The organism is Salsipaludibacter albus (genome assembly GCF_019798055.1).
GTDB lineage: Bacteria > Actinomycetota > Nitriliruptoria > Nitriliruptorales > Nitriliruptoraceae > Salsipaludibacter > Salsipaludibacter albus.
On record NZ_JAHOPH010000018.1, the window covers coordinates 1 to 57116 of the forward strand.

Here is a 57116-nt window from a genome sequence, read left to right on the forward strand (position 1 = left end):
GACCAGCAGCTGGTGGCCGTCGCGGCGTCGTGCCGCACCGACCGCCGCGCGCGCCCCGGCCGCGAGCCGACGCGGATCGGTCGCGTCGAAGCCCAGGTGGCGCGCCAGGGCGTCGGCATGCGCGAACCGGGCCCGGTCGACCTCCAACAGGTCGTAGGGCTCGTCCCGGAGTCGTTCGGCGCCACCCGCGCCGAACACGGCATGGGCGCCCCGCACGACCGCCATCGGCACCCGGGCGGGCTCCAGCAGCGACACCAGTTCCGCCAGGCTGCGCCCCTGAACGTAGGCACGGTGCAGGTCGTCGGCGACGTCCTCGGCCACGTTGGCCTCGTCGACCAGCCGCGACGGCTCCCGGTCGATCACGACGCCGGCCCGCTTGCCGAACACGGTCAGGACGCGGTCGACGACGCTCGCCGGGATCTCCGCGAACCGCTCCGAGGTCAGGAACGCGCGCAGGCCGGCCTCGGTGTCGGGCGCGATCTGTTCGTAGAAGACCGCCTCGAAGGTCGGCCCGTGCGTGGGATGGTCCTTCCATCGCCCGACCAGCCGGACGTGCTGGCCGTCCACCAGGTCGGCGAGGGGGCCGCTGGCCGCCAGCGAGTCGCCGTCGCGCGGCATCACCTCGACCACGCCGAACCCCGACGTCTCGTCGCGGTAGCGGACCCCGACGACCTCGCCCCGGATCTCCTCGTCACCCAGCAGGCTGGGGGCGCCCGGCCCGGTCACCGGGGGTCCGGGCCGGTGACCGACCAGCGCAGCACGCCGGCGCCGGCCAGGGCGTCGAGCAGGCGCCGGGCGTCGCCGGCGGCCAGGGTCGGTGCCGGCATGCCCGCCTCCCAGGGCGCGTCGAGGGTCGCGGCGGCGGTCGTCGCCACGGCCGACCCGGCCGCGACGGGACCTCGCCCCCACGCCCAGGCCCGGACCAGCTCACGCTCGTCCCTGGTCACCTCCACGACGCAGGCCCACTGGACCTGGTCGTCCTCCAGGCGATCGCCCCGCGCGACCCATCCCCGGAGGCGACGCCCGCCCCATCCCGTGGCCGCGAACGGTCCGGCCGCCTGCAGCACCTCGGCCTGCCACGACCGGGCCGCGAGGTGGGTGCGCACGACCCGGATCCCCGGGCACCGGGCGGCCGTCCAGCCGACCGCCTCGCCCGCCACGTTGACGGCGTGGTGTGGCCCGAACGGTCGGGGGAACCACGCCAGCCACCGTCGCTCCGCCAGGCGCTCACGCACCGGGGACCCGTCGACCACGGCGGGTGCCCCGTCGGCGAGCGTGTCCACCAGGCGACGTCTCGCGGCGGCGTCCCACCCGCCCCGGGCCCCCTCCCGGAACGTGGTGAACCGGGCATGGGTCACCCGGTCGAGCCGCTCCTGGGCGCGGGTCAGCAGGAGCACGCCCACGGCGTCGCCGACGTCGACGACCCCCGTGGGGCCCCCTGCCTCCACCTCGCGGTCCACGTCCGTCCCGTCCTCGCCGTGGCCACGGTGGTCCCCGTGGCCGACCCCGAGGATAGGAAGACCGGATGGTCGAGCGGCGCACCGGACCACCGTGCTGGGGGGCGGGGCCACCGGACCCGCGCCGGGTCCGTGACTTGCGCCGGCCGGCGTGCGACCATCGCGTCTCCCCGAGGACCGGACTGGCGACGATGGTGATGGACGAGGCGCTGGCACCACCCGCCGGCTCCGCCCTGGTGCGCGTCCGCTGCGACGACGCCGGCTGGATCCATCGCCTCCCCCCGGTCCCCGACGACCAGGTCGTCACCGTCGCGGTCGGGCGGACCGAGCACACGCGGGTCAGCGACGACGACCTCGCGTCGAGCGGGTACCGCATCGTCGGACCGCAACCGTCGACCTCGCTGCCCAGCGCCGTCGAGCTGCTGGTGCCCGGTGCCCTGATGGCCGCGCACCCCGACTGGTGGAGCCGGGTGCTGGGCGTCGCCGACCAGGCGTTCGACCTGCGGCTCGGCCCGGTCCAGCTCGTCATGGGCAACCACCTCCCGGTGCACCTCGGCACCTGAGTCCCGCGCGCCCCGGCCAGACGGTCGATGGCCACACGGCCCCCGCCGAACGGACGACGATTGCAAGCACTCTGCTTGCAATAGTTAGCACTCCCCGTTACCATTCCCGGTGATGCAGCCCCGCCAGCGATTCGGCGGGGAGACGGAACACCCAACGATCGCCAACGCGGTCCGCCGGCTCCCAGTCCGTCTCTCCACCCGATCGCTGGAACCGATCACCCACCCTCCACCCACACGCGAGGTCCACACCATGGCCACCACGACCACCAAGACCACCAAGAAGGCCACCAGCACCAAGGCCACGTCCAAGAAGGGCGCCAGCACCAAGGCTGCGCCCAAGACCGCCCAGAAGGCGGCCGCGAAGAAGACCAACGCCAAGCGCGCCACCTCCCCCGCCGACCCGGTCCTCGAGGCCACCGGCCCCGACGCCCCGGTCCGTGGCCGTGAGCCGCGCGTCCTGGCCCAGCAGGTCGGCTACGCCTGGGCCGGTGCCGTGAGCGAGGTCGTCTCGTTCACCAGCAAGGTCCCGTCGCAGCTGCCCCGCAACCGCGAGGCCGCCGCGACCCAGGCCCGCGCCGGCATGGACCAGGCCGCCGCGAACTTCCGCGCCAACTTCGACGCACGCGTCGCCGACGGCCGCAAGGCCACGGCCGACCTGCTGGACACCCCGCAGGTCAAGCGCGTGACCACCACCTTCGAGCCGGTCGTCGCCCAGGCGGGCAACACCCGCCGCCAGGTGCGCGCCGCCGCCACCTCGGTGCGCAAGACCGCACTCGAGGCCAACAAGGCCGCCCTCGACCAGGCCGGGACCGCCCGCAGCCAGGTCAAGGCCGCTGCCACCTCCAGCCGCAAGACCGTCGGCGCGATCCTGGACGGGACCCGCAAGGGCTTCGACACCGCGGTGGCGTCCAGCCGTGACCAGGCCGGCAACACCGGCAGCCAGGTCAAGGCCGCCGTCACCTCCGTGACCAACATCGCCGACGCCGCCCTGGGCGCCGGTCGTGACCAGGCCGGCAACGCCCGGTCGCAGGTCAAGGCGGCCGTCACCTCGACCCGCAAGACCGTCGACACGGTCGTCGCCGCCGGCCGCTCGCTGGCCAGCTAGTCCGTCTCCCCGTACCACCGCAACGCCCCCTCCCCGTGGAGGGGGCGTTGTCGTGTCCACCCCACGTCGGTTGGGGAGTTCGTGCCCGCTGGCGGGCATGGATCCGACACTCGACGGAGGGAGGGGCGGTCCGAGGTGGGTGGCGACTACCGTGAGCGGTCGACCCGACCCTCCCGCGACCGTACGCACCGAGGAATCCCGTGAGCCTGCAGACCCAGATCACCGACGACCTCAAGACGGCCATGAAGGCCCGCGACCGTGAGCGGATGGCGGCCCTGCGCCTCCTCGTCGCCAGCATGAAGAACGCCGCGGTCGAGGCCGGCCGGGGCCCCCAGGGCGAGCTGTCGGACGACGAGATCGTCCGCATGGTGCAGACCGAGGTGAAGAAGCGCCGCGAGGCCGCCCAGGCGTTCCGCGAGGGCGGCCGCGACGAGTCGGCCGACACCGAGGAGTACGAGGCCGAGGTGTACGCCGACTACCTGCCCACCCAGCTCGAGGACGACGAGCTCGGCGCGATCGTCGACCGGGCCATCGCCGAGACCGGCGCCACCGACCGCTCCGGCATGGGCCAGGTCATGAAGACCGTGATGGCCGAGGTGGGTGGCCGTGCCGACGGCAAGCGCGTGTCGGGCATGGTCGCCCAGCGCCTGTCGTGACCACGCGTCCCGCGACCACCGCAACCGCGCCACGGATCGGCCGGGCCGCCGTTCGTGACGACGACTTCGCGGCCAACGATGCCCACCACCGGGCGCTGGCCGCCGAGCTCGCGGAGCGCCGCCGCACGACCGGACGGGGCGGGTCCGAGCGCAGCCGCCGACGGCACGTCGATCGCGGCAAGATGCTCCCACGTGACCGGGTCGAGTCGTTGCTGGACGACGCCACGCCCTTCCTCGAACTGTCGCCGCTGGCGGCGCACGACATGTACGACGGCGACGCGCCGGGGGCCGGGATCATCACCGGGATCGGCTCGGTGAACGGCACCCGCTGCGTGGTCGTGGCCAACGACGCGACGGTCAAGGGCGGCACCTACTACCCGATGACGGTCAAGAAGCACCTGCGCGCCCAGGAGGTCGCCCTGGAGAACGACCTGCCGTGCGTCTACCTGGTGGACTCCGGGGGCGCGTTCCTGCCCCGCCAGGACGAGGTCTTCCCCGACCGGGACCACTTCGGGCGGATCTTCTACAACCAGGCACGGATGTCGGCCGCCGGCATCCCCCAGGTCGCCGTCGTGATGGGCTCGTGCACCGCCGGAGGGGCCTACGTCCCGGCGATGAGCGACGAGACCGTGATCGTGGCCGACCAGGGCACGATCTTCCTCGGTGGACCCCCGCTGGTGAAGGCCGCGACCGGAGAGGTCGTCACGGCCGAGGACCTGGGGGGCGGGCTGCTGCACGCCACCGAGTCCGGCGTCGTCGACCACCTCGCCGGCGACGACGGCCATGCCCTGGCGATCGCCCGCGACATCGTCGCCAACCTCAACCGCACCCCACGACCACCCGACGACCTCGCCGACCCGGTGCCACCGGCGCAGGATCCCGAGGAGCTGTACGGGCTGGTGCCGACCGACTCGCGCACCCCGTTCGACGTCCGCGAGGTCATCGCCCGGCTGGTCGACGACTCGCGCTTCCACGAGTTCAAGCCCCGGTACGGGACCACCCTGGTGTGTGGCTTCGCCCGGCTGTTCGGTCGCCGGGTCGGGATCATCGCCAACAACGGGATCCTGTTCTCGGAGTCGGCGCTCAAGGGCGCCCACTTCGTCCAGCTGTGCAACCAGCGTGACGTCCCCCTGGTCTTCCTCCAGAACATCACCGGGTTCATGGTCGGGCGCGAGTACGAGGCCGCCGGGATCGCCAAGGACGGCGCCAAGATGGTCATGGCCGTCGCCAACGCCCACGTGCCGACCTACACGGTCGTGATCGGCGGGTCCCACGGCGCCGGCAACTACGCCATGAACGGACGGGCCTACCAGCCACGCCTGATGTTCACCTGGCCCAACGCGCGCATCTCGGTGATGGGTGGCGACCAGGCGGCCAACGTGCTGGCCACGGTCCGCCGCGACGGCATGGAGGCACGGGGGGAGCAGGTCGACCCGGACACCGAGGCCGCGTTCATGGACGACATCCGCGACCAGTACGAACACCAGGGCAACCCCTACTATGCGACCGCCCGCCTGTGGGACGACGGCATCATCGACCCCATCGACACCCGTCCCACCCTCGCCCTCGCCCTCGCCGCCACCGACGCCCCCGCGTCACCAAGCTCCACCTACGGCATCTTCCGCATGTGACCAGGCCAGTCGGCTGTCGGATCCACCCCACCAGCGGGCACGCACTCCCCAACCGACCGGACGTGGGCTGCCGACCCCCGTCGGTTGTCGTCTCTGCCCCCACCAGCGGGCACCAACTCCCCAACCGACCGGACGTGGGCTGCTGACTACGACAGGCGGTCGATGACGGCCTGGGCGACCTGCTTCATGGTCTCGCGCCGCTCCATCGCTTGCTTCTGGATGAACCGGAAGCTCTCGGACTCGCTCATGTCCTGCTTGTCCATCAGCAGGCCCTTGGCCTTGTCGACCAGCTTGCGGACCTCGAGGCGGTCCTGGAGGCTGTCGACCTCGTCCTCCAGCCCGCTCATCTCGCGGAACCGGCCGGCGGCGATCTCGACGGCGGGCAGCAGGTCGTGCTTCTGGAACGGCTTGACGAGGTAGGCCATGGCACCGGCGCGACGGGCCTTCTCGACCAGGTCGCGCTGGCTGAACGCGGTGAGGATGAGGATCGCCGACAACCGTTCCTTGGCGATCTCCTCGGCGGCCGCGATGCCGTCCATCACCGGCATCTTGACGTCGAGGATGACCAGGTCGGGGCGCAGCTCGCGGGTCAGGCGGACGGCGGACGCGCCGTCGGCGACCTCGGCGACGACGTCGAAGCCCTCCTCGAGCAGCATCTCCTTGAGGTCGAGGCGGATCAGCGCCTCGTCCTCGGCGATCAGGACGCGGGTCGCGCGGTCGTCGGTCGAGTCGGTCACGATGGCTCCTCGGCTGGCACGCGCCAGCACCGTGGTGTCCGGGCAGGCTGCACGTCACGTGCGGGCCTGCGCGGCACCGTCGGCAAGGGGTTCAGAGTTGGTCGAGCAGGTCGTCACGCGTGCGGCGCAGGTCCGCGAGCGTGGCGCGGTGCTCGTCCAACAGTCGTCGGTGATTGTCATTGGCGGCCGTGGCACGGTCGGCCTCACGGCTGGTCGGTCCGCCGGGGCGGACGGCCGCGGTGACGGCCGCGTCGTCGGCGTCGGCCGCCAACTGTCCAGCCTGGGCGCGCAGGACCTCGAGCTCGGCCTCGACCCGCTCGATGCGGTCCGTCACCCGCATGATCGAGCGTTCCAGCCGTCGTCGTCGCCACTGCATCCTGCACCCACCGTTCACCCGACCGTGTCGTACCCCGGGTGGGATTCGAACCCACACGGCCTTGCGGCCACGGAATTTTGAGTCCCGCGTGTCTCGCCAGTTCCACCACCGGGGCCGGGCGTTCCGGTTGCACGCCTCGCGGCGCGCCGGGACGGTGATGGTAGCCGCGTGTTCGTCGATGCCCGTTGCGCTCCGGACGAGGCACCCTCCGAACACATTGGAGTTGCTCGCCAGGGGCTCGCAACATCCAGCGCAGGTGCCGGACACTGCGTCGCCCCGCAGACCAGGACACGGAAGGCGACGGGCGGGTCCGGACGGACACGGGGGGCCATGCTGGTGACGGTGAGCGGGGGTATCGTCCGCGGCGCGTGTCGTCCGGTCCGGCGTCACGCCGTCCACCGGGGTCCTCCACCTCGTCCACGGAGCACATCGTGAAGCAGTTCGTCGTGCCCGCGCTCGTCGCCGGGCTCCTCCTCGCCGCCTGCTCGGGAGACGAGGCACCGCCGACCACCCCGGCCGAGACGACGCCCGCCTCGGCCGCACCCGACGCGTCCCCCACGTCCACACCCGTCCCGACTCCCTCGGCGTCGCCGACGGCGGCAGCGGGTCCGGGGACGGTCGACGGCCTCGCCCCCGTCGAGGACCTGTCCGACGACGAGCTCGCCGACATGGCGGTCAACGAGATCGGCCGGGTCATGGTCAGCGAGTGGCACACGATCGGGGCCGATGCCGACGGTGACTACGCCAACACGACCGAGACGTTCCAGGCCCAGCTCCAGGAGCTGTACGACCGCGGGTACCGCCCGGTCACGACCCGGGAGTACCGCGACGCGACGTTCCCGATCCCGGCCGGGACCCGCCCGGTGGTGCTGACCTTCGACGACTCGACCCCGAACCACTTCCAGTGGGCCGACGACGGCGAGACCCCCGATCCCGACTCGGTCGTCGGCATCCTCGAGGACTTCGCCGCCGAGCACGAGGGGTGGCGGGCCACGGCCGTGTTCGCCTACAACTGGAACACGCCGTTCGGCAGCAGCGAGGACGACGAGATCGCGGCCAAGTTGCAGTGGCTGGTCGACCACGGCTACGAGTTGTCCAACCACACGGTGAGCCACACCAGCCTGGGCGACCTGTCCGACCAGGAGGTCCAGGACGAGCTGGGCGACAACGTCGACAACGTCACCGAGCTGGTCCCCGAGGCCACGGTCGACACGCTGACACTGCCCTTCGGCGTCCACCCCGCCAATGACGACCTCGCCCTCGCGGGCACCTCCAGCGACGGCACCTCCTACGACCACGAACTGGTCTTCGAGGTGGGTTGGATGCCCGACTCGTCACCCAACCACGTCGACTACGAGCCGGAATCGGTGATGCGCGTGCCGGCCCACGGCCCGTGGGGCGCCGAGGACATCGACTGGTGGGGCTGGCTCGACTGGCTCGACGAGGACGGCCGGGCGTTCGTGTCCGACGGCGACCCGGACACGGTCACCTACCCCGAGGGTTTCACCGACGTCGCCGCGCCCCCTGACGGGGTGGCCACGCGGACCTACGAGGCCACGGTCGACGACGCGTCCGAGACGACCTCCGACGAGGGCTGACGAGGGCCGACGCCCACCCCCCTCGACACACGTCGACGGCGGGCGACCGGAGTTCCCGGTCGCCCGCCGTCGTGGTGCTCGTCGAGCGCGTCACGCCCGCCGACATCGTGGCTGGTTCAGGCGAACCACTCGTTGACGACGTCGGAGTTGTCGGAGATCCACTGCTGGACGGCCTCGGGCGTGCCGCCTTCACCAGCGTCCTCGATGACCAGCTCCAGGTCGGAGATCTGCTCACCGGTCATGGTGAAGTTCGACAGCCAGCCGGCCATCGACGGGAACTCGTCCTCGAAGCCCTCGGCGGCGATGGTGTGGATCTCGTCGGGCTCACCGAGCGCGCCCTCCGGGTCCTCGAGGTTGGTGAGGTCCCACTTGGCGTAGGCCGAGTGGGGCTCCCACAGGGTCACGACGATCGGCTCGGAGTCGTCGATGGCGTCGCCGAGTGCCGACAGCATCGCGGAGGTGGACGACTCGACGAGCGTGAAGTTCTCCTCGAGGCCGTAGGTCGGCATGACCTCCTCCTTGGAGATGCGGGTCAGGCCGGCGCCGGACTCGATGCCGGTCACCTCACCGCCGAACAGGTCGGCGTTGTCGGCCAGGTCGGCGATCGTCGAGATGCCGTTGTCCTCGGCCACGTAGGTCGGGACGGCCCAGGTCAGCGGCGCCTCCTCGTACCAGACGTTGAGGTCGGTGATCTGGTCACCGAACTGCTCCCAGTAGTCGGCGTGGGTCGCGGGGAGCCAGGCATCCATGAACAGGTGGAAGTCGCCATCGGCGACACCCGTGTAGATGCTGCCGACCTCGGCGGTCGTGCTCTCCCACTCGTAGCCGCAGGCGGCCGCGAGCTCGGTCCACAGGGCATTGACGGCGACGTCCTCGGTCCAGCCGATGGACGCGACGCTGATCGTCCCGCCGTCACCAGCCTCGCCGGGGCACTCCATCTCGCCCGAGCCGGCGGCTTCGGTGGCGGCACCTTCGGTGGCGGTCGACTCGGTGTCGCCGCCCTCGCTGCCGTCGTCGCTGTCGCCGCAGCCGGCGAGGACCAGGGCTCCGGCGAACAGGGTGGCCAACAGTTTCATCGTGCGCGATCGTGCGTGATGCACGGGGTTCCTTTCTCGTTGGTTCGTGGTGTGTGTGGTGGTTGGTGGTGGTGTGGACGGATCAGGCGGCGGCTGCCGCGCCGTCGTCGCCGCCGAGCGCCGACGTCACCCGGTCGAGGAAGACGGCGAGCACGACGACGCACAGGCCGGCGACGATGCCCAGCCCGAAGTCCAGTCGGGTGACGCCCTCGACGACGTTGCCGGCGATCCCGCCCCCACCGGCCAGGCCGCCGATGACGACCATGGACAGCGACAGCATGATGACCTGGTTGACGCCCGCCATGATCGTGGGCAGCGCCAGTGGCAACTGGACCTGGCGCAGGACCTCGCCGGGCGTGGCCCCGAAGGCCTCGGCGGCCTCGACGACCTCCTTGTCGACCTGGCGGATCCCGAGCTCGGTCAGGCGCACGGCCGGCGGCATCGCGAAGATCACCGAGGCCAGGACGCCACCGGCGGCGCCCACCCCGACCAGCGCGACGGCCAGCATGAGGTAGACGAACGACGGCATGGTCTGCATGAAGTCCAGGACGGGTCGCAGGATCTTGGACGCCGGTCCGGATCGACTCGCGAGGATCCCCAGTGGGACCCCGATCACGAGCGCGATCAGCGCGGCGACCAGCACGATCGCCAGCGACTCCATCGTGGGCTCGAAGTAGCCGATCGACTGCATGGCCCAGAAGGCGACGAAGGTCCCCAGCCCCAGCTTCCAGCCCTTGGAGAACCACGCGACCAACGCCAGTGCGATGATCACCACGATCGGCGGGGGGGTCGTCAGGATCCACTCGACGGACGACACGAGCGTGTCGTCGAGGAAGGTCGAGAGCGCGTCGAACACGACCTCGCTGGCGTCGACGAAGGCGTCCCACGCATTGCCGACGTTCTCGGTGATGTTCCAGTCCGGGAACAGGGCGTCCTGTGCGAGCAGCCTCATGCCGGCACCTCCCGACTCGTCGTGGCGTCCTCGGACGGTGCCTCGACCTGGTCCCGGGCGGGGCCGTCGGAGCCACGCGTGGCGTCCATCCGGCGGTCCCCGGCCAGGGCCCGCAGCAGCGCGGGGCGTGGCACGGTGCCCAACAGGTGTCCCTCGTCGTCGATGACGGCGATCGAGACCGTGTGTCGGGCGGCGATGGCGGACAGGTCGTCCAGCAGGGTGTCCGGAGACGCGGTGGCATAGGCGTCCACCAGGTGGTCGCGGATGGTCGGGGCGTTCGCCTGCATGGCCGCCGCCATCTCCTGGTCGCGTGCCACCCCCAGGACGCGGTTGTCGTCGTCGACGACGTACACACCATTGCGTTCCGAGGTGTCGAGGTGGTCCAGGACCTCGCGTGGCGTCGCGTCGGGCCCGAAGGTGGCGCTGGGCTCATGCATCGCCAGGGAGGCGGTCAGGACCCGGGACCGGTCGACGTCGGCGACGAAGTCGGCGACGTAGGTGGTCGCGGGGTCGTGGATGATCTCCTCCCCCGTGCCCACCTGGACGACCGCGCCGTCCTTCATCACCACGATCCGGTCCCCGATGCGCATGGCCTCGTTGAGGTCGTGGGTGATGAACACGACGGTGCGGGACAGCTCGGCCTGCAGTTCCATCAGCAGGTCCTGCATGTCCCGTCGGATCAACGGGTCCAGGGCCGAGAACGGCTCGTCCATCAGCAGGATGTCGGCATCGGTGGCCAGCCCGCGGGCGATCCCGACGCGCTGCTTCATGCCACCCGACATCTCCGACGGGTAGCGGTCGAACCACCCGGACAGGCCCACGCGCGCCAGCGCCCCCTCGGCGCGCTCGCGGCGCTCGGCCTCGTCGACGCCCTGGATCTTGAGTCCGTAGGCGGCGTTGTCCCCGACGGTCCGGTGCGGGAAGAGCGCGAAGTGCTGGAACACCATCGACATCTTCTGGGCGCGGACCTCGCGCAGCCGGGACATCGACATGTCGCTGATGCGCTCGCCGTCGAGATCGACCGTCCCGGACGTCGGCTCGATCAGGCGGTTGAGCATGCGGATCACGGTCGACTTCCCGGAACCCGAGAGGCCCATGACCACGAACATCTCGCCCTGGTCGACGTCGAACGAGACGTCGTTGACGGCCAGCACCTGGCCGGTCTCGGCGAGGATCTCGTCCTTGGACTTGCCCTGCCGGGCCAGCTCGACCCCGCGCTCGGGATGGTTCCCGAACACCTTGGTCAGGCCCTTGACGTCGATGTGGCTCACGCGGTGGTCCTTCGTCGTCCCGGTCCTCGAACTCGGTGCGTCATGCGCAACGAGGCGCGCGCCCCGCGACGCAGCCCGCCCCGCGGACCGGAGCGGGAGGCGGCGACACGAGCGGCGGGACCCGTCGGACCGGGGTCGGGCGGGTCCACCTCGTCACGACCTCCACCGTAGGGGCAGAGGTCGTCAATGCCAACCGACACGGTGCCGTCAACCCCGACGTTCGTCGGGGGTGGTGGCGGAATGCCGACCCCGCCCGCTCGTGCGGAAGGATGCTGGCGGGGGCGGACGTCAGCCCTGTTCGACCCCGCGGCGCAGCTCGGCGACCAGCGCGGCGACACGATCGGGCGCCCCGGCCGGGGCGCCGTCCGCGACGACGGCGACCACCTCCGAGCCGACGATGACCCCGTCGGCGAAGCCGGCGACCGCCCGTGCGTCCTGCGCGTCCTTGACCCCGACCCCGACCGCGATCGGGGTGTCGGTGCGGGTCCGCAGGCGGTCCACCAGGTCCTCGCTGGCCCGGCGTGCCACCGACTTCACGCCGGTCACGCCCAGCAGCCCCGTCGCGTAGATGAAGCCCGTGCTGGACCCGGCGATGGCGTCGAGCCGCCGGTCCGACGACACCGACGACGCCATCAGGACCGAGGCCAGTCCGGCCCCGGCGGCGACGTCGTCCCATGGCCCGGACTCGTCGACCGGCAGGTCGGGAAGGATCGTCCCGGCGATCCCGGCGGCGGCCAGCTCGTCGGCGAAGCGGCCGTAGCCGTGCGCATCGGCGATGGTCACGTAGGTCATCACCAGTGCCGGGACGTCGACCTCGTCGGTCAGCACCGTGCACATGGCGAGGTGGTCGGCGACCGTCACGCCACGCTCCAGCACCTGCTGGTTGGCGGCCTGGATGATCGGACCGTCCATCACCGGGTCGGAGAACGGGAAGCCCACCTCCAGGACGTCGGCTCCGGCCTCGGCCGCCGCGGCCAGGCAGGCACGCGAGGTGTCGTGGTCCGGGAACCCCGCCGGCAGGTAGATGACGAGGGCGGCACGGTCCTGCGCCCGGGCGGCGGCGAACGCGTGGGCCACGCGGCCGGCGCCGTCGGGACGCTCGGCCGCGACGTCCGCGGGGTCCACCACGCGCTCGGGAGGGATGTCGTCGGTCTCGTCGACCGCGCTGGGCGCGACCTCGCCGTCGGCGATGGCGTCGCGCAGGTCCTCGGTCACGATCCGGATCGGCTCGTCGGCCATCAGTCCACCACCTTGTCGGCCTCGTCGAGGTCCACGCCGACGTCCCATCCCGCGACCCGGACCACCTCGTCGACGTCCTTGTCGCCGCGTCCGGACATCGTCAGCACGACCCGGGCGTCGTCGTCGAGCACCTCGTGGCCGTGCCGCAGCAGCCATCCGACCGCGTGTGCGGGCTCGAGCGCCGGGATGATGCCCTCCAGCTCCGACGTCCGGCGGAAGCCCAACAGGGCGTCGTCGTCGGTGGCCGACAGGTAGGTCCCCCGACCGGTGTCGGCCAGGTGGGCGTGCTCGGGGCCCACGCCGGGGTAGTCCAGCCCGGCCGACACCGAGTGGGCCGGCTGGACCTGCCCGTCGTCGTCGACCAGGGCGATCTGGCGCGCACCGTGCAGGACCGCCTCGCGGCCCTCGGTGATGGTCGCGGCCGAGTGTCCCGAGCCGACCCCGTGTCCGGCCGCCTCGATCCCGATCAGCGCCACCTCGGGGTGGTCGATGTAGTCGGCGAAGGACCCGATGGCGTTGGAGCCACCACCGACACAGGCGATCACCGCGTCCGGCAGCGCGCCGGCCACGCCGGTGGTCTCCTCGACCTGCTCGGCGAACTGGGCCCGCGACTCCAGCGAGATCACCGACTGCAGGGTCCGCACCATCGTCGGGAACGGGTGCGGCCCCATGGCCGAGCCGATCAGGTAGTGGGTGGTGTCGACGTTGGAGACCCAGTCCCGGAACGCCTCGTTGATGGCGTCCTTGAGGGTGCGGGTCCCGGACTCGACCGGGACCACCTCGGCGCCGAGCAGTTGCATCCGGACCACGTTCAGGCGCTGGCGACGACAGTCCTCGGCGCCCATGTAGACCGTGCACTCCTGGCCGAACAGCGCGGCCGCCGTCGCGGTCGCCACGCCGTGCTGGCCGGCCCCGGTCTCGGCGATGATGCGGGGCTTGCCCATTCGCTTGGCCAGCAGCGCCTGGCCGACGACGTTGTTGAGCTTGTGCGAGCCGGTGTGGGCGAGGTCCTCGCGCTTGAGCCAGGTGGCGATGCCGGCCTCCTCGCTGAGCCGCTCGGCGAGGTACAGCGCCGTCGGACGCCCGCCGTAGTGGCGCCGCAGCCGGTCCAGTTCGTCGGTGAACGCCTCGTCGGCGCTGGCGTCGGCCCACGCGTCGGCCAGTTCCTCGATGGCGCCGAACAGCGCCTCGGGGACGAACTGGCCACCGAAGCGGCCGAAGTAGCCGGGCCGCTCCGACGGCGGCGGTGGGCTCATCTTGGAGGATCGGGGCGGGTGGTGGGTCGGTGCGTGTGTCATGACAGGGGCCTTTGCATCGCCGTCAGGGTGCCACGTCCGTCGGGACGGGCAGGACGTTCGTCGGTGTCGGGGCCGGTCCGCGATGGGCGGACCGGCCGATCACCATCGCCCCAGACCCCTGGAAGGACCCCCGGTCGACTCGCCCCCCACGCCGGCGGTCGCCCGTCCGGCATCGACCAGGGCACGGGCGGCGGCCTCGGGGTCGTCGGCGACGACCAGGGACTCACCCACCAGCACGGCGTCGGCGCCGGCTGCCGCCGCGGCCCCCACGTCCGCCGGACCCCGCACCCCGGACTCCGCCACCGCGACCACGTCGTCGGGGATGGCGGGCCGCAGCCGGGCGAAGGCGTCCCGATCGACCTCGAAGGTGCGCAGGTCACGCGCGTTCACGCCGACCACGGCCGGCTCGATCGCGAGCGCCCTGGCCAGCTCGCCCTCGTCGTGCACCTCCACCAGGACCGACAGGTCGAGCGCGGCCGCCGCGTCGGCGAACGTGGCGAGCTCGTCGTCGTCCAGTGCGGCCACGATCAGCAGGACCGCCGACGCGCCGGCCAGGCGTGCCTGCACGATCTGGTGACGGTCGACCGTGAAGTCCTTGCGCAGGGTCGGCGTGCCCAGCGCGGAGACGGCCACGAGGTCGTCGAGGCTGCCCTTGAACCGGTCGGGCTCGGTCAGCACCGAGATCGCGGCGACCCCGGCATCCCGGTAGGCGCGTCCCTGGGCCACCGCGTCGAGGTCGGGGGCGAGGTCGCCCTTGCTGGGCGAGGCCCGCTTGACCTCGGCGATCACGGCCACGCCCGGCGCTCGCAGGGCGTCGGCGAACGACGGAGGGGCCGGGCCGGAGATCCGTGCGGCCAGTGCGTCGGTGCCCTCGCGGGCGCGGTCGGCGGCGACCCTGGTCCGGGCCTCGTCGAGCAGCAGGTCGAGGAAGGCGGTCACGTGCCCGCTCCCCCACCGACGGGGTCACGCCACGCCTCCGCGGCCGCGACGGCCGACAGCAGCGCCCCGGCCTTGTCCCGGGACTCCTGCTGCTCGGTGGTCGGGTCCGAATCGGCGACGATCCCGGCCCCGGCCTGGACGTGCACGACCCCGTCCTTGACCACCGCCGTGCGCAACGCGATGCAGGTGTCGAGGTTGCCCGAGAAGTCGACGTAGCCGACCGCACCGGCGTAGACCCCGCGACGGGACGGCTCGAGGTCGTCGATGATCTGCATCGCCCGGACCTTCGGGGCGCCGGACACGGTCCCGGCCGGGAACACCGAGCGCAGGACGTCGACCGGGCTCAGCCCGTCGCGCAGCGTCCCGGTCACCGAGCTGACCAGGTGCATGACGTGGCTGTAGCGCTCGACCACCATCATCTCGTCGACCTCGACGGAACCGATCTCGCAGACCCGGCCCAGGTCGTTGCGTCCGAGGTCGACGAGCATCACGTGCTCGGCGCGTTCCTTGGCGTCGCCCAGCAGCTCGCGCTCGAGCTCGCGGTCCTGGGCCTCGGTGGCGCCACGGGGTCGGGTCCCGGCGATCGGCCAGGTCTCGACGTGGCGGCCCTTGACCTGCACGAGCGCCTCGGGCGACGACCCGACCACCTGGAAGTCCTCGAAGTCGAAGTAGAACAGGTACGGCGACGGGTTGATCACGCGCAGCACCCGGTACAGGTCGAACGGGTCGGCCTCCATGGACGCCGACAGCCGCTGGCTCACCACGGTTTGGAACGTGTCCCCCTCGACGATGTGCTCCTTGACCCGCTCCACCATGGCCTCGTACTCGCCGGCGGCGAGGTTGGAGGTGGACGGCGCGGCCTCGCCCAGGACGGGTGGCGGCTTGGGCGAGGACGCGACCGACGTCGCCAGGCGCTCGACCAGGGCGTCGGTCGCCGTGACGGCCTCGTCGTACTGCGTCGCCGGGTCGTCGCCCACGACCACGTTGGTGACCACGGTCATCGTCTGGCGCAGGTGGTCCAGCCCCACGACGTGGCGGTGCACCATCATGAGCACGTCGGGCAGGCCGAGGTCGTCGGTGCCGGTGTCGGGGATGTCCTCGACCTCGCGGACGGCGTCGTAGCCGATGACGCCGACCGCGCCGCCGTGCAGTGGCAGGGACGGGAAGTCGGGCGCGTGCAGGGCGCCGACGAGGGCGTCGAGGGCGGCCAGCGGGCCGTCGGCGTCGCGGGCGGCGTCCGGGACCGCGATCCCGGGCTCGGCCTCGATGACCACCTCGCCGCCCCGGCCGCGCAGGGTCATCAGCGGGTCGGTGCCGATGAACGAGTAGCGACCCCAGTTGCGCCCGTGCTCGGCCGATTCCAGCAGGAAGGTCGGACCGTCACCGCGCAGCCGTGCGTACACCGACAGCGGGGTGTCGAGGTCGGCCAGCAGCTCGCGGTGGATCGGCACCACCGTGTGGTCGGCGGCGAGGGCGAGGAAGGTCTCGCGGTCGGGGGTGACGCTCATGCGGGGTCCTGGTCGGGGGCGGTCAGGTCGGCAGGGCGACGATGGAAGCAGGTCCAGGCGCCGGTGTGGCAGGCCACCCCGTCCTGGTCGACGGTCACCAGCAGGGTGTCGGCGTCGCAGTCGACGTGCAGGTCGACGACGTGCTGGACGTGGCCGGAGGTCTCACCCTTGCGCCACAGTTGCTGTCGCGACCGGGACCAGAAGACCGTCCGACCCTCGTCCAGGGTGGCCGTGACCGCCTCGGCGTTCATCCAGGCGACCATCAGGACGTCACCGCTGGCGTGGTCCTGCACCACCGCGGGCAGCAACCCGCGGTCGTCGAAGGCCAGCTGGTCGACCAGCGGGTTGGCCGCCGAGGCGAGCTCGGCCGAACCGCCGGACCGGCCACCGGGGGCGGAGGAGGTCGGCGTCGAGGATGCAGGACTCGCCACCACGTGGCCTTGGTCGACGACGACGGCGAGCCTATCGGCGGCACGGGGGCGCTCGGTCGGCAGCCGGGGTCCTACCGTGGCCGGCGTACGACCCCGTGACCACCAACGATCGAGTGCCCGTGTCCGTGCACGCCTGTCCGTGCGGCCGCCCCCGGCGTCGCGCGATCGCGCCCCCCGTGGAGGTCGACGACGGCATCGTCGTCCTGCGACTGGAGGGCGTCGGCGTGGAGGTCTGCGACGATGGGCACGTCACGGTGGTCGACGACGGCCTGGCGGACCACCTGGTCGCGAGCCTGCGTGGCCAGCTGCTCGTGGCCGGCCGACGTCGCCTGCTTCGCCGGGACACGTGTGGCAACTGCGGGGAGGACCTCGCCCTGCCCCCACGCACCACCGAGACACCGGTGGTCGACGACGACGGCCCCACCGTGGTGACGCTGGTGCCGGTCGCGCCGATGGTGCGGTGCTCAGCCTGTGGACGCGAGCAGTACGTGGCCGCGGTCGCCGACCGGCTCGAGGCGCTGGTCCCCCGGGCCGTCACCGCCGTCGCGGCCGGCATGCCGGGACCGTCGGGCACGTCCGGCTGACCCGGGCGTCAGGTCCGCCGGACGGGGATGCCGGCGGTGGCCATCGCGTCCTTGGCCTCGTCGACGCCGACCTCGCCGAAGTGGAAGATCGATGCGGCCAGGACGGCGCTCGCGTCCGCCTCCACGATCGCCTCGGCGAGGTGCTCGGCACTGCCGGCACCACCGGAGGCGATCACCGGGATGGTCACCACGTCGGTGACCGCGCGGGTCATCTCGACGTCGAAGCCGGCCTTGGTGCCGTCCCGGTCCATCGAGTTCAGCAGGATCTCGCCCGCACCCAGCTCCTGCATCCGGCGACACCAGTCGACCAGGTCGATGGCCTCGGCCACCCGACCTCCCCGGGTGGTCAGGTGGAACCCGCTGGTGGCGGCGGCGCGGACCTCGTCGGGGGCGTCGGGGGTGACACGCCGGGCGTCGATCGAGGCGACGACCGACTGCGAGCCGACCGAGGCGGCCGCCTCGGCGACCAGCTCGGGGCGCCGCACGGCCGCGGTGTTGAAGGCCACCTTGTCGGCCCCGGCGTGCAGCATGGTGCGGGCGTCGTCGACGCTGCGCAGCCCCCCGCCGACCGCGAACGGGATCGACACCTGGTCGGCGACCCGGCTGACGACGTCGACCATCGTGTCGCGCTCGTCCGACGAGGCCGTGATGTCGAGGAAGACCAGTTCGTCGATGCCGGCCCGGTCGTAGGCCGCGGCCAGCGCGACCGGGTCGCCGGCATCACGCAGGTCGACGAAGTTGACGCCCTTGACGACCCGGCCGCCGGTCACGTCCAGGCAGGCGATGACCCGGGCAGCGACGGTCACGACGCGGTCCCGGCCGCCACGTCGAGCGCCTGGGCCAGGGTGAACTCCTGGGCGTACAGCGCCTTGCCGACGATCACGGCGTCGACCCGCTCGTGGAGGTCGGCCAGGGCCGCGATGTCGTCCAGCGACGACACGCCGCCGGACGCGGTGACCGCGGCGTCGGTGGCATCGGCGACCTTCGCCAGCATCTCGAGGTTGGGCCCGGCCAGCATGCCGTCACGGGCCACGTCGGTGTAGACGAACCGCGGCACGCCCATCGCGCTGAAGGTGTCGATGGCCTCCCACAGGTCACCGGCCTCCTCGGTCCAGCCGCGGGCCTGCAACACGTCACCACGCGCGTCGAGCCCGATGGCCAGTCGCGGCCCGACCCGGTCCAGGACCTCGCGGACGAAGTCCGGGTCGGTCAGCGCCATCGTCCCGACCACCACGCGTTCCGCGCCGTAGCCCAGGCTGGCCTCGACGTCGTCGATGGTGCGCACACCTCCGGACGCCTGGACCCGCACGTCGGTCGCGGCCACGATCGCCTCGATGAGGTGGCGGTTGCGGGGCTCGCCCGTGAAGGCGGCGTCGAGGTCGACGACGTGCAACCACGTGGTCCCGTCGTCGGCGAACCGCGTCGCGGCCGCGACCGGGTCCACGTCGTAGACGGTCTCGGCGTCCGCGGCGCCCTGGGTCAGGCGCACGGCGCGGCCGTCGCGGATGTCCACGGCCGGGTACAGGGTGATGCCCATGGGCGTCGTCTCGCGTGGTCGGGGGCGTCGACGCACGGGAGCGTACGGGCATGGCGCGGCGGGGCCGACCCGCGGTCGACCCCGCCCATGGGACCGACGCGGTCAGTGGTTGCGGAGGGCGTCGATCAGCTCGTCCTTGGTCATGTCCGAGCGGCCCTCGACGTCCAGTTCGGCGGCCCGGTCGCGCAGGTCGTCGACCGTCCACTCCTCGTATGCAGGTGCCTTGCCCCCGCGCTCGCCGGCGGTGGACCGGTCGGTGTTGGCGATCCGTGCGGCCTTCTCCTTCGATGCGCCCTGGTCGCGAAGCGCCTCGTACTGCTCGTCGTCCTTCACGGACGGTCCGTGGTCTCCTGCGGGCATGGCGGATCCCTTCGTCGTCGATGGGTGTCCTTCCAGTGTGCGACGGGGACGGTCGCCCGCGACTGTCCGAACGGGGGTCGGACCCGGCCGGCGGCCACAGACACCGCAGATCAGAGCTGGCCGACCAGCTCCGCCGGGTCGTCGACGATCCGGGTCGCGCCACCCTCGCGCAGGACGGCGTCGGGGAATCCCCCGCACCGCACGGCGATGGCGGTCGCCCCGGCACGAACGGCCGCGACGGCGTCCCACGGCGCGTCGCCGACCATCCGGGCCGAGTCGGGGGCGAACCCGCCCTGTCGACAGCCAGCCAGCACGAGGTCCGGTGCGGGCTTGGAGCTGTCGACCTCCTCGGCGTCGGTGACCGGCAGGTCGCTGCGTCCCAACACCTCGAGGAGGCGGCTGCGCTCGTCGCCGCCGGCCGACGTCGCCACGACGAACGGCACGTCGCGACGCTCCAGGTCGGCCAGCAGCGCGTGGGCGCCGCGGGTCGGGCGCAGGGACGACGACAGGTCGAGGAACCGGCGGGTGTGGTCCTGGGCGATGTCGGCGGCGTCGTCGACGTCGTCGCCGAGCAGCCACGGCACGAGCCGGTCGCTGCCCATGCCGATGCCGGCGTGGATGCGGGCCTGGGCCACGTCGTGTCCCGCGGCGGCCAGCGCGGCCTGCCAGGCGACCACGTGCTGCCAGACCGAGTCGACGAGGGTGCCGTCGAGGTCGAGCACGACGCCAGCGGTCTCGGGGGTGGTGGGTTCGGAGGTGTTGGTCATCATGGGTCCATCGTGGCGGGTCCCCCCGGTCCCCGCCACCGCCCGGTCCGTACGATCCTCCAACCACCGATCCTGCCGCCGCGACGAGCGAGGGCCCCGTGACCACCCGTCGACGCCCCACGCCGGACCCCGCCGGACCCGGCCAGGAGTCGGTGTGGGACTATCCCCGACCGCCCCGACTGGAACGCACCGACGCCCACGTCGTCGTCGAGTTCGGCGGCGGGCCGATCGCCGACACCCGGCACGGGTGGCGGGTGCTCGAGACCAGCCATCCCCCGGTGTTCGCGCTGCCCCTGGACGACGTCGTGGAGGGTGCCCTGCAGGCCAACCCACGACGCACCTTCTGCGAGTTCAAGGGCGTGGCGACCTACTTCGACGTCGTCGGGCGCGACGGCACCGTCGCGCCCGCCGCGGGCTGGACCTACCCCCAGCCGACCGCCGGGTACGAGCCGCTGGCCAGCACGGTCTGCTTCTACCCGGGCCGGATGGACCGCTGCCTCGTCGACGACGAGGTGGTCCGGGCCGTGCAGGGTGACTTCTACGGTGGCTGGGTGACCTCGTCAGTCGTGGGCCCGTTCAAGGGTGCCGAGCCGGGCAGCGCCTGGTGGTGACCGATCCGCCCGACGCGGTGCCCGGTGACCTGGTCCGGACCGTGGCCGGCGAGGTCCGGGTCCAACTCGACCGCATCCGGGGATCGCGGTTCGTCGGCGACCTGGCACCCGTCGCGGACGTCGCGGCGGCGCGGGCGTTCGTCGCCCGGGTCCGCGCACGCGAACCCGACGCGAGCCACCACTGCTGGGCCTGGCGGGGAGCCGACGGCACCGGTCGCAGCGACGACGACGGCGAGCCGGGCGGGACGGCCGGTCCCCCGATGCTGCGCCACCTCGACGGTGCGGACCTGGTCGACGTGGTGGTCGTCGCGACCCGCTGGTTCGGCGGGACGAAGCTGGGGAGCGGTGGACTGGTCCGGGCCTACGGGGACACCGCGGCCACCGCGATCGCCGCGGCCGACGTGCGGACGCGACGTCGGCGCACACGGCTCGCGTTCGTGCACGACTGGGACCTGACGTCCCGGGTCGAGGCCGTGGTCGCCGCGCACGACACGGTGGCGGTCAGCACCGACTACGGCGCTCGCGTGCACCGGCTCGTGGCGGTCCCCACGATCGTGGTCGACGACTTCGTCGCCGCACTCGCCGAGGCGACCTCCGGGGCCGTGGTGGCGCGCACGTCACCAGCAGCCCCGGACGGCCCCGACTCCTAGAGCAGGCCCAGCCGGATGGCCTCGGCGACTGCCGCGGCACGGCTGTGGACGTCGAGCTCGCGGTACAGCTCGTCGGTGTAGGACTTGATGGTCAGCTCGGCGAGGCCGAGCCGGTCGGCGATCTCGGCGTTGGTGAGGCCCTCGGCCAGCAGTCGCACGACGTCCATCTTGCGGGGCGACAGCGTGACCGGGTCCTCCTCGACGATCTCGTGGACCTCGGTGTCCTCCTCGTCACGGCAGGCCGCGACCGGGTTCTCGAAGACCAGTTCGACCGGACCGAACCGGATCTGCGCACCGTGGGAGAGCACCGTGGGTGTCGTGGCGGGCTCGTCGTCGACCCACGTGCCGGTCGACGACCCCAGGTCGGTCAGGATCACCACGCCGGACAGCAGTTGCAGTCGGGCGTGGATGCGCGACACGCTCGGATGATCGAGCACGTAGGCGTTGTTGCGGTCACGACCGATGGTGGCGCGGTCGAGCTCGAGTCGGAGCACGCGACCGGCCGACGGGCCGTTGGTCACGTACAGGATCGGGCACGGCACGACCTTGGCGGCCTTGCGTGGGGGCTCGCGCGGCTCGTCGAACTCGGCGAGGTCGGCGGTGGCGAGGCGATGGCGGGGGGCGGACTGGGTCGGCAGGACGGCCGTCATGCGGTCGCCATTCCGGTCCGACGGACCTGTTCGAGTTCGGCGTGCAGGTCCTGGGTGTCGCGATCGGACAGGCCGTCGCGGGCGACCTCGAGCGAGTTGACGTCGCCGGTGTCCCAGTGCACGTACAGGATCCGTGCGAGGTCGGAGTAGGAGGTCTCCGCGGGGAGCGCATGGAGGTCACGCAGTCCCGCGGGGAGGGGGGTCTGGTCGTCCCACAGTGCGTACAACAGCTCACCGGGGGTGCGGCGGGCGATCGGGACGGAGGCGTCGGGTGACACCGCCGTCGACGGTGCTGCTGGCTGGTGCGGAGCGGTCCCGTTGACAGAAGTGGCGCCTCGGGGGTCCAGCCACTCGGCGAAGGCGTGGCGCAGTTCGGACGGATCGTTCATGGGGTGTGTTCCTCGTGACAGTTGTCGACCATGGCGGCCGAGACGGTCGCGTCCCGCGAAGGAGGGCGGTCCGTGGCGAAGGCCACGAGGAATGCAGATGTCCTCCCAGCGGACGGACACGTGGTCACCCGGGGGTCACCACTCCGTCTCGAGTCCTCGGGGTCTGGGAGAACTGCGACCCCGGGGTCTGGGAGGAAGCCCCTTCACTATGTCCGCGTCCGACCGAATTGTCAAACATGCGGACCGCCGTGTGCGGTGCCACGACCGCGCTCGGACCCGTTCGTGCGTCGGTCCGGGGTCGGCTACCGTTCGAGCCGTCCGTCCGGAGGGCGGGACGGACATGACGGGGAAGGACGATCCAGCGTGGTCGACGACGGGGCACTGCTGGAGACCTTCGAGGACTTCGCCACGGGACTGGTGAACCCCTTCGACGTCGACGAGGTCCTGCACACCCTGATCGAGCGCGTGGTCGAGGTGGTCGGCGTCGACGGCGCCGGGGTCTCGCTGGCGCGCGAGGACCAGCTGCTGGGCTTCGTCGCCGCCACCGACCCGGTCGTCGCCGAGGTGGAGGAGCACCAGGACGTCCAGGGTGGCCCCTGCCACCAGGCCTACCTCGACCGGGAGCCCGTGGTGGTCGACGACCTCGCGGAGGAGGAGCGCTGGCCCGCCTACCGCCAGGCCACCCACGACCTCGGGTTCCGCGCGGTCGTGGCCGTGCCACTGCCCACCAACACCGGACCGATCGGTGCGCTCAACCTCTACCAGGTGGATCCGCGGGCGTGGTCCGAGCGCGAGGTCGAGGTGGCCCAGATGATGGCCGCGATGGCGTCGGGCTACCTGCTGACCAGCGTCGCCCTGAGCACGCCGGACAGCCTGAGCACCCAGCTCGGCCACGCCCTGGCCAGCCGGGCCCTCGTCGAGCAGGCCGGCGGCATCCTGGGCGGCCGCCTGGACCTCGACCGCCGCGGTGCGTTCGACGCGCTGCAGGCCCTGGCCGACCGCCACGACACCACGCTGCACGACGCCGCCCGCCGACTGGTGGACGACCCCGCGTTCGCCCGCGACGACGCCTGACCACCGGGAACGGAGTCCCCCCGATGCTCAACCATGCCGCCCTGCTCCGCGCCTACGAGGGCTACGCCCGGGCGCTGTTGCAGACCTACGACATCGGCGAGATGCTGTACCGGCTCACCGACCAGGTCGTCGAGGTCCTCGAGATCGACGGAGCCGGGGTCGTGCTGGCCGACGACGACGACCAACTGGCACTCGTGTCGACGACCGACAAGCGGGTGGCGACGCTGCAGGAACTGCAACTCGAGAACGGCCGTGGTCCGAGCATCCAGGCCTTCCACGACAACGCCCAGGTCGCGTCGTCGGACCTGGCAGCCGACGACCGCTGGCCCGAACTGGCCGCCGCCGCACGGGACCAGGGCCTGGCCGCCGTCGCCGGCCTGCCCATGCCGGTCCACGAGCAGCGGATCGGCGCCCTGGACCTGTGGACGGTCGAGCCACACGACTGGACCGACGAGGAGCTGCGGGTGGGCCAGGTGCTGGCCAACATGGCGTCGGGCTACGTCCTGAACAACCTGGAGCTGTCCGAGTCACGCGACCTCGCCCAGCAGTTGCAGCATGCCCTGGACAGCCGGGTCATCGTCGAGCAGGCCAAGGGGATCGTCGCCGGCAAGCTGGACATCACCCCCAGCGACGCGTTCGGCCTGCTCCGGCGCCACGCCCGCTCCACCAGCACCAAGCTCCACCACGTCTGCCAGCGGATCGTCGACGGCGACCTGGACCTGTAGGGCCGCGCCCCTGCTCCGTCGGACCTACGACAGGCTCGCGAGCCAGTTGCGCAGCAGGCGATGCCCCACCTCGCCGGACTTCTCCGGGTGGAACTGGGTGCCCACGACACTGCCCTCGCGCACCACGCACGGGAAGCCGGTCGCGGCCCCGTGGTCGCAGGTCGCCACGACGTGGGCCGGGTCATCCGGCACCGCGAAGTAGGAGTGCACGAAGTAGCAGCGCTCCCCCGCCACCCCGGCCAGGATCGGGTCGTCGCGGTGCCCGGGTGCCGCCGTGACGACGTCCCAGCCCATGTGTGGCACCGTGACGTCGTCGGTGAAGCGACGCACCGCACCGGGCAGCAGCCCGAGTCCCGTGGTGTCGCCCTCCGCGGAGTGGCCGTAGAGCAGTTGCATCCCCACGCAGATCCCGAACACGGGTCGTTCCCGCCCGATCCAGTCGGTCAACAGGCCGACCATGCCGCTGGCCCGCAGGTTCGCCAGGCACGAGGCGATGTGGCCGACGCCCGGGATGACCAGCACGTCGGCCGCGGCCGCCGTGGCCACGTCGTCGGTCACGAAGGCGTCGGCCCCCGCAGCGTCGAACCCGCGCTTGGCCGACCGCACGTTGCCGGCGCCGTAGTCGAGCACGGCGGCCCTGGGTGCCGCCGAGGCCGGGGTCGGCGTCACTGCAGCACGCCCTTCGTGGACGGCACGCCGGTGCCGGTGACCGCGACGGCACGCCGCAGCGCCACCGCGACGGACTTGAAGACCGACTCGAAGATGTGGTGGCTGTTGTCGCCCGACAGGTTCTCGACGTGGAGCGTGATGCGGGCGTTGGCGACCACCGCCTCGAAGAAGTGCTTGACCAGCGTGGTCTCGAACGTGCCGACGACCTGGACCGGAGTGTCGACGTCCCAGACGAGGTAGGGGCGGCCCGACAGGTCGATCGCGACCCGGGTGAGGGCCTCGTCGATCGGCACGGTCGCGTCGCCGAAGCGCTCGACCCCGGCGCGATCGCCCCATGCCTCCGCCAGCGCCTGGCCCAGGGCGATCCCGGTGTCCTCGACCGTGTGGTGGGCGTCGATCTCGACGTCACCGTCGGCCCGGACGGACAGGTCGAGTCGCCCGTGACGTCCGAGCTGGTCGAGCATGTGGTCGAAGAACGGGACCCCGGTGGCCACGTCGGCCGTCCCGGACCCGTCGAGGTCGACCTCGACGATGATGCGGGTCTCCTTGGTGTCGCGTTCGACCCGGCCGCGCCGCTGTGCCATCCCGTCGTCCCTGCTCGTGGTGTGGCCGGGGGCGGTCCCCGGACCGCCCCGAACGGTACCGGCGTGCCTGCGTGCGCCGGCACGGCGGGTCCGTCAGCGACGCACGCTCGCGACCAGCTGCAGCACGCCGAAGCCCGCCACCTGTGCCGCCAGCACGACCAGCAGCGTCGGCACGTCGGGGCGCGCCCAGCCCAGCGCGACGCCGCCCGCTCCGACCGCGAGGTTGAGCAGGCCGACCAGCGTCGTGGCCGCCCGGGACACACCGCCGGCCGCGGCACCTGCCAGGACGGCGGCCCACAGGATCGCCACGATCCCCGAGACCACCGTGGCCCACGTCGGCCCGTACTCCACCGGGCGGTCGGCGGCCGCCAGCACCAGCAGCACCACGCCGGTCACGAGGCACCACCCGGCGTCCCACAGCAGTGCACGACGACGCGACGACGCGAACCGTGCGGGCCGGGCGGCCGCCACCCGGTCGGACTCGTCGACCGGGTCGCGGGTGGTCGGCCGGCGGGCCGTCCCCACGTCGGCCGATCGTGACGGCAGTGGCGTGGTGGACGAGCGCTGACCCGGGTCCACCGGGACGGTCGGCGCCGCCGGGGAGTCGTCGGGCACCTTGAAGACCTGGGAGGTCGATGGCAGCTCGTCGGTGTCGTCGAAGTCGTCGCCCCCGCCGTCGGTGCTCACGACGACGCCAGGACGTCGGCCAGCGCCGCGAGGAACTCGTCGTTCTCGCTGGCGGTCCCGATGGTCACCCGCAGGCAGTCGTCCAGGCGTGGCTTCGACGAGAAGTCTCGCACCAGCACGCCCCGGTCGAGCAGGGCGTCGAAGACGGCGGGTGCGTCGGGGACACGCCACAGCACGAAGTTCGCATCCGATGGCCAGGCATGCACCTCGTCGAGTGCGCGCAGGGCGTCGATCACCCGGTCGCGCTCGTCCGCGACCCGCTGGCGATGACCGAGGAACGCCTGTTCCTGCTCGATCGCGACCTCGGCGGCGACCTGCTTCAGCGCGTCGAGGTGGTAGGGCAGCCGGACCCGGCGCAGGTCCTGGACCACCCAGTCGGGTCCGTGGAGGTAGCCCAGTCGGAGCCCGGCCAGGCGGAACGCCTTGGAGAACGTGCGGGACACGACCAGGCGGTCCCAGGTCCCGACGTGCTCGACCACCGAGGCACCGCCGAACTCGACGTAGGCCTCGTCGACGACCAGCAGCGCCGGTGCGACGGCGTCGTGGAGCGCGGCCAGCACCTCGGCCGGCACCCGCATGCCGGTCGGGTTGTTGGGGTTGGCGACGAACACCACGTCGGCATCGGCCGCGGCCAGGTCGGCCACCACCCGGTCGTCCCAGCCGAAGTCGTCGGCGAGGTCGACCTCCACGAACTCGGTCGCACTGACCCGGGCCAGGACCGGGTACATCGAGTAGCCCGGCCGCACGCTCGCCAGCCGTCGGCCCCGTCCGCCGTAGGCCTGCAGCAGCTGCATCAGCACCTCGTTGGAACCGTTCGCGGCCCACGTCTGGCCGACGTCGAGGTCGACCCGGCCCGCCAGGAGCTCGCGCAGCCGGGTGTGGGGCCGGTCCGGGTAGCGGTTGAGGTCCAGGGACTGGATGCGGCGGCCGACCTCCGCGAGGAACACGTCCGGTGGCGGCTCGGCGGTCTCGTTGGTGTTGAGCCGGACCGGCACGTCCAGCTGGGGCGCGCCGTAGGGGACCAGGTCGGCGAGGTCGTCACGGACCGGCGTGCGCGCGTGCGGGGTCGCCTCGGTGCCGGGGGTCACGGGGTGTCCTCCAGCCGGATCGAGACGGCGCGACCGTGCGCGGGGAGGTCCTCGGCGGCCGACAGGGCCAGCACGGTCGGTGCCAGCTCGGCCAGCGAGTCGTCGTCGTAGGACACCCAGTTGACCGGGACCATGAACGACGCGGTGGTCAGCCCGCCGGTGAAGCGGGCGGTCCCCGACGTCGGCAGCGTGTGGTTGGGGCCGGAGGCGTAGTCGCCCAGCGACACCGGCGTGGACGGGCCGATGAAGGTCGTCCCGGCATACCGGATCCGCACGGCGACGTCGTGTGGATCGTGGGTGTGGACCTCGAGGTGCTCCGCGGCGAACTGCTCGGCCACGGTGATCGCGTCCGCGATGTCGGCCACGACGATGGCGGTGCCCTGGCCGGCCAGCGCCGCCTCGACCCGTTGGACATGGCGGGTGGCGGCCACCTCGTCGGCAAGTGCGTCCTCGACGGCGTCGACCAGGTGGGGTTCGGTGGTGATCAGCAGGCAGGTGGCGAGCTCGTCGTGCTCGGCCTGTGCGACCAGGTCGGCCGCGACCAGCCGCGGGTCCGCACTGTCGTCGGCGACGATCGCCACCTCGGTCGGCCCGGCGTAGCCGTCGATGCCGATCAGGCCGTCCCCCGCCAGGCGCTGCTTGGCCAGGGAGACGTACAGGTTGCCCGGTCCGACCACGACGTCGACCGGGTCGATGGTCTCGGTGCCGTGGGCCATCGCGGCGATCGCCTGGGCGCCGCCGGCCGCGAACACGTCCGTGACCCCCAGCAGGCGGGCAGTGGCGAGGATCGTGCGGTTCGGCCAGCCGTCGGGGCCAGTCGGGGGCGTGCACAGCACCAGCGACTCGACGCCGGCGACCTGCGCCGGCACCACCGTCATCACGACCGTGGAGGGGTAGGCCGCCTTGCCACCGGGGACGTAGATGCCGGCCCGTTGCACCGGGCGCCACCACTGGCCCATGCGGGCGCCGTCGCGCTCGTCGGACCACTCGTGGGGACGGGCGCGCTCGTGGAACCAGCGGACCTGGTCGGCCGCGCGCTCCAGCGCCGCCCGCAGGTCCGGGTCGAGCGCCTCGAGGGACTCGTCGAGGAGTTCGTCGGGCACTCGCATGTCCAGCCGCCCCTGCCCGTCGAACCGTTCGTTCAGCTCCGCGACGGCCGCGTCCCCCCGGTCGCGCACGGCCGCGAGCGTCGCCTCGACGCCGTCGCGTGCCGCGGACAGGTCGACCCGGGGGCGCGGGAGCGACGCATGGATGTCGGCCACCGAGTCGGTCGCGTCGATCCGGGTCAGGCGCGGAGTCGTCATGGTCGCGGGGTCCTGGGAGGTCGTCGGAGTCGAGGGGTGTGGTGGGTCACCGGCGACGTGCGAGCCGTGGGGGTCGCCGGGCGGTCGCAGCGTACTTCGGACCCCGGCGGCGACCGGACGCGTGCTGGGGCAGCTGCAAGGGCCCGCGAGTACGCGGTGGGCCAGGCCGGGGGTCGGGCCGCACCGTCGGCCCGGGTGGGCTGTGGGCTGGTGGTCGGGGCGTCACCGTCAGCCCGGGGCTCCGCTTGGTCGGTGGGCGTTGGTCCGGTGGTCGGGCCGCACCGTCGGCCCGGGGCTCCGCTTGGTGCTCGCGCGCCCGCCGGCTGCGACGGTCTTCCCCACGGACCATGTCCTGGCGCACTGCGCTCCGCTTGAGTCGCCCCGGTCCGTCGGCACGGTCCCTCCCTCCGGCAGGAGGCTCGGGGACGTGAGGGCCGGCCACAGACGTGCCAGAGACTGGCACGTGTCGGGGTGCGGTCGGCCTGTCCCAGCCATCGGATCGAGCGCGGATCGAGTTCTCCACAACGGTCGAATCTGGCGGTCGGGATGTCGCAGCAGGGGGTTACGGTGCCTCACATGACCTCGAACGACGCCCCGACTCCCGACCCCCGACCCGCCGGTCGGGCGCGGACCGTCGTTCCGGTGGCGGAGGGGGTGGCGCCGGCGCCGTCGGCAGCCAGGGAGGTCGACTGGTCCGGGAGCCGCCAGGCCGCGATCGTGGGCAGGTTGGTGGAGGCGGCGGGGCGGTTCGACCGGCTCGCGGCCGATCTGGTCGAGACGTTGATCCGGGCGATCGAGGACGACGCGTGCGAGACCACGCTGGGCGTGCCGGTCGAGGTGGTGTTGGCGCAGACGTGCCGGCAGGTCGGGTTCGAACGCAACACGCTGCTGCGGGTCGCGACCACGCTGGCGGTCATGCCGGCCGTCCGGTCGGCGTTCCAGCAAGGTCAGGTGTCCTGGAGCCAGGTCCGTGGGATTGTCACTGCGGCCCGGACCGTGGACGTCGCGGGGCGTGACCGCATCGACGCACTCGTGGCCGAACGGGCCGTGTCGCATGCCGATGTCGAGGCCGACCACCTCGTGTGGGAGATCGACTGGCTCGCCGACCAGCTCGTCGGGCAACGCACGAAGGAGCGTGACCGCACGCCGGTGGCGAACAACAAGATGAGGATCACGCCACGGCTGGACGGCTCCGGAAACTTCCACGGCGACTACGACCCGACCCACTTCATGCCCTGGGTCGAAGCCATCGACCACATGGCCGCCACCCTCGCCGACCCCTACGACGACGACCCGCTGGCCGCCACGAACGAAGTTGACGACTCCGACACGCCCGACGGCCACGACCGCTCGTCGGTGCACGACGACCGCGCTCTCACCGAGGCGCACCGGCACGCCGCTGCCCTCGAAGCGGCACGGAGCCGGCGCCGGGCCGATGCGTTGTTCGCGCTGGTGACCGGCAAGCGGGCCGGCACCCTCGCACCGCTCCACCTCGACGACGACACGTCCGGGCGGAGCCGTCGGGTGCCGTCGGTCACGCTGACCTGCCACGTCGACACGCTGATCGACGGGACCACGCCCGCGTGGGTGCTGACGAAGCTGGCCGGACGGATGAAGGTCACCTCCGACGTGGCTCGCCGCTGGGTCGCCGACGGGGCCGCGACACGGCTGGTCGCGGTCGACGACGTCGGGCAGGTCGTCGGGGTCGGACACCGCACGAAGGTGCCGCCCGGGTGGCTGCGTGACGCCGTGATCGCACGGGACCTCCACGACACCGCACCGGCCTCCACGACCGCGGCGCGGCTGTGTGACGTCGACCACGTCGTTCCGTGGCCGGAGGGTCCGACCGACGTCGACAACCTCGGGCTGGTGTCGCGACGGGCCCACACCCGCAAGACCCGCAGACAGTGGCGGCTCGACCGCCACCCCGACGGGTCGCGGACCTGGACCGTGCCGACGTCCGGCTACCAGGTCCACCAACCTCCCCCCTTCCACCTCCCCACGCCACCGAGTCGACCGACCACCCCGTCACGCCCGACCGACGACCCGTCCGGCAAGGATCCGCCGACGCCGCGCGGGCCGTGATCGGCACGGGCCGTGTCGAGCACCTGCCCTGACACGCTCGCCTGTCCCCCCGTACCGCCCCATGCCTCGTTCCGCGCCGGCCACATGGCCCGCGCGGGTCGAGGCATGCCCGACTGCGCCTGCGTCGACCCGGCCGCCACGGCAGCGGGGACGTGCGTTGCCTACCGTTCGGACGGGGAGACGACGGGGGCGATGCACATGGGTGACAGGACGACGGCACGGCTCGACGAACTCGTCGGCCGCATGGACGAGCGTCTCGAGCAACACCACGCCGACGACGACCTGCGTCGCATCTTCCTGACCGTCTATCGCAGCATGACGCAGTCGATGCAGGCATCGCTCGACGACGACCTGTTCCTCGACCGGGACTGGACGCGGGACCTGACGCTCCGCTTCGCCGAGACCTACTTCGACGCCGACGACGCCTGGTGCCGGGACGGACGCTGCGCGACGCCGTGGGAGGTGGCGTTCCGGACCGCCACGAGCAACCGCCACCTCGTCGTCGAACACGCCCTGCTCGGCATCAACGCCCACATCGTCTACGACCTGCCCCGCGCCGTCGCCGCCACGCTGGTCGCCCACGGCGACCTCGCCGAGGACGGCGACACCGCCGTGGTGCTGGCGCGACGTCGGTTCGACTACGACGCCGTCAACCACGTCCTCGCACGGACCGTCGACCGGGTCCAGGACCTGCTGGCCGACCAGTTCTCCCCCACCGTGCGGATCCTCGACGCCTTCGCCTTCCGCCTCGACGAGTACGCCGCCGAGGCGCTGCTGCGCTACGCCCGGACCCAGGGCTGGCACGCGGCCGTGGCCCTGGCGTCGTGCCGGGACGCCGACGAGCGCGAGGTCGCGCGAGCCCACCTCGAACGACTCGCCGCCGACTACGCCGCCCGCATCGACGTCGAGCAGTTCGTGCCGACGCGGACCGGCCGACGCCTCGTCCGACGGTGGCGCGAGGGCGGCTGACGATGCCACTGACCTGCCACGAGTGCGGCGCACCCGACTGCCGCGACCTGTTCGACCGACTCCTCGCCCTGGAGTTCTCGCGTCCCGACCCGTACGGCCGGCTGCACGCCGTCACCGTCCCGGCGTGGTTCCTCCAGCACCCCGACCGGGCTCCCGACGGCACCCGCACCGACCACTGGGCGATCCTGCAGCGGTGGCAACGGGACGGCCTGGACGGCGTCCACGACGTCGTCCGCCGCCGACGCGTGGCCAACCGGCGTGGCCAGGACCTCCCGACCGCGATGGACGAGCCCGTCCCGCCCGTTCCCGACCAGGTCTCGACGGCAGTCACGATCGGCCACGTCGCCGGACCGGGACGCGACTTCCCGGAGATCGGGCACGCCGCCAGGGTCGCGGACTGGCTCCGGGCCATCGCGACGAGCTGAGTGCAACCCCCGGCGGGGTTCAGCCGCCCAGGCGTTCCGGCTGGACGGACAGCTCGACCCGGCGATCGCCGCGGACGACCCCCAGCAGGACCGGTCCCGCGCTCCTGCCGGTCAACAGCCCCTGGAGCTGGCCCGGACGACGGACGGGATCGGCGTCCAGCGCCAGCACCACGTCGCCGACGCGCAGTCCGGCCCGCTCCGCGGGTGAGCCCGGGACGACCCGCTGGACCTCCACGCCCTCGCGACGGCCGGTCTGCTCGGCGGCGCGTGGGCGCAGTCGTCGGCCGGCTCCCTCCAGCCCCAGGAACCAGCGCTCGACCCGGCCGTCACGGGCCAGGGCGTCGAGGACGCGTCGTGTCGTCGTCGTGATCGGCACCGCCAGCCCCAGGCCCTGCCCCAGCGACGAGCCGACCAGCGCCGTCGAGATCCCCACGACCCGGGCCTCGGCGTCGGCCAGCGCGCCACCGGAGTTGCCGGGATGCAGGGCCGCGTCGGTCTGGATCACGTCCTCGACCAGCCGCGTCGTGCGGCCCTCGCGGGTCGCGATGGACCGACGCAGCCCCGACACGACCCCGGCACTCACCGACCCGCCGTAGCCCAGCGGGTTGCCGACGGCCACGACGAGCTGGCCGATGACCAGGTCGTCGGCGTCCCCGAAGGTCGCCGGGCGCACCGGCGCGTCGGCCGTGCGCAGGACCGCCAGGTCCGACAGGGGATCCGTGCCGACCACGGCGAACGGCACCTCGGCCTCGACCCCGTCACCACCCGAGGCGGCGTCGGGCCCGGCGAACGCAGCACCGCCGCCCGCCACTCCCGCGACCACGTGGGCCGAGGTGACCAGCAGCCCGTCGTCACGCCACGCGACGGCCGAGCCACCCCCGGTGTCACCGGGTCGGCGCCCCGCCACGCTGATGCTTGCCACCGATCCGAGCAGGCTCGCCGCGACCTCGCTGACCACCCGTGAGTACGCATCCAGCACCATGCGACCGACGCTATCCCGCCAGGACCCCGCTCCCGCGATCCGGGACCCGGACCGGACGACCCCCGGCGCAGCCAACCTGCGCGGCGCGGTCGCGTCCGCGCCGGACGTGGCTAGTCCCAGGACCGTTCCCGGGGCGGTGCCGCGAACTCGACGTGGCCGGCCGGCTCCTGGACGGCGTCCGGGCCGAAGGCCGCCTTGAGCTCGCCGAAGAGCCCGGCCCGCCGCGACACGCGGTGGTGGTCACCCAGGACGAACCGGCGGGTCGGCTGGCCGACCCCCGACAGCTCGACGTGCACGGCGACGTGGCCCGGATGGGCGTCGAGGATCCGCGACAGCTCGTCGATCGCACTGTCGGTGGCCTGCTGGGCGGCGAACGACACCACCAGCGGTGCACCCCGCACCTCCGACAGGTCCGGCACGGTCACCTTGTTGGCCACCAGCGAGTAGACCTCGTCGCGCTCCTCGACCCGCCCGTGGACCACCAGGATGGCGTCCTCGACCAGGGCCTCGTGCGCGACCCGGTAGACCGTCGGCCAGATCGTCACCTCGGTGGACCCGGTCAGGTCCTCCAGCGTCGCCCGGACATAGGTCTCGCCCCGGGACGAGTACCGCTTGGTCACCGAGGTCAGCACCCCGCCGGCGCGCACCCGGGCCTTGTCACCCGCCTCGCGCAGGTCAGCCAGCGAGGTGTCGGTCATCTCGTCCAGCAGGCGCTCGGTGCCGTTGAGCGGGTGGTCCGAGACGTACAGCCCCAGCATCTCGCGCTCCAGGCGCAGGATGGTCGAGGTGGGGAACTCGGCCCGGTCGATCTCGACCCCGTCGGTCAGCGAGGCCACGTCGGTGTCGTCGCCGCCGTCGGCCAGCAGGTCGAACAGCGATTCCTGGCCGGCGGCCTCGGCCTTCTTGGACACCAGCGCGGCGTCGACGATCTGCTCGAAGGCGCCCAGCAGCCCCTTCCGGGTGTGGCCCAGCGACAGGAACGCCCCTGACTTGACCAGGTTCTCGATCGTGCGTCGGTTCAGCACCGACGAGTCGACCTTGGCGCAGAAGTCGCGGAAGTCCGTGAAGGCACCCTGCTCGGTCCGCGCCGCGACGATCTGTTCGACCACGGCGTCGCCGATGCCACGCACGGCCGACAGCCCGAACCGGATGTCGTCGCCGACCGGCGTGAAGTCCGACGCCGACGAGTTGACGTCCGGGGGCAGCACCCGGATGCCCATGCGCCGACACTCGTTGAGGTAGATCGGCTTGGTGTCCTTGTTGTTCTTGACCGAGGTCAGCAGCGCCGCCATGTACTCGACCGGGTAGTGCGTCTTGAGCCACGCGGTCTGGTAGCTGACCACCCCGTAGGCCACCGTGTGGGCCTTGTTGAACCCGTACTCGGCGAACTTCTCGATCAGGTCCCACAGGTCCGACATCAGCGTGCGCTCGTAGCCGGACGCGACCCCGCCCTCGACGAACTGCGGACGCATCGCCTCCATCAGTTCGCGCTTCTTCTTGCCGACCGCCTTGCGCAGCTTGTCGGCCTCCGACATCGAGAACCCGGCCAGGTCGGTGGCGATGCGCATCACCTGTTCCTGGTAGACGACCACCCCGAAGGTGTCGCCCAGGATCGGCTCGAGGTCGGCGTGGTCGTAGGCGGTGTCCTCCAGCCCGTTCTTGCGGTCGGCGAACGTGGTGTGCATGTCCATGCCCAGCGGCCCCGGGCGGTACAGGGCCAGCAGTGCCGAGATGTCGTCGAACCGGTTGGGCTTGAGCTTGCGGACCAGCCCCTGCATGCCGGTCGAGTCGAGCTGGAAGACCCCCAGCGTGTGGCCGGTCGACAGCATCTCGTAGGTCGCCGGGTCGTCCATGTCGCCCAGCAGGACCGGGTCGTCGAGGTCGACGGAGTCGCCGCGGTTGGCCGCGACGTGGCCCTCGGCGTCGGACAGCACGGTGAGGTTGCGCAGCCCCAGGAAGTCCATCTTGAGCAGGCCGATGGACTCGCACGCACCCATCTCGTACTGCGTGACGACCTCGCCCTTGTCGGTGCGCAGCAACGGGATCGTCTCGGTCAGCGGCTCGGCGCCGATGATCACGGCAGCGGCGTGGATGCCGTGCTGGCGCTTCAGCCCCTCGAGGGTCTCGGCGGTCTCGAGCACGCGCCGCTGGTCCGGGTCGTTCTTGGCCGCAGCGAGGTCGGCCGACTTGTCGTAGGCCTCCTGCAACGGGACGTCGCGACCCTGCTCGGGCGGCGGCATCATCTTGGTGAGGTCGTCACCCATCTGGAACGGGTAGTCCAGCACCCGGGCGGCGTCACGGATCGCCGACTTGGCCTTGATGGTCCCGAAGGTGATGATCTGGGCGACGTGGTCGGACCCGTAGCGCTCGGCGGCGTAGCTGATCATCTCGCCACGACGACGGTCGTCGAAGTCCATGTCGATGTCGGGCATCTCGTTGCGGTCCGGGTTCAGGAACCGCTCGAAGATCAGCCCGTGGCGGATCGGGTCGACCCGGGTGATGCCGGTCGTGTAGGCCACGACCGAGCCACCGGCCGACCCACGCCCCGGACCCACCCGGATGCCGACCCGGCGGGCGTAGTCGCACAGGTCGGCCACGATCAGGAAGTAGGCCGGGAAGCCCATCGACTCGATCACCGACAGCTCGTAGTCGATCCGCTCGCGCACCTCGGTCGACAGGTCCGCGCCGTACAGCTCGCGCGCACCCTCCATCACCATCGCGCGCAGCTCCTCGGCCTCGGTCCGCCCGTCGGTGGTCGGGAAGGCGGGCAGCAGGTCCTGGCCGAACTCCAGCTCGACGTCGCACATCTCGGCGATGTCGAGGGTCGCGCGCAGCGCCTCGGGCGCCACCGTGCCGAACTGGCGCCACATCTCCTCGGCGGTGCGCAGGTAGTACTCCGGGCCGGAGAACCGGAACCGGTCGGTGTCGGAGATCCGCGAGCCCGTGCCGATGCACAGCAGGGCGTCGTGGGCCTCGGCATCGGACGCGGCGGTGTAGTGGCTGTCGTTGGTGATGACGGTCCGCAGGCCCAGGTCGGCGGCCAGCTTCTCCAGCCGGGGCCAGTTCGCCCGCTGCTCGTCGATGCCGTGGTCCATCTGCTCGACGAAGAAGCGGTCCGGCCCGAGGATGTCGCGGAAGTCGGCCAGCGCCTGCGTGGCCGCGGCCTCGTCGTCGCGCATCAGCGCCTGGTTGACCTCACCACCCAGGCAGCCGGACAGCACGACGAGGCCCTCGGCGTGCTCGGCCAGCAGCTCCTTGTCGATCCGCGGCTTGTACCAGTAGCCCTCCATGTAGGCCCGGGTCGACAGCTTCACCAGGTTGCGGTAGCCGGTGTCGTCGGCCGCGAGCGCCGTCAGGTGGTAGTAGCGGTCGCCGCTGGGCGTGCGGGACTGGCTGAAGCGACTGCCGTGCGCCTGGTAGAGCTCCGAGCCCAGGATCGGCTTGACCCCGGCCGCCTTCGCCGCGCGATGGAACTCGACCAGTCCGAACAGCACGCCGTGGTCGGTGACCGCGACCGCGGGCTGGTCGTCGCGGGCCGCGACCTCGACCAGGTCGTCGATCCTGGTCGCCCCGTCCAGCATCGAGTACTCGCTGTGGACGTGGAGGTGGACGAAGGCGTCGCGGTCGGTGCTCGGGCTCACGGGTTCAGGGCCTTCCCCGGTCGGGAGACTCGGACATGGACATGCGGTTCGACCCGTGTGGAGGGGAAGGTGAACCACACGGATGTCGTTCGACCCGCGACCCTACCAGCCCACCCCGCCAGGTCGTCGGCTGCGGCGGTCATCCCCCGGGCGGCCACGTGACGGCGTCCGCCGTCGCCCCGGCCGGGTCGATCCCCAGCGTCTCGAGCACCGCGGTGAGTTCGACGGGCAGCGGCGCCTCCACGTCCAGGATCTCGCCCGAGGACGGGTGGACGAGGTGGAGGTGGAGCGCGTGGAGGAAGGGCCGGGACAGGCCGACCGACGACGCGGACGCCGATGCGCCGTACGTGCGGTCACCGAGCACCGGTGCACCGGCATGGGCCAGGTGCACGCGGATCTGGTGGGTCCGCCCGGTCTCCAGGCGGCAGGCCACCAGCTGGGCGGGAACGCCGTTGGGCAGCCGCCCCTCGGCCTGGACCCGGAAGTGGGTGACGGCCCGCCGGCCGTCGGCCCGTCCGGCGAACCGGGTCCGGTCGGAGGGGTCACGACCCAGCGGCACGTCGATCGTGCCGTGGACGGCCGGCAGGGTCTTCTCGACGACGGCCAGGTAGGAACGGCGGACCTCCCGCGCGGCGAGGGCACGGACCAGTCCGTCGTGGGCGATCGCGTCCAGGGCGACCAGCATCGCCCCGGAGGTGTCCTTGTCGAGCCGGTGCACGATGCCGGGGCGGGCCGGGTCACCGCCCTCGGGGTCCTCCCCCGCCGCCACCAGCGCGTCGACCAGGGTCCCGTCGGGATGACCGTGGCCCGGGTGGACGACCAGCCCCGCCGGCTTGTCCAGCACCAGCAGGTGGTCGTCGCGGTACAGCACGGGTGGCAGCGGGGGCGGTGGCGTGACCGGGACGGGCTCCTCGTCGCGCACCGCCAGGAGTTCCCCACCGCCCAGGCGATGGGATCGTGGACGGACGTCGCCGTCGACCCGCACGTCCCCGTCGTCGATCCGGGCGGCGGCTCGGCTGCGACTGGTCCCGAGCAGCTCTGCGAGCACCTGGTCGAGTCGTCGACCGGCGTGCTCCGCGCCCACCTCGACGTCACGTCCCTCGCCCGGCACCCCTACGGACCGGTGGCGTCGTCGGAGGACGTGCCCGGCAGGCCACCGTCCTCGCCGGTGCGCCACAGGTCCCAGGCCAGCAGGACGAAGCCGATCGTGATCGCGGCGTCGGCGACGTTGAAGCGGGGGAAGGAGCCCCACGCCACGAAGTCGACCACGTGGCCGTGGAGGAACCGGGGGTCCCCCGGGTCGCCGGCCCGGACCAGCCGGTCGATCACGTTGCCCAGCGCACCGGCCAGCAGCAGTCCGTAGGCGACCGTCGGGAGGGCGCGCACGACCCGCGGGAGGTTGCGGACCACGACCACGACGACGACCGTGGTGACGACCAGGAAGAACCACGACGGCATCGGCAACCCGAAGGCGCCACCGTCGTTGTAGACCAGTTGCCACCCGATGTCGTCGGACAGCCACGGCACGAACACGCCTGGGTCGAGCACCTGCTCGACGACGTACTTCACGACCTGGTCCAGCACCACCACGGCCGCGGCCACCCCCAGGCCGAGCGCCAGCGACCGACGGCTCGCGGCCGTCTCGGCGGGCTCGGCGTCGGGCACGTCGACGGCCTGGGCGTCGGGTTCGGTGGTGGCGTCCATGGCCACGGACGGTACCCGTCGGGCCCGTGCACGCCGGACGTCGACACGCCGTCGAGGCCGGGGCGACCACTGCCGCTTCCCGGCCTCGAGCGCGCCGTCGAGGCGACGGACTGCGTGCCCTCCTCCCTACCCGATCCTGTTCAGGGTCATGTGGGCAGTGTCGCCGTGGCGCACGACCCCGTTCGGGTCGACCAGGCTGATGACGTGGAGGCGGTAGTGGTACGCGTGTCCATCCGTCCCGTCCAGCGTGGCCCGGATGGTCATGTCGGCGACGTAGGCGCCGTGCCCGCCCGTGTCGAAGGAGAGGTCGGCGGCGGTCACGTCGGCGCTGCCGGTCGCGAACACCTCCGTGGCGTCGCTGGTGTCCTCGCAGGAGCTCGTGAGCTCCGCGTCGTCGTCCAGTCGCCACAGTTCCAGGTGCAGGTCGTCGCGGGCCCTGCCACGGACCTGGCCGGTGCCGGTCGTGTGCACCCACGTCGGGGAGAACGCCTCGATGAGCGGCGCCGGTCCGTCGAAGCCCGACGCCTCCCATGCACACCAGTCGGCCCGGGTCACGTTCAGGTAGCCGACCATCCCGTTGCGGAGGTCGGGGAAGACGGCGAGCAGCTCCGCGATCGGCTCGCCGCCGGGTCGGGTCGCGACGGCCGGCGCGGGGGGGCCGGCCAGGGACAGGAGCAGTGCACCGGCTGCCAGGGCGGCCGAGATGCGGGTGGTGTTCGACATGGTGAGCCCTTCCGTGGGTTCGTCGTTCGTGACGCCCCCACGGTCGGGGTCGGGTGTTGCGGTCCTGTTGCAGTCAGGATCCGGGCGGGAACTGCGGACAGGTCTGCCGGTAGGGCTCCGCGCCGAGGTGGGTGGTCCATTCCTCTCGGGTCAGGTTGCGCCGTGCCGCGGCACACGCGTGTCCCTCCCAGCGATCCGGATCGAGGTCGAGCGCCCACGCGCGCTCGCCACCGACCACCAGCCGGGTGCCGTCGGGGGACAGCGTGACACCGCCGGCGCGGCCAGCCACCCCGATCGGACCCCCGATCGGGGCCAGCGGGTCGGTCCGCCAGATCCGGGTCTGGCCGGTGAAGTCGTCGATGGTGGCGAACCGTGCGCCGTCCGACGTGAACGCGGGACGCGTCGCCGGACCGGGCAACCCGCGGTGGATGCCCAGGACCGCGAGCCGCTCGTCACGAAGGCTCACCGTGCCGTCCTGGTCGCTGGTGAGCAGCCGCCCGTCCGGCGTGAAGTGGGCCGTCACCCCGACACGGTCGCGCGCCAGGAGGTCCCAGTCGGGCACCGCCCAGGTCGCCGCATCCGTGCCGACGGTGGCGACCAACACGCCCGTGGGCGTGGCGTCGTCGGTGAAGTCGACCTCGGTGACGAAGCCCCCGGTCGAGGTGAGGTCCGTGAGCGTGAGCTCCAGGGCCAGGTCGTCGGCTCGTCGCACCTGGACGGATCCGTCGACGTGCCCGGTGGCGATCCAGCGGCCGTCGCCCGACCAGGTGATCGACCTCGACACCCATGGCGCGAGCTGTCCGGTCGGTTCGGGCCCGGCCAGGACCTGGCCGGTGGCCACGTCGTGGACGGCCACGTTGCCGTCACACGGTGCGTCGAAGACGTGCGACGGCCCCGTGCACCACACCGTCGCCACGGTGGCCCCCTCGCCGTCGAACGCGATGCCACTGAACGAGGTGCGCTCGGGATCGTCGACCGGCAGCGTGCTGAGCAGTTCGAGCGTGTCGGCGTCGTGGAGGCGCACCCCGGCGCCCCAGCCCCACATCGCGAGGACCCTGCCCGTCGGGTCGAGGCGGGGGTTGCCGACGCCGAGCTCGTCCAGCGACGCCAGTCCCGGCAGCTCGGGGCGCAGGCTCCACGTCGCGACCGTCCCGTCGAGCGCGCCGGTGACCAGCTCGTCGGGACCCGTGTAGGTCGCGGTCGCGCCACCGCCCGTGGGGGCGAGCTCGACCGGCGCCCGACCCGGGAAGACCTGCCACCGGTCCACGCTGCTGCTCGCGGCGACGGCCAGCTCGGTGCCGGACGGGTCGACGCCCACTCCCAGGACCGCGTTGTCGGCACCGAGCGGGCCGGCCACCACCTGCAGTTCGTCCGGGTGGAGCAGGAGTGTCCCCGTGTCGAAGGTCGCGGCCACGAGCAGGCCCCCGTCGGCCATGAGGTCGAGGTCCACGATCGGGCTGCCGAGGTCGCTGGCCGTCGTCGTGGCGGCCGGCTCCGCGGAGTCGACGTCCAGGTCCCAGCGGGCGACGGTGCCCTCGGCGCCGCCGGCGTACAGCCGCGCGCCGTCCGGGGTCCACAGGACGGACACCAGGGGCACGCCGCCGGGGTGCGCCAGCGTGCGGACGACCTCCGACGTCGCGGTGTCGAAGATCCGGACACGCCCGTCGCCGGACATCGCGAACCGGGTCCCGTCGGGGTGGAAGGCCACGTCGGGGAGCTCGGTCGCTCCGCTGTCGACGGACCCGACCCGGGCGCCCGTGTCGAGGTCGAGCAGGACCGCCCCCGCCCCGTCCGTGCCGCTGGACACGACCAGGTCGTCCGACACGTCCAGGCCACCCCGATGGAACGAGGGAGGGGTGGCGAGCCCGTCGTGGCGAAGGTTCCCGTCGCCGTCGAGGACGGCGACGGTGCCGTCGGCGTCCTTGGTCACCAGCCGTGTCGCGTCGGGTGCCTGGGCCATGGCCACGAGGGCCGTGGCGGCCGTGTACAGCGGGGCCGGGACCGGGCTGGGACTGCTCAGCGTCGCGAGCAGCGCCTCCCTGGTGGCCGGCGAGTCGTCGAGCCGTCGGGCCTCGACCGCCAACAGGAGGGACCGGGTCCAGTCCTCCCCCCGCGCCTCGCTGGCGGCGGCGACCAGGCCCACGGTGGCAGCACGAGCCCGATCGTCGGCGCGTTGCGCGGCCGCCAGTGCGTCCCTGCGGAGCTGCCAGGCCAGCCCCGCCGCCAGGACGACCACGACGAGGGCGGCAGCCAGCCAGCCCCGTTGGCGGCGGAGCTGGCGTGTCGTACGTTCCCTCGCACGTTCGCCGGCAGCGGCAGCCTCGACCTCGGCGGCCCGGACCTCTCGGCTGCGGGCCAGGAACGACGTCGCAGGCTCGGCCAGCGCGGTCTCGCGGTCGCCGAGCACGTCGTCGGCCCGCGCGAGCTGGCTGCCGCGCCACAGCATGTCGTCGTCCCGCCCGAGTCTCGCCCACTCCTCGGCCGCCGCCCGCGCCCGCGACGCCTGTCGCAACCAGTCGCGCTCGTCGTCCAGGTAGCGCTGCAGCCGGGGCCAGGCCCGCAGCAGCGCCTCGTGGCCGATCTGCACGATCGGCTCCCGGGAGTCGGGGTCACGGTCCGTCGACAGCAGGCGCGCGTCGATCCAGGCCTGCACGGTGGCCTCCTCGGGGCTGGCCGGATCGTCCAGCACGGATCGCAGCGGCACCCGTCGACGTACGGGCTCACCGTGGCGGTCGACGCCGACCAGGTGCCGGAACAGTCCATGCAGCGCTGCAGCGCCGTCCCCGTGCTGGCCTGCCACGACCAGCAGCTCGGCCTGGTGCGCGATGGCGCCGTCGACGCCGCCGATCGCGGCGAGGTCGGCAGCGGTGATGCGTTGCCCGGCGCGTTCTGCGAGGTCGTACAGGGCGTACTGCAGTGCGGGCAGGCTGTCGCCACCCTCGTCGAGCAGGGCGATCAACGCCTCGTCCTCGACCTCCAGTCCGGCTGCACGGGCTGGCTCGAGCACCGCGCGGCGCCGAGCCTCGCGGTCGAGGGGCCCCAGGACCATCGTGGCGCGTTGCAGCAGGTCACCCAGCCCCGCGAGCCGGAGTGGGCGGTCGTAGTGGTCGGCACGAAGCGCCGCGACGACCCCGATCCGGGAGTCTGCTCCGACGGCCTCGGTCAGGGTGGCCAGGTAGGACAGCACCTCGGGGTCGGGCAGGGCGAACAGGTCCTCGAGCTGGTCGACGACCACCAGCAGGCGGTCGCCCGGGCGCAGCAGGGCCTCGGCGGCGCTCGCCAGCGACCCCTCCCCGTCGGCCAGCTGGTCGAGCACCGTGGCCGCGCTGCGCGGGGCGACCCGGCGCAGCGCCCGGGCAAGGTCCTTGAACGGGATGGACGACGGTTGGGTGACGGCCGCCAGCCAACGAGCGGCCGGCTCGGCACGCAGGCGCGCGACCAGGCCGGCCCGGACCAGGCTCGACTTCCCGCTGCCGGACGCACCGACCAGCAGCGTGAAGCGGTGGTCCGGATCGTCGGCCGACACGCGATCCGCCAAGGTGTCGACGAGCCGCTCACGCCCGTGGAACCAGTCCGCGTCCTCGGCCTCGAAGGCCCGCAGGCCCACGTAGGGATTGACTCGGGGACGCGTCGGGGCCACTCGACTGGTCGTGCCCGCGGCCTCCAGGAGTGCGTCCAGGTCGGCCTCGTCGTCGCCGCCGCGCAGGTCGCGCTCGCCGAACGCGAGGTCGGTCAGGAAGGGCAGCCCGTCGTCGTAGAGCACGGACGCGGTGGTGAGCCGGCCGTGGCGCAGTCCGACCTCGCGAACGGCTGCCATGGCACCGCCGACCCGTTCTCGGAGGGCCATGAGCTCCTCGCGCGACAACGGGCCGTGGCGAAGCCGCTCGGCCAGGCTCGTCCCGGTGAGTCGCCGCATGACGAGGTAGGCGATCCCCGGCTCGCGCCAGGCGTCGTGGATCGGGACCAGCCCGGGATGCGGTCGCACCGCTGCCCGTCGGACGTCGTCGACGAAGGTCGCGATGAAGCGGGGGTCGTCGGCCAGCTCGGCCGGATAGATCCGGATCGCGTACTCGACGTCCGACCCGGGCCTGCGGGCGACGTGCACCGGGCCGGACGCCCCGCTGCCGAGTCGATCCCCGACCAGGTAGCCACGGACGGGTCGTCCCCCGCCGAGGCCCGGGTCGTGGCGCAGCATCGCCAGCTCGAGGCCGTCCAGGTCGGTGGAGGCGACGAGTCCGAGCTCGTCGGCCAGGCGGCGGCGGAACGCGCGCAACTCCCCCAGGGCGTCGGTGGCCCGACCCGCGCGGTACAGGGTGCGGGCACGCCGCAGTCGCTGCGACTCGTCGTACGGATCGCCGTCGACGAGCTCACGCGTCACCGGGAGCGCATCGGCCGCGCGATCGTCGGCGACGAGCGCGTCGACCAACAGCTCTCGGGCCCGTGTCCGTCGCTGCTCGAGCCGTTGCACCTCGGCCGCTGCCCAGGACCGGTCGGCGACGTCGTCGAACGCCCGACCGCGCCACAGCCCGAGCGCCTCGCCCAACCGTTCGACGGCTGCCGGATGCTCGTGGTGGTCGAGGTGTCGCTCCGCGTGGGCGATCGTCGCTTCGAACCGGGTCGCGTCCAGGGCGTCGCGCTCGGGGAGTCGAACGGCGTAGCCGGATGCCCGCGAGACGATCTCGACGTCCGGCGGCAGGACTCGCCGCAGCCTCGTGACGTAGGTGCGCAGCGTCGCCCTGGCACGTCGAGGCGGGTCACGTCCGAACACCGCGGTCACGAGCTCGGCCACGGGCGCCGCACCCGGGTGATGGAGCAGCAGGGTCGCCAGCAGCACCCGCTGCCGGGGGCCGCCCACGTGGACCTCGTCGTCCCCGTCGCGGACCCGGATCGGACCCAGCACGTCGACCCGGGTCGTCATGGTCATCCCTCGTGCGAACCGGTGGCCCCGACCCTCCCGGGGCCGGGCCAGCGACTCGGGAGGGACCCGGAGTCGACCCTAGTACGTAGGATGCCGACCACGTCGATCGCGAGCCGAGGAGGGTGGCGTGGCCCGGAGGCGGACGTCCTCGGCGGCCTGGACGGCCGCCAGCGTGCTCCTGGTCGTGCTCGGGCTGGTGGCGGCGCGGCGACGGGCCCGGGAACTGGCCGACGAGCGGGCCGGGCGCCTGGCCCCACTGGGCCCGGACGGGGGCACCGAGGTGCCGCCGGCCGTCCGGGGAGTCGCGGCCCGGGTGTGCACCTGGGCGCCACCACCCCTGGAGCGTGGCCGGCGCCGCATGGGGCTGGCGTGGGCATCACCGGTGACGCTGGTGGGACTGGCGATGGCGGTGCTCGGCGGTGGCCGGCCGACCTGGGACGACCGCATCGGCGCGTTCGTCGCCACGGGCGTGTCGGGGCCGTCGGGCTGGGCCCTGCGCCAGGCCGGCCTCGGCGCCAACACGATGGGCCACGCGATCGTGGTGCGCGGTGACCGCGCCTCGGACCGGCTGCTGGCCCACGAGGCCGTGCACGTCCGCCAGTTCGAACGTCTCGGGGTGCTCATGTACCCGCTGTACCTGTGGTACGCGGCTCGCTACGGCTATCGCGAGAACCCGCTCGAGATCGCCGCCCGCCGCGCGGGCCCACTCACCAGTCGATCGTGACACCGGGCAGCAACTCGGACATCGTCCGCGCGTCGTCCACGGCCGCGGCGTCGACGTCGTTGTTGAAGAACACCCAGACGTCACGCTCCTGCTCCGCCGCGTCGCGGATCCGGTCGGCCCACGGGACCAGTTCGTCGCGGCTGTAGCGGTGGTGGTAGCGCTGGCCCTGGGAACCGTGGAAGCGGACGTAGACCGGACCCGACAGGACCGGGCAGACCGCCGGCAACTCCGGATCCGACAACCACACGGGGGCAACCCCGTGCTCGTCGAGGACTCCGTGCACCTCGTCGTGGAACCACGAGGCGTGCCGGAACTCGACGGCGTGCTGGTGACCGGCGGGCAGGACCGTCACGAAGTCGCGCAGCCGGCCGACGTCCCGATGCAGGTTCGGGGGCAGCTGCCACAGCCAGATGCCCAAGAAGGTCCGCAGCCCGGCAGCGGCGTCCACCACCCGGTCGACGGCCTCGGCGGTGCCGTCCCCCAACTTCAGGTTGTGGGTGATGTAGCGGCTGCCCTTGACCGCGTACCGGAACCGGTCCGGCGCGGTGTCGTGCCAGCGCTGGACCGAGCGCTGAGTCGGCAGGCGATAGAAGGTCGCGTTGACCTCCACGGTGGGGAACTGGCGGACGTAGTGGCCCAGCCACCGCCCGGTCCCCATGCCCTCCGGGTAGAACGCCGGGCGCCAGTCGTCGTACTGCCACCCGCTGGTGCCGACCCGCACGGTCATCGCGTCCTCCCACGCCGACACGCCCACGGTACGAACCCGGCCCGATCCGGCCGTGTCCGGTCGGCGGGTGGTGCGCGCGGGTCCGAACGGGCGAGGCAGCCGTGACCTTCGGCCCTTCCCGGACCTCGCGGGCCGGGGTCGACTGGATCGACTCGATCCGGAGGGACCCCATGGCGACCACGTCGCGCTGCGCTGTCGGCCTGTACTGGCTGCCCCTGGGTGCGGGCGACGGCGCGCGGTGCGTCCGCCTGTCCGGGCAGGTGTTCGAGGCCGTGGTGGCCGCGCGCCACCGACGGGATCGCCACCCGTTGTTCCACTCCGCGCTGCAGGTCCGCACGGGCGCCGACCGCGTCGTGGTCGAGATGGGCCCGGTCTGGTCGCTGGACGTGCCCGATCGCGGGGTCGTGTGCGAGGGCCCGGTCGGGGCGACCTGGCTCGGGCGGTCGCGGCTGTTCCGCTACGAGGTTCGCTGCTGGCACGACGGCGTGCTGCCCGACGAGGCGTTCGCCGTCGGCGGTCCCGTGGACGTGCCCACGACCGAGGCGCGCACGAACCGGCTGCTGGAACTGGTGGCGCAGGTGCCGGCGGCCACCTGGGGCCGCGACGAGCAGGCGACCGGCGAGATGTGGAACTCCAACTCGGTCGTGTCGTGGGTGCTGGCCCGGTCCGGCCACGAGGTCAGCGGGCTGCACCCACCTGCCGGCGGACGGGCACCGGGATGGTCGGCCGGCCTGGTTGCCGCGGCCCGGTCAGCAGACCACTTCCTGGAGGATGATGAGCACGATGAACAGGACGATGATGGTGAGGTCGAGCCGCGCGCCACCCAGGGGGACCGACGGGATGATCCCGCGGAGCGGACGCACGATCGGGTCGACCAGCCCGTTGACGACCCGCACGATGGGCAGCAGGCCCGACGGGGGCTCGGGCACGAAGCTCAGGATCACGTAGGCCAGGACCACCAACTGGTAGGCCGTCACCAGCAGGCACAGGATGATCACGGGCGATAACCCAGCGTCTGCAGCCGGGTCCACTCGCGCTCGGGGATCTCGGTGCCGCGGGGCACGATCAGGAACGACTTGGCGCCGACCTTCATCATCTCGCCCTGCAACGCGAAGGTGGTCCCGGCAACGAAGTCCAGGACGCGCTTGCGCGCCTCCGACGGGGCGTCGGTCAGGTCGAACACGACCGGCGAGCCCTGTCGGTACCGCGAGCCCACCTCGCGAGCGCTGTCCTCGTAGTCGGTGACCGCCACGATGGCGACGCGACGGCCGAGACCGGCGGGCATCTGGTGCCCGGTGTCGTCGTCGGGGCGCAGTGCACGCACGTTGGAGCCGTCCTCACGACGGGCCGGACGGTCCTCGGCGGGGGCCCGGCGCCGGGGACGATCGGACGACGCCGCGGAACGGCGCTCCTCGTCCAGCGCGACCTGCGAGACCGGCTCGGTCAGGTCACCACCGGACCCGCTGTTGCGGTACCCACCGCCGGCGCTGCGCCCCACGACCTCCGACAGCCCGAAGTCGTCCTCGTCGTCCGGGCGCACGACGGCGATCGGCCCGGTGGTGTCGTGCATCGCCGGGCGGGCCGCCCGAGCCTGCTCCTCGAAGCGCTCGGGCATCTCGTCGTACTCGTCGGGTTCCTCGACCAGACCGAGATAGACCAGGGTCTTTCGCCACATGCTCATTTCACAGACCTCCGGATCGGGGGCCGGTCCACGGCCCGTTGCCCCGCGGCCCGAACAGGGCCGTTCCCACACGCACGATCGTGGCACCCTCGGCCACTGCGGCCTCGAGATCCGCGGTCATGCCCATGCTCAGTTCCCGCACGTCGGGCCAGTCCGACACCACGCGGTCACGCGCGGCGCGCAACGCCGCGAAGTGCGGCGCGGTGGCCGCCACGGGGTCGGCGCCCTCGGGGGGCATCGGCGGGACGGTCATCAGGCCCTCGACGTGGAGGTTGGGGCGCTGGCAAGCGTAGGCCACGAGTTCGTCGACCTCGTGGAGGCCACACCCTCCCTTGGCCGGGTCGTCGCCGACGTTGACCTGCACGAGCACCCGCTGGGGGGTCCCGGCTCGACCGGCACGCGAATCGAGCTCGTCGACGAGCGATGGTCGGTCCACCGAGTGCACCAGCACGTCACGGCCGACCAGGTCGCGGGCCTTGCGGGACTGGAGTCGTCCGATGAAGTGCCAACGCACGGCACGCAGCGCATCGAACGGCGCGACCTCGGCCTGGTCGGCGATCGCGAGCTTGGCCGTGAGCTCGGCGACCCGGTTCTCGCCGAGGTCGGCCACGCCGGCCCGGACGAGGGCGGCGAGCCGGGACGGCGGATGGGTCTTGCCGACGGCCACCAGCGTGATCGTGGCCGGATCACGTCCGGCGGACCGGGCCGCATCGTCGATCCGGGCCCGCACGGTGGCCAGCGCCGTGGTGGGGTCGAAGGACGTCTCGGTCACGCGGTCCGGACCACCATGCCGGCCTGGCGGCCGGCCGCGGGGTCGCGACGGTGGCTGAACCACCCCACGTCGTGGTGGGTGCACACGCCCTCGTCGGTGACCTCGATGCCGAGCTCGTCCAACCTGGCACGGACGGCCGCGGGCAGGTCCAGCGACGGTGTGCCCCAGGTCGTGGAGGCCGCGGCCGCCGGGTGGGCCGACGCGACCTCGTCACGCAGCCAGTCCTCCACCTCGTAGCAGCATCCCCGGATCGAGGGCCCGATGGCGGCACGGACGGTGCCCCCGTCGAGGTCGTCGACCACCTCGGCGACCGCGCCCACGACGTCGGCGACGACCCCGAGCCGACCCGCGTGGGCCACGCCGACGGCCCGCTCCCCGGCGACCAGGACCGGCACGCAGTCGGCCACGAGCACGGCCAGTGCGCGGCCCGGGACGATGGTGACGGCACCGTCCGCCGGGCCGACCTCGGCACCCGCCGGCGTGGTGTCGTCGACGACCACGACGTCGCTGCCGTGCACCTGCCGGAGCCGGACGACCTGGTCGTCGTCCACGCCGATGGCCGCCGCTGCCGCGCCGCGGTCCGCCGCGAGGCGGCCCGGACGGTGCGGTCGACGGTGGCTGAGGTTGCCGGCGGCGCCGACCGCCTCGTCGGGACCGTCGAGGTCCCGACCGGTGAACACGGCCCGGACGCCGGGACCGAGGTCCACCGGGTCCAGCGCCAGGGTCATCGCAGGAACGACGGGATGTCGAGGTCGTCCTCGTCGTCCTCGGTCGGACGGCGGAAGACCTCGTCGAGGTCGTCGTCGAACTCGTCGAAGTCGAGGTCCTCGTCGGAGCTGTCGGTGACGATCGCGCCACCCTGCTCGGGGACTCCCCCGGCCAGCTCGAAGCCGGCCGCGATGACGGTGACCTTGACCTCGTCGCCGAGCGAGTCGTCGATGACGGCGCCGAAGATGATGTTGGCGTCCTCGTGCGCGGCCTTGGTGATGACGTCGGCAGCCTCCGAGACCTCGAACAGGCCGAGGTCGCTGCCACCGGCGAGCATGAGCAGCACGCCCTGCGCCCCGTCGATCGACGCCTCGAGCAGCGGTGACGAGATCGCCGCCTGGGCGGCCTCCAGCGCACGCGACTCGCCACGGGCCGTGCCGATGCCCATCAGCGCGCCACCGGCGTCCTGCATGACGGCGCGGACGTCGGCGAAGTCCAGGTTGATGAGCCCCGGGGTCATGATCAGGTCGGTGATGCCCTGGACACCCTGCAACAGCACCTCGTCGGCGAGGCGGAAGGCCTGCACGACCGAGGTGTCACCGTCGGCGATCTGGAGGAGGCGGTCGTTGGGGATGACGATGAGCGTGTCGACGGCCTTCTTGAGGTCGTCGATGCCGTCCTCGGCCTGCACCGATCGCTTGCGACCCTCGAACATGAACGGCCGCGTCACGACGCCGATGGTGAGCGCGCCGAGCTCCTTGGCGATCCCGGCGACGACGGGTGCGCCACCGGTGCCGGTCCCGCCGCCCTCGCCGCAGGTCACGAAGACCATGTCGGCGCCCTTGAGCACCTCCTCGATCTCCTCGCGGTGGTCCTCGGCGGCCTGCGTGCCGATGTCGGGGTTGGCCCCGGCGCCCAGCCCGCGCGTCAGGTCACGCCCGACGTCCAGCTTGACGTCGGCATCCGACATGAGCAGGGCCTGGGCATCGGTGTTCACCGCGATGAACTCGACCCCTCGCAGGCCCGCGTCGATCATCCGGTTGACGGCGTTGACGCCACCGCCCCCGATCCCGACCACCTTGATGACGGCCAGGTAGTTGGTGGGTGTGGAAGACATGGATTCGTGTCCTTTGCTGCGGCCGGGCAGTGGCCCGGCGCGGTGGCGGCCCTGGGGGACCGGTCGGATCGTCGTTGTGGGTCGGGTCAGGTCTGGTGGTGCCGGAGCCGGTGTCGCACGTGGCTTCCGGTTATGTCTAAACCTCTAGTTTAGGTCTAGTTCTCCAAAATTTGGAACATTCGACCACAACCTAGAGTAGAGGTGAAGGTCCGTCAAGTCGAACCACTGGCACGTCGACCGGGGTCGGTGGGCCCCGGCCTACGGATCGACGACGGGAGCATCGGGTGCGCGGACGTCGATCCCCGACACGGTGGCACCGTCCAGGTCCTCGAGGACGGCGGCCAGGGCCCGCGACTTGGCGTCGACGTCGGTGGCACGACCGAACTGCACCCGGGTGCCGTCGTCGAGCACCAACACCGCACGATCTGCCGCCTGGGCGTCGATCGACGCGACCAGGGAGGCGGTCGGCCCCGGGAGCGCGGCCGCGATGTCGATGGCGTTGCCCAGCGCGGGGTTGCGCAGCGCCCGCTCGCCCGGCGCGGGCAGCTCGCCCTCCTCGACGTCGATGACCACCAGGCCGTCGGCGTCCTTGGTGGCCATGACCATGCCCTCGTCGTCCACCAGGACGGCGGTGTCGTCGGTGCGGGCCACGATCGTCGCCACCCGCTCGGTGATCGCGATCTCGACGGTGACCGGGTCGACCCGGTCGATGTCCACCGATCGCACCCGCGGCAGCGCCGCCACGCGGTCCTCGGCGTCACCCAGCGGCAGGCGCAGCAGCGACGTCCCCAGCGGCAGGTCGGCGGCGGCGCGGACCTCGGCGTCGTCCAGCACCTGCGTGCCGACCACGCGAACCTCGGCCAGTTCGACCAGCGGTGACCGTTCCACGAGCAGCAAGGCGACCAGCAGTCCCACCAGGACCGCCACGACGACGGTGCGCTGCAGGCGTCGGCGACGCTGCTCCTCGCGGACGTCACGGCGTCGTTCGGCGATCCGCTCGTCGACCATCATCGCCACCACGCACCTGACGACGCCAACGAGCCGGCCACGCGCACCTCGGGCACCAGGTCCACCCCGGTCTCGTCCAGCACCAGGGCATGGACGCGACGCACCAGTGCCACCACGTCGGCGGCGCGGGCATCCGGCCGGGTCACGATGAAGTTGGCGTGTCGCTCCGACACGCGCGCGCCACCCACGGCCAGGCCCTTGGCTCCGGCGGCCTCCACGAGGCGCCCGGCGGAGTCGTCGGGAGGGTTGGTGAAGACCGAACCGCAGTTGGGCTCGTTGAGCGGCTGGTGGGTGCGTCGCCAGGACCGGATGTCGGCCATCTCCGCGCGGACCACCTCCTGGTCGCCCGGCTCGAGTGCGAGGGTCGCGGCGACCACCACGGCATCCGCCGGCAGGTCGCTGTGGCGATAGGACAGCCCCAGGACCTGCGCGGGCCAGACTTCGCGGGCCCGACGACCCAGACGGTAAACCTCAACCTCTACAAGAGAGTCAGACATGTCGCGACCGTGTGCACCGGCGTTCATCCGCACCGCGCCACCGAGCGTTCCCGGCACGGCGGTCCCCCACGCGAAGCCGGCGAGGCCAGCCCGTGCGATGGTCCCGGCCAGGGCGGGCAGGGGCTCGGCCGCACCGGCGACCACCGTGCCGCCGTCGATGGACACGCCGCGAAACCCCCGCCCCAGCTGCAGGGCGATCCCGGGCCAGCCGTCGTCGCCGACCAGCAGGTTGGAGCCCCGACCGACCACCATCACGGGGACCTCGTGGGCCTGCGCGACGTCGGCGACCACGCCCAGGTCGCCGTCGTCCTCGGCCACCACCATCGCCCTGGCCGGTCCCCCGACCCGCAGGGTCGTCACCGTGGCCAGCTCGACACCGGGACGCGCCCGGTCACCGAGGCGATCGGCCAGCGTGACCGCGACCGGGTCCGGCTCAGCGTCCACCGTCGTCCCCGGCCAGTGCGTGGACCAGCGCCGCTCCGACCTGGCTGATGTCGCCCGCTCCCGTCACGAGCACGAGGTCGCCGCGCTCCGCCTCCGCGGCGAGCGCCGCCACCAGGGCGGTGAAGTGGGGCTGGAAGGTGACCCGGGCACCGGCCGCCTCGGCCGCCTCGGCCACGAGTCGACCGGACACGCCCGGCTCGGGGCTCTCGCCCGAGCCGTAGACGTCGGTCACCCACACCCGGTCGGCCGCCGCCGCGGCTCGGCCCAGCTCGGGGCCGAACTCGCGGGTGCGGCTGTAGCGATGGGGCTGCACCACGACCAGCACGCGTCCGTCGGTGTGGGCGCGCGCGGCCGCCAGGGTGGCGCGCAGCTCGGTCGGGTGGTGGGCGTAGTCGTCCACCACGGTGACCCCGGCCTCGCGACCGACCACCTGGAAGCGGCGGGCGGCCCCCTGGAAGACGCCGAGGCCGGCGGCGACGGCGCGAGGATCGTGGCCCAGGTGGTGGGCGACCGCGATGGCCGCGGTCGCGTTCACGAGGTTGTGCTGGCCGGGCACGCCCAGTGCCAGCGTCGCCAGCTCGTGGTCGTCGTGGAGGACCGTTCCCGACCGTGGTCCCTCGGGGACCAACTGGTAGTCCGCGGAGGGGGCGATGCCATAGGTGGCCACCGGTCCGTCGACCCGGCCCGCCAGGGCCACTCCCCCGGGGTCGTCGACGCCGACCACCGCGAGACCGTCCGGCTCGCGCCGACCCAGGAAGGTCGCGAACACGTCGAGCACCTCGTCCTCGGAGGCGTAGGTGTCGGGGTGGTCGAGCTCGGCGTTGGTGACGATGGCGACGTGGGGTCGGAAGACCAGCAGCGACCGGTCCGACTCGTCGGCCTCGGCGACGAAGACCGGGTCGGTGCCCGCATGGGCGTTGGTGCCCGCCTCGTTGAGCTGGGCGCCGATCGAGAAGCTCGGGTCGACGCCGACGGCGTGCAGGCCGACGACCAGCATGGACGTCGTGGTGGTCTTGCCGTGGGTCCCGGCGACCAGCACGCGCCGGTCCCGAGCCATCAGCGCGTGCAGCAGGTCGGCCCGGTGGACGACCGGCACGGCGGCCGTCGTGGCCGCCACGACCTCCGGGTTGTCCTCGTGCACGGCCGACGAGACCACGACGACGTCCTGGTCCGTGACGTTCGCCGCGTCGTGGCCGATCGTGACCGTGGCACCCATCGCGCGAAGTTCGTGCGTGCGCCGCGAGTCCTTGAGGTCCGATCCGGTGACGACGTGCCCACGCTGGACGAGGATGCGGGCGAGGCCGGACATGCCGGCGCCACCGATGCCGACCAGGTGGACGGTCGTCGGGTCCTGCAGGTCCAGCTCGTGGGCCCCCGTGCGTGCCGTGGCCATCACCGGTCCTCGTCGTCGGGGTCGACCGGCGCGGCCGGGTCCACCCACGTGCGGTCGGTTTCCTCCCACGAGGCCACGACCGCGCCGATCTGCTCGGTGCGGGCGCGCGCGGACTCCGCGAACGCCTCGTCCAGCGCCGCCTCGTCGGTCTCGGGCAGCGCCAGGGCGTCGCCGGGTGCATCGGGCGGAGCAGAACCGGGGGTCAGGTCGACGCCCTCCACCATGCCACGCACCGCGTCGGCCACCAGTCGTGCTGCCTCCCGGCGACCGAAGGCCCGTGCCCGCAGCGACGCCTCCGCCCGGGCGGCGGGGTCGCGGATCCAGGGCGCCAGGGCATCGACGATGGTGCGTCCCGACAGGCGCCCGTCCTCCACGGTGACGGCGGCGCCGGTCGCGGCAAGGGCACGTGCGTTCGCGGTCTGGTGGTCCCGGGTGGCGGCCGGGTAGGGCACCAGGACGGCCGGGAGGCCGAGCACCGTCAGCTCGGAGATGGAGGTGGCGCCCGCGCGACAGACGACGACGTCGGCGGCGGCGTAGGCCAGCGACATGTCGTCGATGAAGTCGAGGATGCGCACGGTCGGACCGTGGTCCGGGTCGTCGCCGACCTCGGCCCGCCACATGTCGATCGCCTCCTCGTGCAGCTTGGTCCCGGCGGCGTGGATGATCTGCAGGTCCAGGTCACCCCACTCGCGCGCCGACTTGGCGATCGCCCGGTTGATGCTGCGGGCGCCCTGGGAGCCACCGAAGACCAGCACGGTCGGCCGCTCCACGTCCAGCTCGAAGCGTCGACGGGCCGCCGCACGCACGGCGTCGCGGTCCAGGGCCAGGATCTCGTCGCGGACCGGGTTGCCGGTCACCAGGGTCCGCGACCGCTTGCCGAACCGGGCGGTGGACGACGGGAACGTCACGGCGATCCGGTCGGCCCAGCGCGCGGCGAACTGGTTGGCCAGGCCCGGGACGGCGTTCTGCTCGTGGAGCAGCAGCGGGATGTCGGCACGGCCGGCCGCCCACGAGACCGGGAAGGACACGTAGCCCCCGAAGGTGGCGGCGGCGACGACGTCGCGACGCGCGAGGAGCTCGCTCACCTGTCCCCGCGAGCGACGCAGGCTCCCGGGCAGGCGCAGCAGTCCGACGGAGGGACGGCGGGGCAGGGGCAGTGCGTCGACCAGGTGGAACTCGAACCCCGCCTCGGGCACCAGTCGTTCCTCGAGGCGTCCACGGGTCCCGACGAAGACGGGGTCCCAGTCACCGGTCGTGACCAGCTCGCGGGCCACGGCCAGCGCCGGGAACACGTGTCCGGCCGTTCCACCGCCTGCGAACAGGACGGTTCGGGTCATTGCACTGCCTCGGGGTGGTCGACGTCACGGGCGATGGCCACCAGGATCCCCAGCGCGACGAGCGTGGACACCAGCGACGATCCACCGGCAGACACCAGCGGCAGGGTCATGCCGGTGATGGGCAGCACGCCGATGACGGTCGCGACGTTGATCATCGCCTGTCCGACGAGCCAGCCGGTGATGGTGAAGGCGACGGTACGAGAAAAGCCGGTGGCCTGCCGAGCGATCCGCAGCCCAACGACCAGGACCGCGGTGAACAGTCCCAGCACCACCAGGGCACCCACCAGGCCGAGCTCCTCGCCGATGATCGCGAAGACGAAGTCGGTCTCGGGGTTGGGCACGAAGTTCCACTTGCCCCGCGACGATCCGACGCCCACACCCGTCCATCCACCGTTGCCCAGCGCGTAGAGCGACTGCAGCAGCTGGAACCCGGACTCGGTCGGGGCGGCCTCGGGGTTGAGCCACCCCTCGATGCGGGCCATCCGGTAGTCGGCGACGAGGGTCCCCACGATGCCCAGGGCCGCCATGGCGGCCCCGCCCAGGGCCATCAACCGCAACGGCAGGCCCTCGGCGAACAGCAGGATGGCGACGATCAGGCCGATCAACAGGGTCGTGCCCTGGTCGGGCTGGGCCATGACGAGCGTGGCCACGACGACCAGCAGCGGCACGGCGGGGACGAGCAGGTGGCGCAGGGGCAGCCGGCCGTCGGGTCGAGCGGTGCGCTTGCGTGCGGTGACGTCGGCCAGCCACAGCACGATCGCCAGCTTGACGAGCTCGGAGGGCTGGGCGACGAACCATCCGAAGCCCAGCCACCGGGTCGAGCCACCACGCGTGATCCCCACGCCGGGGACGATGACCAGCAGCAGGCCCGCCAGGGACACGGCCAGCAGCACCCACGACACCGGGCGCCAGGTGCGGGGCTTGAGCCGGGCGACCACCACGAACGCGGGGATCCCGATGGCCGCCCAGACCAGCTGGCGACGCAGGATCCCGAACGGGTCACCGGACTCGGCCGCGTCGACCACGGATGCCGAGAAGCTCATGACGAGGCCGATGAGCAACAGCAGTCCGGTGACCACGACCAGCAGGGTCGCGTCGTTGGTCCAGCCGGACACCGACTGGGCCCGGAGGCGATCCATGACCCGCTCCCCCAGCGTGCGCCGTGGCGCCAGCAGGTCCTGGTGGGTGGTGGAGCTCACGTTCGTGCCTGTCGTCGAGTGGGCGTCGAGGCGGCCGTCACTGGCTGATCCCGATCCGGCTGAACCACTCGGCGTAGAACATGCCGAGTGCCGTCGTGATGCCCAGGCCGGAGATGATCCAGAACCGGACCACCACGGTGGTCTCGGCCCAGCCCAGGAGCTCGAAGTGGTGGTGGATGGGCGCCATGCGCAGGATCCGCCGTCCGAAGACCCGGTAGGCCACCACCTGGGCCACGACCGACGCGGTCTCCAGCACGTACAGGCCACCGAGCACGACCAGCAACAACTGGGTGCCGGTCACGATCGCCATGGCGGAGAACAGGCCCCCCAGTGCCAGCGACCCGGTGTCGCCCATGAAGATCTTGGCGGGCGGGGCGTTGAACCACAGGAACCCGGCACAGGCCGCCAGCCCGGCCGCCGAGATGACGGCGACGTCGAGGGCGGCCCCGGGCTCGATGAACGTGTACGACGCCCCGTTGCGGAACATCCAGAAGCCGATGAGGGTGAAGCCGCCGAAGGTCAGCGTGGCCGACCCTGCCGCCAGGCCGTCGAGGCCGTCGGTGAGGTTCACGGCGTTGGAGAAGCCCGAGATCATCAGGAACACCCAGATCCCGAACACCCACACGGGCACGTCGAAGGACACCGAGCCCACCAGCGAGATCGACTGCGGCACGCCCGCCCACGACGGACCCAACAGCGTCACCGCGAGCGCGATGAGCGCCTGCCCGAGGAACTTCGCGGTCTTGGACAGGCCCAGGCTGCGTCGCAGGCGGACCTTGATGAAGTCGTCGGTGAACCCGACGGCGGCCATGCCCACGAAGACCAGCAGCATCAGCACACCGGCGCGACTGACCTCCGCCTCGGTGAGATGGGCCACGAGGAAGGCGATGACGGCGGCCGAGACGAAGGCCGTCCCACCCATCGTCGGGGTGCCCTCCTTGGCCTCGTGCGGCGGGTTGAAGTCCTCGTCCACCCGCACCGACTGGCCGAAGCCCTTCCGGCGGAAGTAGCGGATGACCATCGGCGTGCCGAACAGGGACAGCAGCATGGCGATGGCGCCGGCGATCAGCACCGCGATCATCGTGGGGCCTCCCCGCTCGGCGGGTCGTCGGGGTGCGGTGGTCCGGCCACGAGGTCGACCAGGCGTTCCAGTCCGGCCACGCGTGAGCCCTTGACGAGCACCGCGTCACCGTGGGGCACGGCGCCCAGCGCCGCCACCGCAGCCTCGGCGTCGTCGACCACGGACACGGCGAGGTCGGGGCGGGCCGCTCGGGCACCGGCCGCCAGGCCGGCGGCGGCGGCACCCACGACGACCAGGGCGTCGACCACCTCGGCGGCGGCCGCTCCCACCCTGCGGTGGTCGGCCTCGTGGGTCGGGCCGATCTCCGCCATCACGCCCAGCACGGCGTGGCGCCGACCCGTCACCTGGAGGTCGGCGAGCGCACCCAGCGCCGCCAGCACGGACGTGGGGTTGGCGTTGTAGGAGTCGTCCACCAGGATGCCACCGTCCGCCGTCGCCAGCACGCGGCCCCGGCCACCGGACACG

At 72.6% G+C, this 57116-nt stretch carries 56 protein-coding genes and 1 tRNA gene (1 of these 57 running past the window's edge); 14 read left to right on the plus strand and 43 right to left on the minus strand.

Annotation, left to right across the window (positions count from 1 at the left end):
- The coding region (locus KR546_RS11840; RefSeq protein WP_238444922.1) for a helix-hairpin-helix domain-containing protein at window positions 1–726 on the minus strand (726 nt) is incomplete at its 3' end.
- Window positions 723–1460: a hypothetical protein gene (locus tag KR546_RS11845; protein ID WP_238444923.1), complete on the minus strand. Its 738-nt coding sequence runs from the start codon at window positions 1458–1460 to the stop codon at window positions 723–725. The genes KR546_RS11845 and KR546_RS11840, both read right to left, overlap by 4 nt.
- A 188-nt stretch (window positions 1461–1648) precedes the next feature.
- On the opposite strand from KR546_RS11845, the gene KR546_RS11850 reads away from it, so the two are divergent.
- From KR546_RS11850 to KR546_RS11865, 4 genes are all read left to right on the plus strand, one after another.
- Entirely contained in the window at window positions 1649–2020 is a 372-nt protein-coding gene (locus KR546_RS11850; RefSeq protein WP_238444924.1) for a hypothetical protein, read from the plus strand.
- A 250-nt stretch (window positions 2021–2270) separates the two neighbouring features.
- The gene (locus KR546_RS19315; protein WP_274388005.1) at window positions 2271–3125 is read left to right on the plus strand and encodes a hypothetical protein; all 855 of its coding nucleotides are present in this window, start codon (window positions 2271–2273) and stop codon (window positions 3123–3125) included.
- A gap of 200 nt (window positions 3126–3325) precedes the next feature.
- Entirely contained in the window at window positions 3326–3781 is a 456-nt protein-coding gene (locus tag KR546_RS11860; RefSeq protein ID WP_238444925.1) for a GatB/YqeY domain-containing protein, read from the plus strand.
- A gap of 35 nt (window positions 3782–3816) precedes the next feature.
- Window positions 3817–5412 carry a carboxyl transferase domain-containing protein gene (locus KR546_RS11865; protein ID WP_238444984.1) on the plus strand — a complete coding sequence of 532 codons (1596 nt, stop codon included), beginning with the start codon at window positions 3817–3819 and terminating at the stop codon, window positions 5410–5412.
- Window positions 5413–5558: 146 nt separating this feature from the next.
- On the opposite strand, the gene KR546_RS11870 is transcribed toward KR546_RS11865, so the two are convergent.
- The 3 genes from KR546_RS11870 to KR546_RS11880 form a co-directional block, all read right to left on the minus strand.
- On the minus strand, window positions 5559–6152 hold the full coding sequence (locus KR546_RS11870; protein ID WP_238444985.1) for an ANTAR domain-containing response regulator: 594 nt from the start codon (window positions 6150–6152) through the stop codon (window positions 5559–5561).
- Between the two features lie 88 nt (window positions 6153–6240).
- Window positions 6241–6525, minus strand: coding sequence for a hypothetical protein (locus KR546_RS11875; protein ID WP_238444926.1), 285 nt, complete (start codon window positions 6523–6525; stop codon window positions 6241–6243).
- A 30-nt stretch (window positions 6526–6555) separates the two neighbouring features.
- Window positions 6556–6640, minus strand: a tRNA-Leu gene (locus KR546_RS11880).
- Between the two features lie 316 nt (window positions 6641–6956).
- On the opposite strand from KR546_RS11880, the gene KR546_RS11885 reads away from it, so the two are divergent.
- On the plus strand, window positions 6957–8123 hold the full coding sequence (locus KR546_RS11885; RefSeq protein WP_238444927.1) for a polysaccharide deacetylase family protein: 1167 nt from the start codon (window positions 6957–6959) through the stop codon (window positions 8121–8123).
- 116 nt (window positions 8124–8239) lie between these two features.
- Here KR546_RS11885 and KR546_RS11890 read toward each other — a convergent pair whose 3' ends face one another.
- The 8 genes from KR546_RS11890 to hisI form a co-directional block, all read right to left on the minus strand.
- Window positions 8240–9199 carry a glycine betaine ABC transporter substrate-binding protein gene (locus KR546_RS11890; RefSeq protein WP_238444928.1) on the minus strand — a complete coding sequence of 320 codons (960 nt, stop codon included), beginning with the start codon at window positions 9197–9199 and terminating at the stop codon, window positions 8240–8242.
- An 82-nt stretch (window positions 9200–9281) separates the two neighbouring features.
- Window positions 9282–10151 (minus strand): ABC transporter permease, encoded by an 870-nt coding sequence (locus KR546_RS11895; RefSeq protein ID WP_238444929.1) that lies wholly within the window; start codon window positions 10149–10151, stop codon window positions 9282–9284.
- Complete coding sequence (locus tag KR546_RS11900; protein ID WP_238444930.1) at window positions 10148–11422, minus strand: quaternary amine ABC transporter ATP-binding protein; 1275 nt, start codon at window positions 11420–11422, stop codon at window positions 10148–10150. The genes KR546_RS11895 and KR546_RS11900 overlap by 4 nt, the downstream gene beginning before the upstream one ends.
- A gap of 288 nt (window positions 11423–11710) precedes the next feature.
- Window positions 11711–12661 carry a tryptophan synthase subunit alpha gene (gene trpA / locus KR546_RS11905; RefSeq protein ID WP_238444931.1) on the minus strand — a complete coding sequence of 317 codons (951 nt, stop codon included), beginning with the start codon at window positions 12659–12661 and terminating at the stop codon, window positions 11711–11713.
- Window positions 12661–13959 (minus strand): tryptophan synthase subunit beta, encoded by a 1299-nt coding sequence (gene trpB, locus KR546_RS11910; protein ID WP_274388006.1) that lies wholly within the window; start codon window positions 13957–13959, stop codon window positions 12661–12663. The genes trpA and trpB overlap by 1 nt, the downstream gene beginning before the upstream one ends.
- Before the next feature lie 99 nt (window positions 13960–14058).
- Entirely contained in the window at window positions 14059–14898 is an 840-nt protein-coding gene (gene trpC, locus KR546_RS11915) for an indole-3-glycerol phosphate synthase TrpC (RefSeq protein ID WP_338019147.1), read from the minus strand.
- Window positions 14895–16406, minus strand: coding sequence for an anthranilate synthase component I (gene trpE, locus KR546_RS11920; protein WP_238444932.1), 1512 nt, complete (start codon window positions 16404–16406; stop codon window positions 14895–14897). The genes trpC and trpE overlap by 4 nt, the downstream gene beginning before the upstream one ends.
- The gene (hisI, locus tag KR546_RS11925; RefSeq protein ID WP_238444933.1) at window positions 16403–16837 is read right to left on the minus strand and encodes a phosphoribosyl-AMP cyclohydrolase; all 435 of its coding nucleotides are present in this window, start codon (window positions 16835–16837) and stop codon (window positions 16403–16405) included. The genes trpE and hisI overlap by 4 nt, the downstream gene beginning before the upstream one ends.
- A gap of 176 nt (window positions 16838–17013) precedes the next feature.
- Here hisI and KR546_RS11930 point away from each other — a divergent pair, with 176 nt between their 5' ends.
- Window positions 17014–17421 (plus strand): hypothetical protein, encoded by a 408-nt coding sequence (locus KR546_RS11930; protein ID WP_238444934.1) that lies wholly within the window; start codon window positions 17014–17016, stop codon window positions 17419–17421.
- An 8-nt stretch (window positions 17422–17429) separates the two neighbouring features.
- On the opposite strand, the gene hisF is transcribed toward KR546_RS11930, so the two are convergent.
- The 4 genes from hisF to KR546_RS11950 all read right to left on the minus strand — a co-directional run bounded on the left by hisF (window position 17430) and on the right by KR546_RS11950 (window position 20088).
- On the minus strand, window positions 17430–18227 hold the full coding sequence (hisF, locus tag KR546_RS11935; protein ID WP_238444935.1) for an imidazole glycerol phosphate synthase subunit HisF: 798 nt from the start codon (window positions 18225–18227) through the stop codon (window positions 17430–17432).
- Window positions 18224–18958, minus strand: a complete 735-nt coding sequence (gene hisA, locus KR546_RS11940; protein WP_238444936.1) for a 1-(5-phosphoribosyl)-5-[(5-phosphoribosylamino)methylideneamino]imidazole-4-carboxamide isomerase — start codon at window positions 18956–18958, stop codon at window positions 18224–18226. The genes hisF and hisA overlap by 4 nt, the downstream gene beginning before the upstream one ends.
- Window positions 18959–19060: 102 nt before the next feature.
- Window positions 19061–19318, minus strand: coding sequence for a DUF7218 family protein (locus tag KR546_RS11945; protein WP_238444937.1), 258 nt, complete (start codon window positions 19316–19318; stop codon window positions 19061–19063).
- Between the two features lie 110 nt (window positions 19319–19428).
- A complete protein-coding gene (locus tag KR546_RS11950; protein WP_238444938.1) occupies window positions 19429–20088 on the minus strand; it encodes an HAD family hydrolase in 660 nt (219 codons plus the stop codon).
- A gap of 95 nt (window positions 20089–20183) precedes the next feature.
- Between KR546_RS11950 and KR546_RS11955 the strand changes: the two genes are divergently transcribed.
- Together KR546_RS11955 and KR546_RS11960 are read left to right on the plus strand one after the other, a co-directional pair.
- The gene (locus tag KR546_RS11955) at window positions 20184–20696 is read left to right on the plus strand and encodes a DUF427 domain-containing protein (protein ID WP_238444939.1); all 513 of its coding nucleotides are present in this window, start codon (window positions 20184–20186) and stop codon (window positions 20694–20696) included.
- A complete protein-coding gene (locus KR546_RS11960) occupies window positions 20693–21346 on the plus strand; it encodes an IMPACT family protein (RefSeq protein WP_238444940.1) in 654 nt (217 codons plus the stop codon). The genes KR546_RS11955 and KR546_RS11960 overlap by 4 nt, the downstream gene beginning before the upstream one ends.
- Here the strand turns inward: KR546_RS11960 and KR546_RS11965 are convergent.
- Complete coding sequence (locus tag KR546_RS11965; RefSeq protein ID WP_238444941.1) at window positions 21343–21996, minus strand: FHA domain-containing protein; 654 nt, start codon at window positions 21994–21996, stop codon at window positions 21343–21345. The genes KR546_RS11960 and KR546_RS11965 overlap by 4 nt on opposite strands.
- Window positions 21993–22385, minus strand: a complete 393-nt coding sequence (locus KR546_RS11970) for a hypothetical protein (protein WP_238444942.1) — start codon at window positions 22383–22385, stop codon at window positions 21993–21995. Before KR546_RS11970 ends, KR546_RS11965 begins: the two co-directional genes overlap by 4 nt.
- A gap of 363 nt (window positions 22386–22748) precedes the next feature.
- Between KR546_RS11970 and KR546_RS11975 the strand changes: the two genes are divergently transcribed.
- Both KR546_RS11975 and KR546_RS11980 read left to right on the plus strand, forming a co-directional pair.
- Complete coding sequence (locus tag KR546_RS11975; RefSeq protein ID WP_238444943.1) at window positions 22749–23459, plus strand: GAF and ANTAR domain-containing protein; 711 nt, start codon at window positions 22749–22751, stop codon at window positions 23457–23459.
- A gap of 23 nt (window positions 23460–23482) precedes the next feature.
- Window positions 23483–24184 carry a GAF and ANTAR domain-containing protein gene (locus KR546_RS11980; RefSeq protein WP_238444944.1) on the plus strand — a complete coding sequence of 234 codons (702 nt, stop codon included), beginning with the start codon at window positions 23483–23485 and terminating at the stop codon, window positions 24182–24184.
- Window positions 24185–24208: 24 nt separating this feature from the next.
- Here the strand turns inward: KR546_RS11980 and hisH are convergent, their stop codons facing one another.
- The 5 genes from hisH to hisD form a co-directional block, all read right to left on the minus strand.
- Window positions 24209–24853, minus strand: coding sequence for an imidazole glycerol phosphate synthase subunit HisH (gene hisH, locus KR546_RS11985; protein WP_238444945.1), 645 nt, complete (start codon window positions 24851–24853; stop codon window positions 24209–24211).
- Window positions 24850–25437 (minus strand): imidazoleglycerol-phosphate dehydratase HisB, encoded by a 588-nt coding sequence (gene hisB, locus KR546_RS11990; RefSeq protein ID WP_238444946.1) that lies wholly within the window; start codon window positions 25435–25437, stop codon window positions 24850–24852. The genes hisH and hisB overlap by 4 nt, the downstream gene beginning before the upstream one ends.
- A 93-nt stretch (window positions 25438–25530) precedes the next feature.
- Window positions 25531–26124: a hypothetical protein gene (locus KR546_RS11995; protein ID WP_238444947.1), complete on the minus strand. Its 594-nt coding sequence runs from the start codon at window positions 26122–26124 to the stop codon at window positions 25531–25533.
- A complete protein-coding gene (gene hisC / locus KR546_RS12000) occupies window positions 26121–27212 on the minus strand; it encodes a histidinol-phosphate transaminase (RefSeq protein ID WP_238444948.1) in 1092 nt (363 codons plus the stop codon). The genes KR546_RS11995 and hisC overlap by 4 nt, the downstream gene beginning before the upstream one ends.
- Window positions 27209–28516: a histidinol dehydrogenase gene (gene hisD, locus KR546_RS12005; RefSeq protein WP_238444949.1), complete on the minus strand. Its 1308-nt coding sequence runs from the start codon at window positions 28514–28516 to the stop codon at window positions 27209–27211. The genes hisC and hisD overlap by 4 nt, the downstream gene beginning before the upstream one ends.
- Before the next feature lie 576 nt (window positions 28517–29092).
- Here hisD and KR546_RS12010 point away from each other — a divergent pair.
- The 3 genes from KR546_RS12010 (at window position 29093) to KR546_RS12020 (ending at window position 31995) form a co-directional block, all read left to right on the plus strand.
- Window positions 29093–30601 (plus strand): HNH endonuclease signature motif containing protein, encoded by a 1509-nt coding sequence (locus tag KR546_RS12010; protein ID WP_238444950.1) that lies wholly within the window; start codon window positions 29093–29095, stop codon window positions 30599–30601.
- A 198-nt stretch (window positions 30602–30799) separates the two neighbouring features.
- A complete protein-coding gene (locus KR546_RS12015; RefSeq protein WP_238444951.1) occupies window positions 30800–31570 on the plus strand; it encodes a DUF5995 family protein in 771 nt (256 codons plus the stop codon).
- A gap of 2 nt (window positions 31571–31572) precedes the next feature.
- Window positions 31573–31995, plus strand: coding sequence for a DUF5946 family protein (locus KR546_RS12020; protein ID WP_238444952.1), 423 nt, complete (start codon window positions 31573–31575; stop codon window positions 31993–31995).
- A 19-nt stretch (window positions 31996–32014) separates the two neighbouring features.
- Here KR546_RS12020 and KR546_RS12025 read toward each other — a convergent pair whose 3' ends face one another.
- From KR546_RS12025 to KR546_RS12050, 6 genes are all read right to left on the minus strand, one after another.
- Window positions 32015–32977 carry a S1C family serine protease gene (locus tag KR546_RS12025; protein WP_238444953.1) on the minus strand — a complete coding sequence of 321 codons (963 nt, stop codon included), beginning with the start codon at window positions 32975–32977 and terminating at the stop codon, window positions 32015–32017.
- Window positions 32978–33087: 110 nt separating this feature from the next.
- Window positions 33088–36618 carry a DNA polymerase III subunit alpha gene (gene dnaE, locus KR546_RS12030; RefSeq protein WP_238444954.1) on the minus strand — a complete coding sequence of 1177 codons (3531 nt, stop codon included), beginning with the start codon at window positions 36616–36618 and terminating at the stop codon, window positions 33088–33090.
- Window positions 36619–36757: 139 nt separating this feature from the next.
- Window positions 36758–37729 carry an RluA family pseudouridine synthase gene (locus KR546_RS12035; protein ID WP_238444955.1) on the minus strand — a complete coding sequence of 324 codons (972 nt, stop codon included), beginning with the start codon at window positions 37727–37729 and terminating at the stop codon, window positions 36758–36760.
- 2 nt (window positions 37730–37731) lie between these two features.
- Window positions 37732–38322 (minus strand): signal peptidase II, encoded by a 591-nt coding sequence (gene lspA / locus KR546_RS12040; RefSeq protein ID WP_238444956.1) that lies wholly within the window; start codon window positions 38320–38322, stop codon window positions 37732–37734.
- Between the two features lie 126 nt (window positions 38323–38448).
- Window positions 38449–39045, minus strand: a complete 597-nt coding sequence (locus KR546_RS12045; protein WP_238444957.1) for a hypothetical protein — start codon at window positions 39043–39045, stop codon at window positions 38449–38451.
- Between the two features lie 73 nt (window positions 39046–39118).
- Window positions 39119–43963 (minus strand): nSTAND1 domain-containing NTPase, encoded by a 4845-nt coding sequence (locus KR546_RS12050; protein ID WP_238444958.1) that lies wholly within the window; start codon window positions 43961–43963, stop codon window positions 39119–39121.
- A 127-nt stretch (window positions 43964–44090) separates the two neighbouring features.
- On the opposite strand from KR546_RS12050, the gene KR546_RS12055 reads away from it, so the two are divergent.
- Window positions 44091–44687 (plus strand): hypothetical protein, encoded by a 597-nt coding sequence (locus tag KR546_RS12055; protein ID WP_238444989.1) that lies wholly within the window; start codon window positions 44091–44093, stop codon window positions 44685–44687.
- Here KR546_RS12055 and KR546_RS12060 read toward each other — a convergent pair.
- The 13 genes from KR546_RS12060 to KR546_RS12120 all read right to left on the minus strand — a co-directional run.
- Window positions 44671–45414 carry a DUF72 domain-containing protein gene (locus tag KR546_RS12060; RefSeq protein ID WP_238444959.1) on the minus strand — a complete coding sequence of 248 codons (744 nt, stop codon included), beginning with the start codon at window positions 45412–45414 and terminating at the stop codon, window positions 44671–44673. The two genes, KR546_RS12055 and KR546_RS12060, sit on opposite strands and share 17 nt — an antisense overlap.
- Before the next feature lie 749 nt (window positions 45415–46163).
- Window positions 46164–46412, minus strand: a complete 249-nt coding sequence (locus KR546_RS12065; RefSeq protein WP_238444960.1) for a YggT family protein — start codon at window positions 46410–46412, stop codon at window positions 46164–46166.
- Complete coding sequence (locus KR546_RS12070; RefSeq protein WP_238444961.1) at window positions 46409–47095, minus strand: cell division protein SepF; 687 nt, start codon at window positions 47093–47095, stop codon at window positions 46409–46411. The genes KR546_RS12065 and KR546_RS12070 overlap by 4 nt, the downstream gene beginning before the upstream one ends.
- 1 nt (window position 47096) lies before the next feature.
- Window positions 47097–47867 (minus strand): YggS family pyridoxal phosphate-dependent enzyme, encoded by a 771-nt coding sequence (locus tag KR546_RS12075; RefSeq protein WP_238444962.1) that lies wholly within the window; start codon window positions 47865–47867, stop codon window positions 47097–47099.
- Window positions 47864–48595, minus strand: a complete 732-nt coding sequence (locus KR546_RS12080) for a purine nucleoside phosphorylase YfiH/LACC1 family protein (protein WP_238444963.1) — start codon at window positions 48593–48595, stop codon at window positions 47864–47866. The genes KR546_RS12075 and KR546_RS12080 overlap by 4 nt, the downstream gene beginning before the upstream one ends.
- Complete coding sequence (ftsZ, locus tag KR546_RS12085; protein ID WP_274388008.1) at window positions 48592–49692, minus strand: cell division protein FtsZ; 1101 nt, start codon at window positions 49690–49692, stop codon at window positions 48592–48594. Before ftsZ ends, KR546_RS12080 begins: the two co-directional genes overlap by 4 nt.
- A gap of 258 nt (window positions 49693–49950) precedes the next feature.
- On the minus strand, window positions 49951–50703 hold the full coding sequence (locus tag KR546_RS12090) for a cell division protein FtsQ/DivIB (RefSeq protein ID WP_238444964.1): 753 nt from the start codon (window positions 50701–50703) through the stop codon (window positions 49951–49953).
- Window positions 50700–51641: a UDP-N-acetylmuramate dehydrogenase gene (murB, locus tag KR546_RS12095; RefSeq protein ID WP_238444965.1), complete on the minus strand. Its 942-nt coding sequence runs from the start codon at window positions 51639–51641 to the stop codon at window positions 50700–50702. Before murB ends, KR546_RS12090 begins: the two co-directional genes overlap by 4 nt.
- Window positions 51631–53034 carry a UDP-N-acetylmuramate--L-alanine ligase gene (murC, locus tag KR546_RS12100; protein WP_238444966.1) on the minus strand — a complete coding sequence of 468 codons (1404 nt, stop codon included), beginning with the start codon at window positions 53032–53034 and terminating at the stop codon, window positions 51631–51633. The genes murB and murC overlap by 11 nt, the downstream gene beginning before the upstream one ends.
- The gene (gene murG, locus KR546_RS12105) at window positions 53034–54371 is read right to left on the minus strand and encodes an undecaprenyldiphospho-muramoylpentapeptide beta-N-acetylglucosaminyltransferase (protein ID WP_238444967.1); all 1338 of its coding nucleotides are present in this window, start codon (window positions 54369–54371) and stop codon (window positions 53034–53036) included. The genes murC and murG overlap by 1 nt, the downstream gene beginning before the upstream one ends.
- Window positions 54368–55570, minus strand: coding sequence for a putative lipid II flippase FtsW (gene ftsW, locus KR546_RS12110; RefSeq protein WP_238444968.1), 1203 nt, complete (start codon window positions 55568–55570; stop codon window positions 54368–54370). Before ftsW ends, murG begins: the two co-directional genes overlap by 4 nt.
- Before the next feature lie 37 nt (window positions 55571–55607).
- The gene (gene mraY / locus KR546_RS12115) at window positions 55608–56651 is read right to left on the minus strand and encodes a phospho-N-acetylmuramoyl-pentapeptide-transferase (RefSeq protein WP_238444969.1); all 1044 of its coding nucleotides are present in this window, start codon (window positions 56649–56651) and stop codon (window positions 55608–55610) included.
- Window positions 56648–57116: the final stretch of a UDP-N-acetylmuramoyl-tripeptide--D-alanyl-D-alanine ligase gene (locus KR546_RS12120; protein ID WP_238444970.1), read on the minus strand. 944 nt of this gene lie beyond the right edge of the window; 469 of the gene's 1413 nt are visible here — the last part of the coding sequence; its start codon lies off the right edge, out of view; its stop codon occupies window positions 56648–56650. Before KR546_RS12120 ends, mraY begins: the two co-directional genes overlap by 4 nt.

What these genes read in the sequence shown, in the direction of transcription:
- KR546_RS11850 (WP_238444924.1), top strand. Translation starts at nt 1,649, where the DNA reads ATGGTGATGGACGAGGCGCTGGCACCACCCGCCGGCTCCGCCCTGGTG.
- KR546_RS19315 (WP_274388005.1), top strand. Translation starts at nt 2,271, where the DNA reads ATGGCCACCACGACCACCAAGACCACCAAGAAGGCCACCAGCACCAAG.
- KR546_RS11875 (WP_238444926.1), bottom strand. Translation starts at nt 6,525, where the DNA reads ATGCAGTGGCGACGACGACGGCTGGAACGCTCGATCATGCGGGTGACG.
- KR546_RS11890 (WP_238444928.1), bottom strand. Translation starts at nt 9,199, where the DNA reads ATGAAACTGTTGGCCACCCTGTTCGCCGGAGCCCTGGTCCTCGCCGGC.
- KR546_RS11895 (WP_238444929.1), bottom strand. Translation starts at nt 10,151, where the DNA reads ATGAGGCTGCTCGCACAGGACGCCCTGTTCCCGGACTGGAACATCACC.
- trpA (WP_238444931.1), bottom strand. Translation starts at nt 12,661, where the DNA reads ATGGCCGACGAGCCGATCCGGATCGTGACCGAGGACCTGCGCGACGCC.
- trpB (WP_274388006.1), bottom strand. Translation starts at nt 13,959, where the DNA reads ATGACACACGCACCGACCCACCACCCGCCCCGATCCTCCAAGATGAGC.
- trpE (WP_238444932.1), bottom strand. Translation starts at nt 16,406, where the DNA reads ATGAGCGTCACCCCCGACCGCGAGACCTTCCTCGCCCTCGCCGCCGAC.
- hisA (WP_238444936.1), bottom strand. Translation starts at nt 18,958, where the DNA reads ATGGGCATCACCCTGTACCCGGCCGTGGACATCCGCGACGGCCGCGCC.
- KR546_RS11945 (WP_238444937.1), bottom strand. Translation starts at nt 19,318, where the DNA reads ATGCCCGCAGGAGACCACGGACCGTCCGTGAAGGACGACGAGCAGTAC.
- KR546_RS11950 (WP_238444938.1), bottom strand. Translation starts at nt 20,088, where the DNA reads ATGATGACCAACACCTCCGAACCCACCACCCCCGAGACCGCTGGCGTC.
- KR546_RS11965 (WP_238444941.1), bottom strand. Translation starts at nt 21,996, where the DNA reads ATGACGGCCGTCCTGCCGACCCAGTCCGCCCCCCGCCATCGCCTCGCC.
- KR546_RS11970 (WP_238444942.1), bottom strand. Translation starts at nt 22,385, where the DNA reads ATGAACGATCCGTCCGAACTGCGCCACGCCTTCGCCGAGTGGCTGGAC.
- KR546_RS11980 (WP_238444944.1), top strand. Translation starts at nt 23,483, where the DNA reads ATGCTCAACCATGCCGCCCTGCTCCGCGCCTACGAGGGCTACGCCCGG.
- hisB (WP_238444946.1), bottom strand. Translation starts at nt 25,437, where the DNA reads ATGGCACAGCGGCGCGGCCGGGTCGAACGCGACACCAAGGAGACCCGC.
- hisD (WP_238444949.1), bottom strand. Translation starts at nt 28,516, where the DNA reads ATGACGACTCCGCGCCTGACCCGGATCGACGCGACCGACTCGGTGGCC.
- KR546_RS12010 (WP_238444950.1), top strand. Translation starts at nt 29,093, where the DNA reads ATGACCTCGAACGACGCCCCGACTCCCGACCCCCGACCCGCCGGTCGG.
- KR546_RS12015 (WP_238444951.1), top strand. Translation starts at nt 30,800, where the DNA reads ATGGGTGACAGGACGACGGCACGGCTCGACGAACTCGTCGGCCGCATG.
- KR546_RS12020 (WP_238444952.1), top strand. Translation starts at nt 31,573, where the DNA reads ATGCCACTGACCTGCCACGAGTGCGGCGCACCCGACTGCCGCGACCTG.
- KR546_RS12025 (WP_238444953.1), bottom strand. Translation starts at nt 32,977, where the DNA reads ATGGTGCTGGATGCGTACTCACGGGTGGTCAGCGAGGTCGCGGCGAGC.
- lspA (WP_238444956.1), bottom strand. Translation starts at nt 38,322, where the DNA reads ATGGACGCCACCACCGAACCCGACGCCCAGGCCGTCGACGTGCCCGAC.
- KR546_RS12045 (WP_238444957.1), bottom strand. Translation starts at nt 39,045, where the DNA reads ATGTCGAACACCACCCGCATCTCGGCCGCCCTGGCAGCCGGTGCACTG.
- KR546_RS12050 (WP_238444958.1), bottom strand. Translation starts at nt 43,963, where the DNA reads ATGACGACCCGGGTCGACGTGCTGGGTCCGATCCGGGTCCGCGACGGG.
- KR546_RS12060 (WP_238444959.1), bottom strand. Translation starts at nt 45,414, where the DNA reads ATGACCGTGCGGGTCGGCACCAGCGGGTGGCAGTACGACGACTGGCGC.
- KR546_RS12070 (WP_238444961.1), bottom strand. Translation starts at nt 47,095, where the DNA reads ATGAGCATGTGGCGAAAGACCCTGGTCTATCTCGGTCTGGTCGAGGAA.
- KR546_RS12080 (WP_238444963.1), bottom strand. Translation starts at nt 48,595, where the DNA reads ATGACCCTGGCGCTGGACCCGGTGGACCTCGGTCCCGGCGTCCGGGCC.
- ftsZ (WP_274388008.1), bottom strand. Translation starts at nt 49,692, where the DNA reads ATGTCTTCCACACCCACCAACTACCTGGCCGTCATCAAGGTGGTCGGG.
- KR546_RS12090 (WP_238444964.1), bottom strand. Translation starts at nt 50,703, where the DNA reads ATGATGGTCGACGAGCGGATCGCCGAACGACGCCGTGACGTCCGCGAG.
- murC (WP_238444966.1), bottom strand. Translation starts at nt 53,034, where the DNA reads ATGGCCACGGCACGCACGGGGGCCCACGAGCTGGACCTGCAGGACCCG.
- murG (WP_238444967.1), bottom strand. Translation starts at nt 54,371, where the DNA reads ATGACCCGAACCGTCCTGTTCGCAGGCGGTGGAACGGCCGGACACGTG.
- mraY (WP_238444969.1), bottom strand. Translation starts at nt 56,651, where the DNA reads ATGATCGCGGTGCTGATCGCCGGCGCCATCGCCATGCTGCTGTCCCTG.